This is a genomic window from Neptunomonas marina, assembly GCF_004005935.1.
Classification (GTDB): Bacteria; Pseudomonadota; Gammaproteobacteria; order Pseudomonadales; family Balneatricaceae; genus Neptunomonas; species Neptunomonas marina.
The window spans coordinates 920,134-973,680 of sequence record NZ_SACQ01000001.1 but is presented as its reverse complement, the minus strand read 5'-3'; the positions used below and the strand labels follow the sequence as shown (position 1 = coordinate 973,680).

58 protein-coding genes and 2 pseudogenes (1 of these 60 only partly in view) are annotated in these 53,547 nt (G+C 51.3%); 10 read left to right on the top strand and 50 right to left on the bottom strand.

Going from position 1 to position 53,547, the window contains the following annotated elements:
* A partial coding sequence (locus EOE65_RS04680; protein WP_127693119.1) for an IS3 family transposase occupies positions 1-429 on the top strand: 429 nt, incomplete at its 5' end.
* Between the two features lie 82 nt (positions 430-511).
* Here EOE65_RS04680 and EOE65_RS04675 read toward each other — a convergent pair.
* From EOE65_RS04675 to EOE65_RS04535, 29 genes are all read right to left on the bottom strand, one after another.
* Positions 512-1,009 (bottom strand): GNAT family N-acetyltransferase, encoded by a 498-nt coding sequence (locus tag EOE65_RS04675; RefSeq protein ID WP_127693118.1) that lies wholly within the window; start codon positions 1,007-1,009, stop codon positions 512-514.
* Complete coding sequence (locus EOE65_RS04670; RefSeq protein ID WP_127693117.1) at positions 1,006-1,278, bottom strand: type II toxin-antitoxin system TacA family antitoxin; 273 nt, start codon at positions 1,276-1,278, stop codon at positions 1,006-1,008. The genes EOE65_RS04675 and EOE65_RS04670 overlap by 4 nt, the downstream gene beginning before the upstream one ends.
* A 295-nt stretch (positions 1,279-1,573) precedes the next feature.
* Positions 1,574-3,025 (bottom strand): nickel-dependent hydrogenase large subunit, encoded by a 1,452-nt coding sequence (locus tag EOE65_RS04665; protein WP_127693116.1) that lies wholly within the window; start codon positions 3,023-3,025, stop codon positions 1,574-1,576.
* Between the two features lie 11 nt (positions 3,026-3,036).
* Positions 3,037-4,032 (bottom strand): NADH-quinone oxidoreductase subunit B family protein, encoded by a 996-nt coding sequence (locus tag EOE65_RS04660; protein WP_127693115.1) that lies wholly within the window; start codon positions 4,030-4,032, stop codon positions 3,037-3,039.
* Entirely contained in the window at positions 4,025-5,371 is a 1,347-nt protein-coding gene (locus tag EOE65_RS04655; protein ID WP_127693114.1) for a PAS domain-containing sensor histidine kinase, read from the bottom strand. The genes EOE65_RS04660 and EOE65_RS04655 overlap by 8 nt, the downstream gene beginning before the upstream one ends.
* 353 nt (positions 5,372-5,724) lie before the next feature.
* Positions 5,725-6,771, bottom strand: a complete 1,047-nt coding sequence (gene hypE, locus EOE65_RS04650; RefSeq protein ID WP_127693113.1) for a hydrogenase expression/formation protein HypE — start codon at positions 6,769-6,771, stop codon at positions 5,725-5,727.
* A 12-nt stretch (positions 6,772-6,783) separates the two neighbouring features.
* On the bottom strand, positions 6,784-7,914 hold the full coding sequence (gene hypD / locus EOE65_RS04645) for a hydrogenase formation protein HypD (protein ID WP_127693112.1): 1,131 nt from the start codon (positions 7,912-7,914) through the stop codon (positions 6,784-6,786).
* Between the two features lie 12 nt (positions 7,915-7,926).
* The gene (locus EOE65_RS04640; protein ID WP_127693111.1) at positions 7,927-8,631 is read right to left on the bottom strand and encodes a D-sedoheptulose-7-phosphate isomerase; all 705 of its coding nucleotides are present in this window, start codon (positions 8,629-8,631) and stop codon (positions 7,927-7,929) included.
* Entirely contained in the window at positions 8,628-8,921 is a 294-nt protein-coding gene (locus EOE65_RS04635) for a HypC/HybG/HupF family hydrogenase formation chaperone (RefSeq protein ID WP_127693110.1), read from the bottom strand. Before EOE65_RS04635 ends, EOE65_RS04640 begins: the two co-directional genes overlap by 4 nt.
* An 11-nt stretch (positions 8,922-8,932) precedes the next feature.
* Entirely contained in the window at positions 8,933-10,417 is a 1,485-nt protein-coding gene (locus EOE65_RS04630; RefSeq protein ID WP_127693109.1) for a sigma-54-dependent transcriptional regulator, read from the bottom strand.
* Positions 10,417-11,301, bottom strand: a complete 885-nt coding sequence (gene hypB, locus EOE65_RS04625) for a hydrogenase nickel incorporation protein HypB (protein ID WP_127693108.1) — start codon at positions 11,299-11,301, stop codon at positions 10,417-10,419. The genes EOE65_RS04630 and hypB overlap by 1 nt, the downstream gene beginning before the upstream one ends.
* A 2-nt stretch (positions 11,302-11,303) precedes the next feature.
* The gene (hypA, locus tag EOE65_RS04620; RefSeq protein WP_206052606.1) at positions 11,304-11,645 is read right to left on the bottom strand and encodes a hydrogenase maturation nickel metallochaperone HypA; all 342 of its coding nucleotides are present in this window, start codon (positions 11,643-11,645) and stop codon (positions 11,304-11,306) included.
* Complete coding sequence (locus EOE65_RS04615) at positions 11,638-12,708, bottom strand: nickel-dependent hydrogenase large subunit (protein ID WP_127693107.1); 1,071 nt, start codon at positions 12,706-12,708, stop codon at positions 11,638-11,640. The genes hypA and EOE65_RS04615 overlap by 8 nt, the downstream gene beginning before the upstream one ends.
* Positions 12,705-13,205 carry a [NiFe]-hydrogenase assembly chaperone HybE gene (hybE, locus tag EOE65_RS04610; RefSeq protein ID WP_127693106.1) on the bottom strand — a complete coding sequence of 167 codons (501 nt, stop codon included), beginning with the start codon at positions 13,203-13,205 and terminating at the stop codon, positions 12,705-12,707. Before hybE ends, EOE65_RS04615 begins: the two co-directional genes overlap by 4 nt.
* A 1-nt stretch (position 13,206) precedes the next feature.
* A complete protein-coding gene (locus tag EOE65_RS04605; protein ID WP_127693105.1) occupies positions 13,207-13,431 on the bottom strand; it encodes a rubredoxin in 225 nt (74 codons plus the stop codon).
* 11 nt (positions 13,432-13,442) lie between these two features.
* Positions 13,443-14,312 carry a hydrogenase expression/formation protein gene (locus EOE65_RS04600; protein ID WP_127693104.1) on the bottom strand — a complete coding sequence of 290 codons (870 nt, stop codon included), beginning with the start codon at positions 14,310-14,312 and terminating at the stop codon, positions 13,443-13,445.
* Between the two features lie 14 nt (positions 14,313-14,326).
* Entirely contained in the window at positions 14,327-14,776 is a 450-nt protein-coding gene (locus tag EOE65_RS04595) for a thioredoxin domain-containing protein (protein ID WP_127693103.1), read from the bottom strand.
* A gap of 33 nt (positions 14,777-14,809) precedes the next feature.
* Positions 14,810-15,112, bottom strand: coding sequence for a HypC/HybG/HupF family hydrogenase formation chaperone (locus tag EOE65_RS04590; RefSeq protein ID WP_127693102.1), 303 nt, complete (start codon positions 15,110-15,112; stop codon positions 14,810-14,812).
* 1 nt (position 15,113) lies between these two features.
* Positions 15,114-15,734, bottom strand: a complete 621-nt coding sequence (locus EOE65_RS04585; protein ID WP_127693101.1) for a HyaD/HybD family hydrogenase maturation endopeptidase — start codon at positions 15,732-15,734, stop codon at positions 15,114-15,116.
* 219 nt (positions 15,735-15,953) lie between these two features.
* Positions 15,954-16,271, bottom strand: a complete 318-nt coding sequence (locus EOE65_RS04580) for a DUF2489 domain-containing protein (RefSeq protein ID WP_127693100.1) — start codon at positions 16,269-16,271, stop codon at positions 15,954-15,956.
* A 68-nt stretch (positions 16,272-16,339) separates the two neighbouring features.
* On the bottom strand, positions 16,340-16,639 hold the full coding sequence (locus EOE65_RS04575; RefSeq protein WP_206052605.1) for a HigA family addiction module antitoxin: 300 nt from the start codon (positions 16,637-16,639) through the stop codon (positions 16,340-16,342).
* 61 nt (positions 16,640-16,700) lie between these two features.
* Positions 16,701-17,426: a Ni/Fe-hydrogenase, b-type cytochrome subunit gene (gene cybH, locus EOE65_RS04570; RefSeq protein ID WP_127693099.1), complete on the bottom strand. Its 726-nt coding sequence runs from the start codon at positions 17,424-17,426 to the stop codon at positions 16,701-16,703.
* A gap of 52 nt (positions 17,427-17,478) precedes the next feature.
* Positions 17,479-19,284 carry a nickel-dependent hydrogenase large subunit gene (locus EOE65_RS04565; RefSeq protein ID WP_127693098.1) on the bottom strand — a complete coding sequence of 602 codons (1,806 nt, stop codon included), beginning with the start codon at positions 19,282-19,284 and terminating at the stop codon, positions 17,479-17,481.
* Complete coding sequence (locus EOE65_RS04560; RefSeq protein WP_127693097.1) at positions 19,284-20,360, bottom strand: hydrogenase small subunit; 1,077 nt, start codon at positions 20,358-20,360, stop codon at positions 19,284-19,286. The genes EOE65_RS04565 and EOE65_RS04560 overlap by 1 nt, the downstream gene beginning before the upstream one ends.
* A gap of 240 nt (positions 20,361-20,600) precedes the next feature.
* Entirely contained in the window at positions 20,601-22,907 is a 2,307-nt protein-coding gene (gene hypF, locus EOE65_RS04555) for a carbamoyltransferase HypF (RefSeq protein WP_127693096.1), read from the bottom strand.
* A gap of 153 nt (positions 22,908-23,060) precedes the next feature.
* Positions 23,061-23,351, bottom strand: coding sequence for a cupin domain-containing protein (locus EOE65_RS04550; RefSeq protein WP_127693095.1), 291 nt, complete (start codon positions 23,349-23,351; stop codon positions 23,061-23,063).
* Between the two features lie 150 nt (positions 23,352-23,501).
* A complete protein-coding gene (phaR, locus tag EOE65_RS04545) occupies positions 23,502-23,996 on the bottom strand; it encodes a polyhydroxyalkanoate synthesis repressor PhaR (RefSeq protein ID WP_240656906.1) in 495 nt (164 codons plus the stop codon).
* Between the two features lie 30 nt (positions 23,997-24,026).
* Complete coding sequence (locus EOE65_RS04540) at positions 24,027-24,293, bottom strand: DUF6489 family protein (protein ID WP_127693094.1); 267 nt, start codon at positions 24,291-24,293, stop codon at positions 24,027-24,029.
* A gap of 101 nt (positions 24,294-24,394) precedes the next feature.
* A complete protein-coding gene (locus EOE65_RS04535) occupies positions 24,395-25,546 on the bottom strand; it encodes an MFS transporter (protein ID WP_240656916.1) in 1,152 nt (383 codons plus the stop codon).
* A gap of 307 nt (positions 25,547-25,853) precedes the next feature.
* On the opposite strand from EOE65_RS04535, the gene EOE65_RS04530 reads away from it, so the two are divergent.
* Positions 25,854-26,063, top strand: a complete 210-nt coding sequence (locus EOE65_RS04530) for a cold-shock protein (protein ID WP_127693092.1) — start codon at positions 25,854-25,856, stop codon at positions 26,061-26,063.
* 810 nt (positions 26,064-26,873) lie between these two features.
* Here the strand turns inward: EOE65_RS04530 and serS are convergent.
* The 6 genes and pseudogenes from serS to EOE65_RS18295 form a co-directional block, all read right to left on the bottom strand.
* Positions 26,874-28,148, bottom strand: a complete 1,275-nt coding sequence (serS, locus tag EOE65_RS04525; protein ID WP_127693091.1) for a serine--tRNA ligase — start codon at positions 28,146-28,148, stop codon at positions 26,874-26,876.
* Between the two features lie 20 nt (positions 28,149-28,168).
* Entirely contained in the window at positions 28,169-28,540 is a 372-nt protein-coding gene (crcB, locus tag EOE65_RS04520; protein ID WP_127693090.1) for a fluoride efflux transporter CrcB, read from the bottom strand.
* A 13-nt stretch (positions 28,541-28,553) separates the two neighbouring features.
* Entirely contained in the window at positions 28,554-29,894 is a 1,341-nt protein-coding gene (locus tag EOE65_RS04515) for a replication-associated recombination protein A (protein WP_127693089.1), read from the bottom strand.
* Positions 29,894-30,532, bottom strand: a complete 639-nt coding sequence (gene lolA / locus EOE65_RS04510) for an outer membrane lipoprotein periplasmic chaperone LolA (protein WP_127693088.1) — start codon at positions 30,530-30,532, stop codon at positions 29,894-29,896. Before lolA ends, EOE65_RS04515 begins: the two co-directional genes overlap by 1 nt.
* A gap of 1 nt (position 30,533) precedes the next feature.
* Positions 30,534-32,024 (bottom strand): annotated as a pseudogene (locus EOE65_RS18300) (DNA translocase FtsK); the annotation flags it as partial.
* 567 nt (positions 32,025-32,591) lie between these two features.
* Positions 32,592-33,092: pseudogene (locus EOE65_RS18295) on the bottom strand (DNA translocase FtsK 4TM domain-containing protein); the annotation flags it as partial.
* A 198-nt stretch (positions 33,093-33,290) separates the two neighbouring features.
* On the opposite strand from EOE65_RS18295, the gene EOE65_RS04500 reads away from it, so the two are divergent.
* From EOE65_RS04500 to infA, 5 genes are all read left to right on the top strand, one after another.
* Entirely contained in the window at positions 33,291-34,133 is an 843-nt protein-coding gene (locus tag EOE65_RS04500) for a CZB domain-containing protein (protein ID WP_127693087.1), read from the top strand.
* Positions 34,134-34,187: 54 nt separating this feature from the next.
* Positions 34,188-35,144 carry a thioredoxin-disulfide reductase gene (gene trxB / locus EOE65_RS04495; RefSeq protein ID WP_127693086.1) on the top strand — a complete coding sequence of 319 codons (957 nt, stop codon included), beginning with the start codon at positions 34,188-34,190 and terminating at the stop codon, positions 35,142-35,144.
* 12 nt (positions 35,145-35,156) lie between these two features.
* Complete coding sequence (gene aat, locus EOE65_RS04490) at positions 35,157-35,912, top strand: leucyl/phenylalanyl-tRNA--protein transferase (RefSeq protein WP_338067668.1); 756 nt, start codon at positions 35,157-35,159, stop codon at positions 35,910-35,912.
* Positions 35,905-36,618, top strand: coding sequence for an arginyltransferase (locus tag EOE65_RS04485; protein WP_127693085.1), 714 nt, complete (start codon positions 35,905-35,907; stop codon positions 36,616-36,618). The genes aat and EOE65_RS04485 overlap by 8 nt, the downstream gene beginning before the upstream one ends.
* 106 nt (positions 36,619-36,724) lie before the next feature.
* Positions 36,725-36,943 (top strand): translation initiation factor IF-1, encoded by a 219-nt coding sequence (gene infA, locus EOE65_RS04480; protein WP_027853708.1) that lies wholly within the window; start codon positions 36,725-36,727, stop codon positions 36,941-36,943.
* A gap of 50 nt (positions 36,944-36,993) precedes the next feature.
* Here infA and clpA read toward each other — a convergent pair whose 3' ends face one another.
* Together clpA and clpS are read right to left on the bottom strand one after the other, a co-directional pair.
* Complete coding sequence (gene clpA / locus EOE65_RS04475) at positions 36,994-39,255, bottom strand: ATP-dependent Clp protease ATP-binding subunit ClpA (RefSeq protein ID WP_127693084.1); 2,262 nt, start codon at positions 39,253-39,255, stop codon at positions 36,994-36,996.
* 13 nt (positions 39,256-39,268) lie between these two features.
* The gene (clpS, locus tag EOE65_RS04470) at positions 39,269-39,628 is read right to left on the bottom strand and encodes an ATP-dependent Clp protease adapter ClpS (RefSeq protein WP_164847012.1); all 360 of its coding nucleotides are present in this window, start codon (positions 39,626-39,628) and stop codon (positions 39,269-39,271) included.
* A 207-nt stretch (positions 39,629-39,835) separates the two neighbouring features.
* Between clpS and EOE65_RS04465 the strand changes: the two genes are divergently transcribed.
* Positions 39,836-40,060: a cold-shock protein gene (locus tag EOE65_RS04465; RefSeq protein ID WP_127693083.1), complete on the top strand. Its 225-nt coding sequence runs from the start codon at positions 39,836-39,838 to the stop codon at positions 40,058-40,060.
* Positions 40,061-40,148: 88 nt separating this feature from the next.
* Here EOE65_RS04465 and EOE65_RS04460 read toward each other — a convergent pair whose 3' ends face one another.
* From EOE65_RS04460 to EOE65_RS04420, 9 genes are all read right to left on the bottom strand, one after another.
* On the bottom strand, positions 40,149-41,066 hold the full coding sequence (locus EOE65_RS04460; protein ID WP_164847011.1) for an AEC family transporter: 918 nt from the start codon (positions 41,064-41,066) through the stop codon (positions 40,149-40,151).
* An 87-nt stretch (positions 41,067-41,153) separates the two neighbouring features.
* Positions 41,154-42,032, bottom strand: coding sequence for a LysR family transcriptional regulator (locus tag EOE65_RS04455; RefSeq protein WP_127693081.1), 879 nt, complete (start codon positions 42,030-42,032; stop codon positions 41,154-41,156).
* Between the two features lie 4 nt (positions 42,033-42,036).
* Complete coding sequence (locus EOE65_RS04450; RefSeq protein ID WP_127693080.1) at positions 42,037-42,255, bottom strand: formate dehydrogenase subunit delta; 219 nt, start codon at positions 42,253-42,255, stop codon at positions 42,037-42,039.
* Entirely contained in the window at positions 42,256-43,065 is an 810-nt protein-coding gene (fdhD, locus tag EOE65_RS04445) for a formate dehydrogenase accessory sulfurtransferase FdhD (RefSeq protein ID WP_127693079.1), read from the bottom strand.
* Positions 43,058-45,916, bottom strand: a complete 2,859-nt coding sequence (gene fdhF, locus EOE65_RS04440) for a formate dehydrogenase subunit alpha (RefSeq protein WP_127693078.1) — start codon at positions 45,914-45,916, stop codon at positions 43,058-43,060. Before fdhF ends, fdhD begins: the two co-directional genes overlap by 8 nt.
* A gap of 1 nt (position 45,917) precedes the next feature.
* Positions 45,918-47,468, bottom strand: coding sequence for a formate dehydrogenase beta subunit (locus EOE65_RS04435; protein WP_127693077.1), 1,551 nt, complete (start codon positions 47,466-47,468; stop codon positions 45,918-45,920).
* Positions 47,465-47,959 (bottom strand): formate dehydrogenase subunit gamma, encoded by a 495-nt coding sequence (locus tag EOE65_RS04430; protein ID WP_127693076.1) that lies wholly within the window; start codon positions 47,957-47,959, stop codon positions 47,465-47,467. Before EOE65_RS04430 ends, EOE65_RS04435 begins: the two co-directional genes overlap by 4 nt.
* 227 nt (positions 47,960-48,186) lie before the next feature.
* On the bottom strand, positions 48,187-49,494 hold the full coding sequence (fahA, locus tag EOE65_RS04425; RefSeq protein WP_127693075.1) for a fumarylacetoacetase: 1,308 nt from the start codon (positions 49,492-49,494) through the stop codon (positions 48,187-48,189).
* 83 nt (positions 49,495-49,577) lie between these two features.
* Positions 49,578-50,120 carry a VOC family protein gene (locus EOE65_RS04420; RefSeq protein WP_127693074.1) on the bottom strand — a complete coding sequence of 181 codons (543 nt, stop codon included), beginning with the start codon at positions 50,118-50,120 and terminating at the stop codon, positions 49,578-49,580.
* Between the two features lie 195 nt (positions 50,121-50,315).
* On the opposite strand from EOE65_RS04420, the gene EOE65_RS04415 reads away from it, so the two are divergent.
* Together EOE65_RS04415 and EOE65_RS04410 are read left to right on the top strand one after the other, a co-directional pair.
* On the top strand, positions 50,316-50,789 hold the full coding sequence (locus tag EOE65_RS04415; protein ID WP_127693073.1) for a MarR family winged helix-turn-helix transcriptional regulator: 474 nt from the start codon (positions 50,316-50,318) through the stop codon (positions 50,787-50,789).
* A gap of 94 nt (positions 50,790-50,883) precedes the next feature.
* Positions 50,884-51,237, top strand: coding sequence for a hypothetical protein (locus EOE65_RS04410; protein WP_127693072.1), 354 nt, complete (start codon positions 50,884-50,886; stop codon positions 51,235-51,237).
* Between the two features lie 49 nt (positions 51,238-51,286).
* Here EOE65_RS04410 and EOE65_RS04405 read toward each other — a convergent pair whose 3' ends face one another.
* The 4 genes from EOE65_RS04405 to hisI form a co-directional block, all read right to left on the bottom strand.
* Positions 51,287-51,754: a GNAT family N-acetyltransferase gene (locus tag EOE65_RS04405; protein WP_127693071.1), complete on the bottom strand. Its 468-nt coding sequence runs from the start codon at positions 51,752-51,754 to the stop codon at positions 51,287-51,289.
* Positions 51,754-52,047, bottom strand: a complete 294-nt coding sequence (locus EOE65_RS04400) for a hypothetical protein (protein ID WP_206052604.1) — start codon at positions 52,045-52,047, stop codon at positions 51,754-51,756. Before EOE65_RS04400 ends, EOE65_RS04405 begins: the two co-directional genes overlap by 1 nt.
* 67 nt (positions 52,048-52,114) lie before the next feature.
* Complete coding sequence (locus tag EOE65_RS04395; protein WP_164847010.1) at positions 52,115-53,035, bottom strand: sensor domain-containing diguanylate cyclase; 921 nt, start codon at positions 53,033-53,035, stop codon at positions 52,115-52,117.
* A gap of 190 nt (positions 53,036-53,225) precedes the next feature.
* A protein-coding gene (gene hisI / locus EOE65_RS04390) for a phosphoribosyl-AMP cyclohydrolase (protein ID WP_127693069.1) crosses the window boundary here: on the bottom strand, positions 53,226-53,547 show its 3' portion. 101 nt of this gene lie beyond the right edge of the window; only the last 322 of its 423 coding nucleotides appear in the window; the start codon falls outside the window, past its right edge; its stop codon occupies positions 53,226-53,228.

Below are 53,547 nucleotides of genomic sequence, written 5' to 3'. Positions count from 1 at the left end.
CTGTATTTGGCTGCTGTGATAGACCTGTATTCGCGACGGGTTGTTGGTTGGTCTTTAGGTAAACGGAAAACAGTGGCGTTAACAAAGTCCTCACTGATGATGGCCATTCGGAATAGGAAGCCGCCACTGGGTTTGATCTTCCATACGGATCGGGGCGTTGAGTATCGTGCTCACGAGTTCCAGGCGGTGCTGAATCGGCACGGCATGCATGCGAGTACAAACCGGCCGGGCTGCTGCACAGATAATGCGGAAATGGAGTCATTCTTCCATACGCTAAAGGGTGAGCTCATCAAAGGGAGAAGCTTCTTTGGTGAGATGCATTTGAGGGATAAGTTGGTTGGTTACATCCAGCATTTTTATAATCGAATTCGATTGCACTCCAGTTTAAATTACCAGAGTCCGGTCGAATATGAAGCTATGACGGCGTAAGCGAAAGTGGTGTCCACTTTTTCGGGGGAAGATCATGCTTCGCGCCTCTTCTTGAAGCGTTATGCTAAAGACTAACGGAAAACTAGCCTAAGCTCGCTCTTATATCGGCGATGGTGATGAAGAGTTTGTTTTCGACATCTTGAAACGCTTGAAACCCATAGCGCTCATAGAAGCGTTTTGCGCCGTCTTTGGCATCAACGATAACAACAGGAAACGCGACGCTATCACTGGCTGCTAGTAGCTTTCGCAGCGCATCAATAAGCAGCCACTCGCCAAAGCCCTTCCCTTTGTATCTCTCATCGACAGCCAAGCGAGCAATGAGACCACCTGACGTTGACGATTGGTGTTTCTTTTGTAATTTGTCCGGCAATGCTGTCAAGTCAATTGGTGTCATCGTCAGTGTGTAGAATCCGATAATATAAGCACTGTTATTATCATCTTCTAAAACAAAAGTTCTGGTGTTGTCTTTCTTGGCTTGCTGACTCGCCATTACTTTTAAGTAATTGTTGAGGGCTTCGATACCACAATTGAAACGGTTCCTATCGTGCTTATCTTTATCGATAAGTACCGTATTTATCATTGGGTTTTACTCTCATAACGCTCTGACGCCAATTTGAGTTTCGCATTGGCTACCGCTGGATTATCAAGAGCTTCCATCAGCAATACGGCATCAGCTTGATTGAGCTTTAGAGCTTGCTCACGTTCAATGATTTGTTGTGCTTTTTCGATAGCTGCATTCAAAACAAATGAGTTGATACTAGACATTCCGGCGAGAGCCGCAGCCTTAGTGAGTAAGTCTTGAGTATCGACATCAACTCTAGCGGTGATGCGGGGCAAAGGCGTTGCCATAGTCATATCTCCTGTTGTGTCAAACTGTCACATGGGCATTATGGTGTTAAAGTAATCAAGAAGCAAACCTGTGCCACTTTGGCACATAAAGAGAGACTTGTCGACACACGGCGTTTCCAACCCCACTGAGCCGCAGTGGTTACGGTTGTTGTGTTTGCGTTTAGTGGTAGTGCGTTGCCAGCCCGTTACATGGCCGACTGCGCCACCATCTTTAGACTTTTCTGTAGGGATATTGGCACTTCTCGACGCTCAGAGAACGTTTTAGGTGAATACTCTTTAAATTCGTCACTTATAACTAATGCACCGTACAGACCATGCAGGGATCAAAAGACCTCACAACGTGTTGTACAGCAACAGACTGGGCGGCCTCTTCGCTATCAAGAGGAGTACTTTCCAGCGCTTGCTCTAATGCACCGGGTTGTTGGTTGGCATCGCGGGGGGAGAAGTTCCACGTGGTGGGTGCGATGATCTGGTAGTTTTTGATCACGCCGTTTTCTAATGTTACCCAGTGACCAAGGGATCCGCGGGCGGCTTCTAGCAGGCCTGCGCCCTCGCCCTCTTTGGGGAGTTTGGCGGTGTTGCAAAAAGGTTCGCTCGGGTCGATCGCTTTAGCCCAACGCTGCATCTGCGGGATTACAAGCGCCAGTTCAAGCAGCCTTGCCACAATACGGCTATGCACATTGGCGCCCTGCTTGGCGATAAGGTCCATGACTAATGGATTGCCGTTAATTGCTTGGCGGGCGATGGCTCCCACCTCCACCACTTGGTTGCCCAGCCGAGGAGCTTTGCACCAGCTGTAGGCCTCTTCGTTTTGTAGTGTGGGCACGGTGCGCCCGCGGATGGGATGGCGTGGTGTATCGCTCTCCATCCAACCGTGGCTAACATCTTCGGTGATGCTGCTAACGGCTAAATCTCCGGCTTGATCACCAAAGTAGGTGCCGCGTTTAAAAAACGCCGTGCCATCCAAGGGGTAGTTGCCGTAAGACATAAACTGATCAGTGGCGCGGCCTAATGTGTCTAGTTCAAGGCTTTGGCTGATATGCAGAAAACGGCGCAGATCCGAGCTTTGCCAATCAGCCTCTTCTGACCACTGCTGTAGCTGCTCTGTGCTGCTGATCTCGGCGATGCGCTCTAGATCATCGCCAAAGAGGGTTTGCTCTAGAAAACTGCGGAATTCGCCCAATAGCGTTAGTAGGCGAATACGCTCTTGTGGCTCGATCGGTTTTGCGGTGCCGCCGGGCTGAATACTTAACGAGTGCGGCCACTTCCCTGCCAGTATGCCCATCAGATTGAGAAACTTTGCGCGTGCCGGCAGCACCTCTTGGTGTGCAGTGCCTTTGACCGCTTTAAAACGTGCCTCTGCGTTTGTAAACCAAGGCTGGCCTCGGTAGCTCGCGCGCGCGAAGTCGGGCATAAAAAAGAGGTAAAAGTGGGTGAGCAGATCCGCCATGTTTTCGTTCGCAAGTACCAAGTTGGTACATAGCTGGCCGTTTTCTGGAATCTCTAGCTGGCTGATATCGGCTAATGCGCGTGCAGCTCCCACCGATTGGCTAACCGAGCAGATACCGCAAATACGCGGGGTATACACCATGGCATCGTAAGGCGCTTTGCTAACCAGCATGGTCTCAAAGCCGCGATAAAGCGGCGAGTTCACACGCGCTTCGCTCACGCGGTTGTCGGCGGTTTCTAGCGTAATCTCTAGGTCGCCCTCCACGCGGTTAAAGGGCCCCACTAGTACTTTGCTCATCTCTGGGCCTCTTAGGGTTTGCGTTTATGGGTGGTGGGTGGGTAGATCAACTGCTCAGATGTTGCGTTCTGCTTGAGCCGCTCAGGCGTTGCGGCTTTGGATAGCGATGCCAGCGCCACAAACCACGCTTTCGGCATATCTGTTGGCAGTCCAACAGGGATACCTGCCACCTTGGGCGTTTCGGTGAATGGGTGGCCCGGCTCTTCAAACTCTGGCGCGGTGCAGTTGATACACGCATAACCACCGCTGGTACAAGAACCCCCGCCATTCCAAGGGCGGGTGTTGCAATCGGCATGAGCTTGCGTGCCAAGGCAGCCCATATGCTCCATCATGCAGCCCCGCTCCCCTGCGCTTGTGGCGCTGGCTTTATACTCGTAAAACTCGTTACGGCTGCAGCCGTGGTGCACCAGGTGGTCGGCATACATACGTGGGCGGCCAAAGGTATCTAGCTGGGTATCGTCATGTTCATCAAGGGCGATGCTGACCAGCATATCGGTCACCCACCCCGGATGAACCGGACAACCTGCAATATTCACCACTTTATGGCCACTAACAGAGCGATAGTTATCGCCCAACAAACCACCGGCGATTTCACCATCGTACTGTAGGCCGGTTGCATCGGGGGTGTTAGCGCCTGCTGCGGTCATGCCACCGTATGCTGCACAGCTACCAACCGCGATGGTATGGGCCGCTTTTGCGGCGAGCTTTTCCACCCAATGGATCATCGGGATGCCGGTACCGCCTAAAATGTGGAACTTGCCGGTGCCGTGGGGGCCTTGCAGCATCGCGCCTTCAATGCAAAGTAGATCGAGTGTGGTTTCATCGGCCAAAATACTCTCAAGGATGCTGACAACTTCGGTGCCGGTCTCTTCACTGAGCGATGGATGCCAGAGCAAGTTGATACCCGCGCTTTTTAAGAGCGCTAATAGATTAGGTGATTCGGCATTCAGCAACGACATCGAACAGCCCCCGCAACCGCCGGATTGCAGCCAAAGTAGGTTAAGCATGTTCGCCCTCCTCGTTGACTGCCGGAAGCGTCATATGGGCAACAGCACCGCCTTGGGGGTGGTTAGCAAGGCCAAGCTCGCCGCCATGCTGCGAAACGATGCCATAGCTGATCGATAACCCAAGCCCTGTGCCCTTACCAACGGGCTTGGTGGTAAAGAAGGGCTCAAACAAACGCGGCAACGAGCTATCGGAGATACCGGGGCCATTATCACGCAAGGTTAGATGCACGGTGGCGTCTTTCACCACCATCTCGACAGTCAAGACGGGCTGTGTGCTGTTCTGCATCGCATCAACGGCGTTATCTACCAAGTTGACCAATACTTGGTGAATCTGGCCCGCATGGCCAAGCACCCACTGCCGCTCAGGCAGCGTTTGCAGTACCTGTGTATCAGTTTTGGATTCTTTGATAATCCAGTGCAGAGCGCTTTTTACCACGTGTACCAGATCAAACGGCGCTTTCTCGGTCTCTTGGGTGGAGGAGAACTGGCGTAAGTCATCAACGATCTCTTTAACCCGATCAGCCCCCTCTTTGGTGCCATCCACCAAAGAGCCAAGATCACGAATGATCTTATCAAGGCGCATCTGTTCGCGCATTTGGCGCAGCTCTTCGCGGCTATGGCCACCATTAACGGCATCAAAATAGGTAGTTAAGCGCTCGGTGTAGCGCTCTAGCGCGTGCATGTTGCCATACACAAAGCTGATGGGATTGTTTAGCTCGTGGGCAACACCGGCCACCAAACGGCCAAGCGAGGCCATCTTCTCGGACTGCACCAGCCGCTCTTGCGCAAGCTTGAGCTCGGCGTGAGCTTCGTTTAACTCTTTGTAAGCGCGTTGAAGCTCGCCTAGCGGGCGGCCCACAAGCACCATACCTAGCAAGCGGCCACGGTGGTCAAAACGCGGGGAGCAGTTGATCGATAGCGGCATGTGGCCATTGGGGCTGATAAGTTCCACCTCGCAATCGCGCACTGGCTCTTGCGCTAGCGTCGCGCTAAGTTGTTGGAACTTCTCGATACAGGGTTCGCCTAGAAACTCAGAGAAAGGCCGCCCAACAAGCGCCGCTTCGCTGAGGCCGGTGAGCCTTTCCAGCGCGCGGTTAGTGCTTTCGATAACGCCGCGTTGATCACAAGCGATCAGCACATCGTTCATCGCATCTTTAATGCTGTTCGAGAAGCTCTGTGCCTGCTCTAGCTGGGTGTTTTTCTCCTCAACTTCCACCTGTGTACGCACCAGATCCGCATAGGCTTCATCCATCTTGCGGATAACCGTTACCCACGCATCATCCGTGTTCAGCGTTTCTGGGTCGTTAAAAGATACGATGTCAGGTGTGATATCAGACATAACAGTTCTCGGTTAGATCTTGCTGCTTATCAGGTTTCCACTTTGGAACACAGCTAACCATTTTGGTGCATTTATTAGCACGATTCAATGTGTAACCGCGCAGAGCTTTCGTACGTATTTGCCTTGCAGGCGCCATATAGCGTGGTTTTCAAAATTTTCTGAAGAGTTGGCACTGCGTTTGCTAAATCTCGTTTAGATCTGCAGCGCTTTCCGTTGTGAGCATTTCCTCTACTTTGGGATTACGGTCCAGATCTTGTCTCAGGTGGTGTGCTACTCCACAGTGCACTGCCCTCACCCACAGATACGCGACGGCGTATTCGAGCTTTTATCCGGGCCTTTTAGGCCCGGCTTTTTTAACAGATGCGCGGCAGTTGCTCACCAACCAGCATATCCAGTATCCGCTCGCCACCAAAACCTGTTTGCACCACAACACGCCCGGCAACGCCCTCGTAAGCTTCACCAATGATAGCCGCTTCCTTACCTGCAGGATGAGCTTGCATGGCTGCTAGCACAGCATCAGCATCTGCGGCTGGCACAACTGCCACTAGCTTGCCCTCGTTCGCGAAATAGAGTGCATCTAGGCCAAGAATTTCACACACACCACGCACTTCAGTGCGCACCGGTACAGCATTCTCGTAAAGACGAATCGCGACGCCAGAGGTCTCGGCAAACTCATTAACCACCGTCGCAACACCGCCACGGGATGCATCGCGCACGGCATGTAGATCCGGGCAGGCTTTCAGCATCACTTGCATTAGCTCATGCAGGGGTTGGCAATCGGTGTGTAGCTCAACATCAAGGGCAAGGTCGCCACGGGCGTTTAAGATCGCTGCGCCGTGATCGCCAACCCAACCGTTTACGATCACCTTATCGCCGGGCTTCACGCGGCTGGCTGAGATCTCAATACCCTCGGGGATCACGCCAATACCGGTGGTGCTGATAAAGATTTTGTCGCCTTTTCCCTTTGGCACCACCTTGGTATCGCCTGTCACGATAGCAACACCTGCGGCATCGGCTGCCGCTCGCATCGAGTCCACAATACGGCGCAGCTGAGCAACCTCTAACCCCTCTTCAAGGATCATGCTGCACGACAGGTATTTTGGAATAGCGCCAGAAACAGCAAGATCATTCACCGTTCCATTAACCGCCAAAGCGCCGATATTACCACCTAAAAATTCAATGGGATCAACGACATAACCATCTGTTGTAAAGGCAATTCTATTTCCGTCTCTTTGTAGTTCGGCCAAATCGATACGGGCCTGATCTTCCAAAGCGTTGAGGTGGCTGTTATCAAAGCTGCCAACAAACACATCTTCGATAAGATCGCGCATCGCCTTGCCGCCTGCGCCGTGGGCCATGGTGATATGCGTGGCTTTCAGGGTTCGTTTTGGAGTGGTCATAGGTTTACCTTATTATCGGTCGAGCTGTTGGTGGTTGATTTTGCCGTAGCTGTAATAGGCTGAGCAGGCGCCCTCGGTGGAGACCATTAGCGCCCCCAGCGGTGTTTCGGGCGTGCATTGCTTGCCAAATACTTTGCATTGCCAAGGCTTGATCACACCCTTAAGTACTTCGCCGCACTGGCAGGATTTCGGATCAGCGATATTGACGTTGGGCAGCGCAAACTCGCGCTCGGCATCGAAGCGCGCATATGCTGCTTTAATCTGCACACCCGAATGGTCAATTGAGCCTAAACCGCGCCACTCAAAAAATTCTCGCAGCTCAAATATCTCCCCCACCGCCTTCAATGCCGCGTGGTTTCCGCCATCTGGCACAATGCGCTTGTATTGATTTTCGATCTCGGCTTTGCCATCACGTAGCTGCTCAAGCAACATCACCAACGACTGCAACACATCCAACGGTTCAAACCCCGCAATAATGAGCGGGCGCTGGTAGCTAGCAGCGATAAAGCGATACGGCGCTTCGCCAATCACCATGCTCACATGGCCAGGCCCCAAGAAACCATCGATATACATATCAGGGGAGTCGAGAATCGCTTTGATCGTGGGGATGATCGTGACGTGATTACAAAAGAGATAGAAGTTCTCAATCCCCTCTTTCTCTGCCTGCTTTATCGTTAACGCGGTGCTCGGCATCGTGGTTTCAAACCCCAAGCCGAAAAACACCACGCGCTTATCAGGATGTTGGCGGGCGATATTTAACGCATCCATCGGCGAATAGACCATGCGTACATCACAACCCGCCGCTTTTGCGTCTTGTAGGCTCTTTTTGGAGCCGGGCACCCGCATCGCATCACCGAATGTGGTGAAGATTACATCGGGTTGCTCAGCAATGGCGACACAGTCGTCCACGCGCCCCATCGGCAACACACACACCGGACAACCGGGGCCATGCACCAGCTCGATCTCTTTGGGCAGCAGCTCCTCAAGGCCGTAACGGAAAATAGAGTGGGTATGGCCACCGCACACCTCCATAATCTGCAACGGCTGTTGCTGCGCTTTAGGGATCTCTTTGACGAGAGCATGGATACGATCGAGGGCGTTTTTCGCCATCTCTGGATCACGAAATTCATCAACAAACTTCATCGGATTGCCCCGTTATTGTGAGGTGTTAGCAGAGGCCATACTGCCGCGGCTTTCGGCGAGTAAGGTGTGTACCAGATCCCACAGCACGTGATACGCCACGAGATGGCACTCTTGAATACGGTGCACGCTGTCGGTCTCGACAATAAGGCACTGATCAGTGAGCGTCTGTGCTTTTAGCTCTCCACCGTCCATACCACTGAAGGCAGCAACGCTCATACCGAGTGCTTTCGCTTTACGGCAGGCGGCGCTGATATTGGCGGAGTTACCGCTGGTAGAGAACACCACCAGAGTATCTTTGCTACTGCCAAGTGCCAGCAATTGGCGCACCAGCACATGCTCAAAGCCCACATCATTAGCCACCGCGCTCATCAGGCCGTTATCTTGGCTCAAATTGATGGCCGGTAAGGCAGGTCGGCCAGCGGTCACAGGGTGCATAAACTCCAACGCTAAATGGCCAGCATCACAGGCCGACCCGCCGTTGCCAGCGGTTAGCAGGCGGCCACCTTGCTGATAGCTAGTGGCGATGAGCTTTGCAATAGCGATTAGTTTGTCGCTATTGTCTGCGAAAAAGCGGGTTTTGACGGCTTGGCTTTGGCTCACCTTTTGCGCCACGGCTTCTTGCAATGCAGCGGTTTTGTCCACTGGTTTAGCCGGTGCATCGGACGCCATAAAGGGATAGAGCGCATTTAAGAGCGCATTGTTATCTGTTTGGCTCATGGCGAAACCTGCCCAGTGTCGGTGTTGGTCATCGCCGCTAACTCCTCTTGTAGCTCGCCAAGTTCTGCCAGTATCTCAAGGGTGCGCTGGGCCTCCTCTTCATCGATCAAGCTCATAGCAAAACCCACATGAACCAGTGTCCAGCGGCCAACCAGCACGTTCCAATCGCCATCTTCTGGTGCTACGCAAGCTAAGTTAACCTCGCGCTTGACGCCCGATACATTGACGAGACCTGCTTGCTCCTGCGCATCAACAATTGCGATGATCTGACCGGGAATTCCAAGACACATAACTCTGCCTCTTACTCTGTGTGTTCGTTTGTTTGGGTGCTCTCAGATGCGGGATCAGCCCGCTCCATACCGTAGCGCTCGAGTTTTGAACGCAGCCCTACACGGGATAGGCCCAGCTCTTTGGCGGCGCGGCTTTTATTCCAGTGGTGGCGCGCCAATGTTGCCTTGAGAATGCGCTGCTCCAACGCTTCGACACGCTCTTTTAGGGAGCCATCCAAACCATCGAGCAGATCGATCTCTTGCGTTTCGGTACGGGTCTCGGTTTGCTGAATAGCGGGGCTTAGGAGATCAGCGGTTAAGTATTCACCTTTAGCGAGCACCAGTACGCGGCGCACCTCGTTTTGAAGCTCCCGTACATTACCGGGCCAGTGGTATTGCTGCATGGCCGCCATCGCTTCGGCACTAAAACCTGTCACGGGTTTATCGAAATCCCGCATGGCGTGTGCCAAGAAGTTCTCAGCCAATAGCGGGACATCCATTGGGCGCTGCGCTAATGTGGGAAGCTCTAGCGTGACCTCAGCTAAGCGGTAATACAGATCTTGGCGGAAACGCCCCGCTTTCACCTCTTCGCGCAGGTCTCGGTTGGTGGATGCCACAATCCGCACATCGACTCTACGGCGCTGATGCTCACCTAAACGGCGCACTTCCCGCTCCTGCAGTACACGCAGCAGCTTTACCTGAAATGCGGGTGTGATCTCGCCAATCTCATCAAGAAAGATAGTGCCGCCATCGGCTTGCTCAAAAAGCCCGATATGGTCGCTAATCGCGCCGGTAAATGAGCCCTTCTTGTGGCCAAATAACTCAGAAGCGAGCAACTCATCGGGCATGGCTCCGCAGTTTTCCACCACAAACGGCTTATCTTTACGCAAGCTGTTGTAGTGCAATGCTCTGGCAAATAGCTCTTTACCGGCACCCGATGGGCCAGTGACGAGCACCGAAATATCATACGGCGCGATCTGAGCGGCTTGCTCACAGATGTCATTTAACGGGCTGCTCTCTGCCCGTTTGATCTGATCCAGCTGAAAGCTTTGCTGCAAGCGGGCTCGTTTTTGCTTAACGCGTGTGCTGGCTTGCACTTCGCTAAGCTTCATCTCTAAGTTGAGCTGGTCGTTCTCACTTTGAAGCTGATACATCTGGCAGGCGTTGCGCAGAATCATCAGCAGGTTATCGGGGTGCCATGGCTTGGTGATGTACTGCAAGATACCGGCATCGTTGAGGCCACGGATAATATCGTCCGAATCGGTGTAGCCCGATAGGATCAAGCGTGCCGGTTCTGGCCAACGCTCCCTCACCTCGGTGAGCAGCTCTACCCCCGTTTTGCCCGGCATACGCTGATCACACAAAATCGCTTGCACAACATTGGATTCCAGCAGCGTAAGCGCCTCTTCGGCACTGCTCGCGCAGAGGACGTCGAACTCCTCATCGAGCGTGCGTTCCAGTGTTTGTAACGAGCGGACTTCGTCGTCAACGCAGAGAATTACCGGGCGAGCTGTCATTAAAGTAGGTCCCTAAAATGTGAGGTTTGTGCCTCTAGCTGCGCGATATGGGATTCGAGCATCTGGCGGCGCTTGTCAGCTAACCACTGAGTCCATTCATCCATGCCTTCACCAGAGCGGGCCGATAGCTGGATCACTTGAATCTCAGGGTTCACCTGCCGAGCGTACGCGATACACTGCTCCACATCAAAATCCAGATGCGGCAGCAAATCAGTCTTATTGAGGATCATCAGATCCGCGGCATGGAACATATCGGGGTACTTCAGCGGTTTGTCTTCGCCCTCTGTAACCGAAAGAATCGCCACTTTGTGGGCTTCACCCAAGTCAAAGGCCGCAGGACACACGAGGTTGCCCACGTTCTCGATAAACAGATAGCCACCGGCCAGCGTTTCGCTTGCTAGGTTATCCAGCGCATGGCCCACCATGTGTGCGTCTAAGTGGCAACCTTTGCCAGTATTCACCTGCACAGCGCTCACACCCGTTGCGCGAATGCGGTCTGCATCGTTGGCGGTTTGTTGGTCGCCTTCGATCACAGCGATGGGGCGTGAGCCTTTAAGCCGCTGAATGGTTTCTGTTAGGAGTGTTGTTTTACCGGAGCCGGGGCTTGAAACTAGATTCAACGCAAACAAGCTTTCCGCTTTAAAGCGGCTGCGGTTGATCATCGCGTATTGATCGTTTTTGCCGAGAATATCCTGCTCGATCTGCACCATTCGGCTCTGGCTCAAACCCGTCACATGGGCGTGTGCAGGCCCTTGGCCAAAATGGATATCTTGGCCATCATGGTGCACATGATCGTGGTGTTCGTGGTCATGATGATGGTCGTGATCGTGGTGGTGCCCCTCGATCTTGACGTTGCCGTCACTACAGCCGCATACCGTACACATGGTTAATCAACCTCCAGCTCTTTAATTCTCATCTCATCCCCCTGCGTGACTTGCAGCTGATAGCTGCCGCAGTTAACACACGCATCATAGCGCTGCTTTATCGGGACGGTTTGGGTACATTGCATACAAAACGCGAGCCCCTGCGTTGGCAAGATCACCAGTTCGGCGCCCTCTGCTAACGTGTTTTTGGTGACTGCATCAAAGCAAAATACCAGTGATTCTGTCTCAATGGCCGCTAACGGCCCGATCTCTAGCCACACGCGTTTTACGCGCTGATAGTTCTGCTGTGCCGCCTCATTTTCAAGAACCTGCACGATTCCCTCGGCGATCGACATCTCATGCATAATTGATCTCTATCTCGCTATGTACACATGGATCAACGCAAGCAACCACAAGCTCCACTAACGCTTGTACTTTGTCTGCTGCCACCACTACACCGCTTAGTAATTGGCTCACAACGCCATGGGGATGGAAGTTCCACTCGGTGGGCGATACCACACGATACTGCACCACTTGGCCCTCATCCTGCACCAAATGGTGCAGTAACAAACCGCGGGACGCATGCGCGAGCCCTATCGCAGCCCCTTCAACAAATTGATGCCCTATTTGGTTGTTGTGAGTTGGCCAGTCAATGGCTGCGTGTAACAGCGCCATAACCCGCAATACTAACGGGTGAACACCCTGCGCTTGAAGCGCAGCAACGCTACTGCTATTGCACATTTGCGGCCAGACGCCTGCTTCGCGGCATTGATGGGCGATTTCAGGGGCTAGCGTAAAATTATCGTTAATTAACAGCGAGTTGAGTAGCTCATCATCCAGTTGCAATAACGGATGCGGCGCATCACCTAACGTGACCTCAGCAAACTGTTTAACTGTTGTTGCGATAAATTTGCCGACAACACCGGAGCTTTCCCATGGGCACTGACAAGATTTTATCTCTAAAGATAACGGTATAACTAAGTCAGTATAGTCGTTAAAGATCTGCTCTTTTTGCTCACTTGTCAGTGCTTTGCCGTGCTCAATCGCGTGCCATACATGCTGCCTTGCTGTTTGCTGCCAACGCATCACCTCAGCGGGAGAGATTCCAACACCAGTAAGGGAGATAACTCTCAGTAGGCGCTCTCGGGCTGCCTCAATATCCACCAGCAACGTACGCAGCGCTTCTGTTTGGTGATCTGCAGAGGCCACCTGCGCAAGTTCAAAGGCACGAATGCTCGCCACACGATGAGCATCACTGCATAAGGAAAACAGCGCGGGCAGCACCGCGGCCACTTCGCCAGCGCTGCGTCCAATCAGCATCTTACCGATCTGCTGCGGGCGGCTAGAACGAATACCGATCGCGCTGATCTTACCTGCCTGATGGGTAACATCGATATGTATCGCGCCCGCAAGGTTTACAAGGCTCATCGCGTAACCTGCTGCTTTGCTAGGCCAGCGGTGATAAACCCGCGCCGATCCAGCTTGCTCGGCTCGGCAGGTTTTACTTGCGCATCACGAGCTTGTCGCCACTCGGTGGTTTCGGTGTGTTGAGTATCAAACACCGCATCCAGCGCCGCATTGGCCACCGCCATCACATCCTGTTGGGACTCAAACTCTAATACCGGCGAGAACAGCGCACAGGTTGCAAACCCGCCCACCGACGCATCCCAACATTGGGTGAACTCGTAGCGGCCCGAAGGTAGCTGATAGGTTCGCTTAGCACCCTGCTGGCGACAACGCGTATCATCGCCGCTAAAGATAACCAGGTTCATAAACCATGGCGTTACCACCACGGCCAGCTCGTCATCGCCGTAGCTGCGCGCCTGCGTGGCTTCAACCTGTAAAGCAGCATTGTAGATGGGCAGATCCCGCATCCCCAGATCCGCCTGCTGATAAAATGCCGTTAACGCCACCAAGCTCTGCATATTAGCTATCTACAACCATGAATTGGTCTTTCTCGCCATCGCACTCAGGGCAACGCCAGAACTCGGGCAGCTGGCTGAAGGGCGTCCCTGCTGGAATCTGCCAAACCCCATCGCCCTGTTCAGGATGGTATTGGTACCAGCAGATCTTGCACTCTAAAACAGCATCATCGCCAATCCGGCTAGCATCGCCTAAAAAACTACCCTCAAACTGCGTGTGTTCTTGCATGGTGGCGCTCCTTAGGTCAGCACTGTGCGGATTTCATGTAGGCGCTCGGTGGAGTCTTCGACATCCTCTTGGGCGGCACATGCAACCTGCGGAATATCGGTAATCTCCAGCGTGTCCAGAATGAGCTGGTCGGTACTATTAAAGTACTGTACACGCCATAAGCCATTGATTTTAGTGGAGCTGATACGGCAATTACCATAACCACGGGATAAGATCGTCACCGCGCCAACACCAATGGCATCGTTAAGATACTGATGATCCTCTGGCGAGAAGGGTAACAACGAGAGGTTGATCACATGGGCGCTCTCTAGCTCACCGACCTCAAATAAGCGGGACTTTTCGGCGATCTCTACCATCACCGACGGCGCATTCAAGACACTCGCGGGGCGCTCATCAATGTTCACCGTTAAGATACGTTTGTTAAAAAATGCCAGCTTGCGCACGATATCGGGCACATCGGCCACTTCTAGTGTCTCGCGTAAGGTGTCTTCTTGGGCATTCTGGTAGCGCAAACGCCACACACCCGCCATCACCGTTTCTTGGATCATCACCTGCGTCGTGCCGCTAACGACGGCGGCCACTTCACCTTCGCCCAGTATTTGGTTGAGCATATCCAAGTCTTTGTCGGGCAGCTCGCTAAGTACCATTTCGTAAGGTTTGTTACCCACTTTGTACTGGCTAAGCATCTCTTGTAAGCGCGCTAATATTGCAACGGTTTGCGGGCACTCGGCCACCGCTTCAGCTTCGGGCAGCACCGGCATATCGTAGGTGTGCATCTCAGAAGGCATCTGCATGTAGTCCAGCACCATGTCGCCCTCTTCTTGACTACCAGGGCCGAAGGGTACGTTGACGTTAAGCAGAGGGATATCTGGGTTTTGCATCGTAAACTCCTTGGTTAACTGCAGCCGCTGGTAGGCGCTTGACTCATCACGGGGATACCTAAACCGGGGTCACGGCTCGGTTCAAGTGCGAGAATTCGGTTGATCTCGGCATGGTAGACCGCCCAGTCCTGTACTTTGGTGATGGCACCTAGGTAGCGCCCGTCTTTGAGCAGCACTAATGCAGGCCAAACATGGAAGTTGTAACGCCCCTGCAGGGCTTTTTCGGCGCTCGCATCAATCACCGCAGGTGTTAACTGGGGAAAGGCCTTGATAAGTTCCGGTAGAATGACTGCAACATCGTTGCTCTCTGGAAAGCGTTGCGGCGACTCTGTGAAAAAGAGCACACTGTATTCGTTGCTCGTAACAAATGCCTTAAAGTTGTCGGCTGTGAGTTTGGCATAGCCTAGCTCATCGGTTAGCCGCTCGATGAGCGGAAAACGTTTCGGTTCGGTGTGTTGGGTCATGGCGTCTACCTGTTGTGTCCGCTCGAAATTATTCTATTTTTTGCGCAGATGCTCGGGGAGCATTGGCTCTCTATTGGTTAGGTCCGCAAAGAGTGCATCTAATCCATCGGTGTTACCTTGGGCAACTTGTTGCATTGCATCGAGCGCTTGCGTCACTTGCTGCGCACGATCAGCGCTAATCACTTCGCGCGCTGCGCCAAGAAACACCAGCACCCAAGTACCCACAGGCTGTGTGCCCACCAGTGATAGATCAACTTGCTGCTCGGTAGCATCTGCTGTGCAATGTGCAGAGAGCTCATCAACCGCTTGAATCTGCATAGGAATGCCAATGCACATACTAGCTGTTACCCTCTTGTGTGGTCATGAAGCGCACATCACCTAAGCGACAAGCGTCTTCCTCAGATGGGCGGCCCTCTTCATAGATCTTTAAAGCCAGTTCCGAGGGCGATAGCGCCTCTGGCGCTTCGTTGGCAGAGAGCGGCGCAACATCAAAGTCAGCAAGGTAATCGAGTGCAATTTGTAGCGCGGGGTCCACTTGCGCCTTGACGATATCGCGCAGGCTGCCACCAAAATCCTCTAGCTCTACCGGCTGACAACCGATCAAGATCAGCTTGCTGGGGTAGCTACCCGTGAATTCGGACATCGCCAACACCTCTTGGAAGCCGGTCTGGTGCAGGCTCATCTGTTTTGCTCCCATAAACTTGGGGACATCATCATCGTGAACCACTTTCAGTGTTCCGGGTTTAAGGCCATAGTCGATCGCATCAAACACCACGAGTACATCCGCTTGCTGCACATGCTGAACTAAGTAGATACCTTGTGTGCCACCATCCATGAGTTTGACGTTCTCGCCAAAACGGTAGCGTTGATTCAGGGTCTCCACACAACGCACACCAAAGCCTTCGTCGGCCCATAGCACGTTACCGATACCCAAAATAAGAACGCGTTTTTCACTCATCGCTTTACCCTTCCGTTACAACCAACCGTTGCTGTAACACCTAGCGTTACAAATAACGTGCCAATCGAAAGGGACGATGCAAAAACGCTGTAACCACAAGGGTTACAGCAAAAAGACAGGTAGAATCGAGAAAAGATATCAGCGCAAAAACGGAAAGACTTCTTTCATTTAATCCGTTTTTACTGAAAACAAAGTTACCACCCCTAAAAGTGCAGCACGCTACGATGCAAAGCGCACCGCTAAAGATTGGCACTGGTGCAGTGAAATCGCCTTCGCCCATTCAACGGACTCATCAAGCTGCTCTCTATGCGCTGCAATAAAGGTGTGCGACCACTGTGTGGGGGCGAGTGATAAATTAAGGCTATCGATTTCTGAGAGAATCGCGACAAACGGCATAAACTCCGGGTCATTCGCGTAAGCACCCACCTCCTCTCGTAGCATCGCTATCCGATAGGCACCCACAAGGTAGTGCAAGGAACCCTCTAACATCTGCTGGGCGGTTTCTGCGATCTGCTCAGTGGCGGGCTGTTTAGACATCAATATCACTTCGCTTAAAAGAAAACGCCGACGGTAACGTTAATTTTTGTGTAAGGCTAGGGGGAATTTTAGCGTACACCATGTGACGCCATATACAACTCCCATAGTTGCTGCTTTTCAAGCCAGAACATTGGCGTGGTGTGAAAACGCTGTGCCAGCAGTAGTGCGGTTTGCGCGCTGATTGCGCGTTGGCCGTTGACAATCTCGTTAACGCGGCGGCGGGAGATGCGCAGGTCACGGGCGAGTTCTGATTGGGAGATCCCCAGCGGCGCTAAGTAGCAGCGCTGCAAGAAAAGCCCCGGATGTTCGGGTTTACGGCCATGATGTTGCCAGCGTAGTTGGTTCAACTCAGCCGTGAGTGTGTTCACAAAGCCTCTCCTTGATACTCATAAAAAGAGCCTGAATATCAGGCTCTTCTCGCTATACCGATCAGTCGGGGCGATCGTCTTTAAACATTCGCCAGCCACCAACCATCGTCGAGATTAACGATTGGCGCGACATAATATCTTCGCGAATCGCCACATAAACGTGGGTCATCACAAAGACAACCAAGAACCACATGCCTAACCGGTGCCATGTATGCACGTCTTGGCTTTGGCCGAAGAGCGGAATCACCCAACCAAACGCGATATCTGCCCAACTCCCCTGTCCTAACCCTTCGCCATAGAGCGCAAAGCCAGTAATGATCATAAAGGTCATACCTAACACAAAGAAGAAGAACATCGCCAACTGCGCCAAAGGGTTATGGCCGATATATTTCTTTGGTGTTTTCTCAAGGAAGAAGTACCAACGTAGCTCGTGGCCAACTTCTTGCCAAAAGCGCTTGCGAAACAGGGGCGGACAAAATAGCTCACGGGCATGGCTATTGCCCACCAGCGCCCAATAGATGCGGCCAATAAACGCGATTGCAACGATATACCCAGCGGTAAAGTGCGCAAAGCGAATGTAGCCCATCAGGTAGTTATCTATAGCTTCGCCCGGCATGGTGGGCAGCGGCACCCCGATAAAGTAGCCGGTAATGCCTAGCGTGATCACCGAAAGTACGGTCACCCAATGCCACAAGCGAACCGGTGCTTCATACACATACACTGCCGTTTGCCGGCGCGTAATCGGCTTATCGTGCTCTGCCGTTGTTTGCTCTGCAGAATCATGCATAACGATATCCTCTGAATAGCGAGGCGCACGCCTTTAACGCGCGCCCAACGGGTTAGCGAATTTTCACTTTGGTTAGCTCTTGGCCATCCTCAGACATGACGTGTGTTGAGCACGCAAGGCATGGATCGAAGCTGTGCAAAGTGCGTAGAATCTCGACCGGCTCATCAGGGCGCTCCATCGGCGTATTGAGCAGCGAAGCTTCGAAGGCACCGATGTTGCCTTGGCTATCACGAGGCGAACCATTCCACGTGGTTGGCACCACCGCCTGATAGTTCTCGATCTTGCCATCTTTGATCTTGATCCAGTGGCCCAGTGCGCCACGTGGAGCTTCGTTGATGCCCACACCTTTCGCTTCTTTCGGCCAGTTCGCAGGATCCCACTTTTCGACGTTCGCTGTTGAGGTATCACCGGCTTTGATGTTACCCACCAACTGGTGCCAATCATCCAACATGGAGTCAGCGCAAAGCTCACACTCGAGTGCGCGGGCAAGTGTACGGCCCAATGTCGAGGGCAGGAACTGCTTCAGGGTCAGCTCATGACCCGTAGCTTGGTTGAAGCTCGCCAATGAGCGATCAACCTGCTCTTTTACATATTCGCGCCCAGATGCATACGCGATGATGTAGCGTGGCAACGGCCCCACTTCCATCGCATGTCCACGCCAGCGTGGCGCTTTAATCCAGCTGTATTTAGCGGATTCATCCAGCTCTTTGATATCGGTTTTGGTACCGACCGTGTTTGGTCCCAGCTCAAAGCTTGGCGATGTTTCACCATCCCATGGGTGCAGGCCGGTTTTGCCCTCCTCATAGCGATACCAAGAGTGATCGACAAACTCTTGCACCTGCTCTGGGTCGCGCACATCCACTGGGTGGATCTCGTCCCAGTTACCCCCAATGATTGCACCAGCGGGCAATAGATCGGTGGACTTATCGTAAGGCACTTGAGTGTAGGTACCATAAGAGAGGAGGTTTTCAGCAGCCAAACCACCCCCGTATAGCCAGTCTTTGTAGATACTTGCAATGGCCATCACATCTGGCAGATAAACATTCTTAGTGAAAGCCTGAGCTTCACGGATACGCTCTAGCACAAAGTTCAGCGTTACCATGTTTACCGGCGCACCTGATGCTCCCGTATCGTCAAGATTGATCGCACACGGCATACCGCCCACCATATAGTTCGGGTGCGGGTTCTTACCTCCGAAGATCGCATGGATTTTGACAATCTCTTTTTGGAAATCCAGTGCTTCCAAGTAGTGCGCTACCGCCATCAAATCCGCCGCTGGGGGCATTTTATAGGCGGGGTTATCCCAGTAGCCGTTAGCGAACAGACCCAACTGGCCAGACTCAACAAACTTCTTCAAGCGCGTTTGAACATCTTTGAAGTAGCCAGGGCTCGATTTTGGGTGGTGTGGCGAGACCATTTTTTGTAGTTCAGATGTCTCCACCGGATCCGCTTTGAGCGCATTAACCGGGTTGACCCAATCCAGCGCATGGAGGTGATAGAAGTGAACGATATGGTCATGGATCTGCAGCGTTTTATCCATCATATGGCGAATAAGATGCGCATTCAGCGGAATCTGAATATCAAGTGCATCCTCAACCGCTCGGACCGACGTTAGTGCGTGAGTGCCTGTGCACACGCCACAGATACGCTCAACAAACGCCCAAGCATCGCGTGGGTCACGCCCCTTAAGAATCACTTCGAGGCCGCGCCACATCGTGCCAGTCGAGACAGCATTGCGGATGATATTGTTCTCATCCACATTGACCTCGCAACGCATATGCCCCTCAATACGAGTAACAGGGTCAACAACGATACGACGGCCGCTGTTATCTAGTTGGTTTGCATTTAGCTCGGTCATTACTCTTGATCTCCTTTGTGCTGAGCCCGCTTAATTGCACTAACAGCCGCGTGAGCCGCAATCGCTGCACCGACACCACCGGCAACAGCGGTGCCGATCTCATCTGCATTTTTCTCAATACCAAACTGATGGATATCGGTGAGGCGGTCATAGAAAGATCCTTTGTCCCAGAAGCCATCTTCTGAGCAGCCGATACAGCCGTGACCTGCTTGAATAGGGAATGATGTCCCCTCATTCCAGCGCACCGTGGAGCAAGCGTTGTAGGTTGTTGGGCCTTTACAGCCAACTTTGTACAAGCAATAACCTTTGCGGGCACCTTCATCGTCCCACTGCTCTACAAATTGGCCCGCATCAAAGTGCGGACGGCGGTAGCATTTATCGTGAATACGCTGGCTGTAGAACATCTTCGGGCGGCCTTGGCGGTCAAGCTCTGGAAGCGTGCCAAAGGTCAGCATGTAGGTAATAACACCGGTCATCACCTCAGCGATTGGCGGGCAACCAGGCACCTTGATGATAGGCTTATCCGTGATCACTTTATGGATAGGTACCGCTTGCGTTGGGTTAGGACGCGCCGCTTGCACACAGCCCCACGATGCACATGAGCCCCAAGCGATGATCGCTGCCGCATCTTTAGCGGCGTGTTTTAGCTGATCGAGAAAAGGCTTACCGCCGACAATACAAAACATGCCATCTTCGTTAAGCGGTGGGTTGCCCTCAACGGCAAGAATATACTTACCTTTGTATTTCTGAATGGTCTCTTCGAGGATCGCTTCAGCTTGATGCCCAGCAGATGCCATCAAGGTATCGTCGTAATCAAGAGAGATCATCGACAGTACGACATCTTTAACGAGCGGGTGAGCAGAACGAATAAAAGACTCGGAGCAACAGGTACACTCCAGCCCATGTAACCACAGTACAGGCGTGCGCTCTTTATTCTCCATCGCGTGGGCGATTTTAGGCGCAAACGCCGGGCCAAGCCCCAAAGCCGCCGCGGTCAAACTGCAATATTTGAGGAAACTACGTCTGGTAATCCCTTGACGCCGCATCACGTCATAAAAGGTTTCAATCTGAGACATTCTGCTCTCCGTTATCTCTTGCCACTGAGCAACTGTGTTCAGATCAAAACTCGGTACTACCGGCCGCTCTCAACACAGTGTCTATTTTTGTTGTAGGTATCAGACACTGTATTAGCAAGAAGCAAGCCAAAAAATAATTTGTTATTTTTCAATAAGTTAAATTTAATTCTAAAATCAACTTTGATACAAAAGCGTAAACTAGTATTCCAGTTTCACCAAAAGCGCAAAGCCAGTTTCCACTCAGTTTTCCAAGTATTGGGCAGCTGCAACGAACGCTTGGCCAACCGATACACCCGCATCATTTGCAGGTAGCGTTTGATGCTCTAAAACACTAAAACCTTTGCGCTGTAACTGGGCAGAGAGCCTGTCAGCAAGCACACGGTTTTGCATCACGCCCCCACTCAAAGCAACCGCGCCAATGGGGTTTCGCGCGGCGACCTGCTCAACAAGCTCTACCCACGCATCAGCAAAGCTGTCATGGAAGCCCAACGCAATCTGCTCTGCGGTGTAGCGCTGGCTGCAGAGGTCTTGCAATAGCGCTTCCCACATAGGTTTTGTCGATAATTGATAAAGCCCATCCTGCTCACTGAGCGCAAATGAGTATCGTGGTGCAGAATCCGCGGTCGCTCTTTGCGCAAACGCTTCTAACTCGATGGCGGCCTGCCCCTCATAACTAATGCGATCAGCGCTACATCCAAGCGCCGCCGCCACTGCATCAAACAGGCGCCCTGCTGAGCTGGTTAGCGGTGTATTGAGCTGTTTACTGATCATATGCTCCAGCACGCGGAGCGGCTTATCTTCAAAGCAAGGAAGCGTTTTAAACTGCGCCAGCAGGCCCGCACTGTGAAGCTGACCTACCAGCGCCCGCCACGGCTCGCGAATCGCCTGCACACCGCCTACCAACGGAAAAGACACCAAGGTGCCTACCCGTGACACACTCGCATATCCACCGTACAAGGCTTCCGCCCCCCATAAGGTTTCATCCACCCCAAAGCCGGTACCGTCAAAACAGAGCCCGAGGATATCGCGTCGGGTACGAGCAATACCCGCTTCCGCCATACAGGCTGCCATATGGGCATGATGGTGCTGAACATGAGTAAGCTCCGCCCTATCCGCTTTGGACTCTCCAAACTGAGTCGAGAGGTATTGCGGGTGAAGATCGATGACATAGCGCTGACTTGGGTGCTGGTAAAGGTTGCGGTAGAGATCATGGGTGTGCTCGTACGCATCGAACGTCGCCGCATCTTCAAGATCACCTAAGTGTTGCGACAATATCGCTTGGTCTTGCTGAATGAAGCACAGTGTGGATTTAAGTTCTGCACCAAGGGCAATTAGGTCTGGCGCCTCAGCAAAACCCTCTGGCATAGAAACCCGAAATGGCGCGTAGCCCCGCGCTAACCGTATCGCGAATGCACGGCCATTGTGGTAACGCAGCACTGAATCATCCATCCGGTTAACGATCTCTCGATCATGCATAACAAAAAAGTCTGCAATCTCAGATAGCGTAGCGCGCGCAACATCATTTTTAATCGCTTGTGGTGCTCCCGAGTGATTGCCACTTGTCATCACCAGCGGGGTCTCAAAAGCGCTTAATAGCAAGTGGTGCTGAGGCGTGTATGGCAACATAAGGCCCAGTTGGTTTTGACCAGGGGCAATCGCTTCAGGGAGTGGCTCACCTTTTGATTGCAACAGCACGACCGGCGCCGCAGGCGATTTAAGCAAGGCTTCGGCTTCAGGCTCAAGCGATACATAGCGTGCAGCAATATCGGTATCCCGCACCATCAGCGCAAAGGGTTTGGCAGGCCGGTTTTTACGTTGGCGCAAGCTCGTAAGTGCATCTTGATGGGTGGCGTCGCACACCAGATGAAATCCCCCCAGTCCTTTTAGAGCGACGACCTTCCCATCACGCAGTTGGGATGAGATAAACGCAAATAGATCGTCGGTTACGATCTCTTCACCGCCGCTTTTTTCAACCCACATACGCGGCCCACACTCGACACAAGCGTTAGGTTGTGCATGGAAGCGCCGGTTGGTCGGCTCTTGGTACTCTGTTAAGCAGTTAGAACACTGCTCAAACACCGACATCGATGTACTGGCCCGATCGTAGGGAATCTCGCGAAGAATACTGATGCGTGGTCCGCAATGCGTGCAGTTGATAAAGGGGTAGCGAAACCGCCGGTTAGCGCTGTCAAACAGCTCTTCTAAGCACGCGTCACAGGTGGCAGCATCAGGCACACAACCCGGTTTTACCACGCCTTTTTTTGACTCAGTGATGTGAAAGTTTATGGGCGGCTCCATCGCCTCGTGAAGCGCCTCGATGGCAACGCTTTCAATGTGTGCGAGCGGTGGCTGCTCCCGCTTTAGCTCATCGATAAACTGATCCAACGTAGCTCGAGTACAGTAGGCATTGATAAACACACCCTGCGCATCATTACCAACCTCTCCAGCGATTTTTAGCTGTTGAGCGACTCGCCAGACAAAGGGCCGAAAGCCCACACCTTGGACCAAACCACTGATGCGAAGACGAAAATACTGAAGGTGCGACATGGGGCTCTCTAGCTAAACGATTTGCCGCAAGCTTAATATAATTAATGCAAAGAGGAGAAATTCAGCAGGGAGGTCATTGCTTGAGATAAGGGCACAGCTCGATGTTGAGCTATGCCAAATAATATTTTAAATACATGATACGTATTAACAGTATTACTTTGTTTCCACTTCAATGAAGACAAATTCGTAGTCGTTGGCATTGATAACGTTATGCTCAACACCAATAGAACGCGCATAGGACTGGCCGGTTTTTAACGGTGCAACAAAGCCGCCTTCAGCGGTTTCAATCTCTAAGTTACCGTCGGTCTGAGGCACAACAACATAATCGTGTTCATGGCGGTGCCAGCCAGTCTCACCACCGGGCGGAAAGCGCCACTCTGTTACGATAAAGCGCTCGTTTTCTAGCTGCTTAGTGCCCACCGCTTGGGGCCGCTTATCTGCCATACATCACCTCAACTCTTATTAAAATCAATAGAGCTTCATATTAGCAATCTTGCAAACAGCGTTAAGTATGCTTTTCTTTACGCAAACGTTAATTGACGAGCACCTAAAACCGAGCCGCCATAAAAAAGCCCCAAACGAGGGGCTCTTATATTACTTCTTCTCTTCTTCGGTAGGCTGCTCAGTTGGCGGCACCTCTTCATGAGGCATACCGCCTTCTGGATGCGCACCCGGCTGGAACATGCTCCAAACCGCCATATTCTGATCAGCAAACTTATTCATCATGGTGAGCGGGTTCGCTACGCCCATCATCGTTTGCATCTGGTCACGAATGCGGTCTTGATGCTCTAGGAAGGCTGCGATGCTCTGCTCTAGGTATTGGCTCATCATCCCCTGCATACTGTCACCATAAAAGCGGATCAACTGCTGCAGAACTTGATTCGTGAGCAACGTGCCATGACCATCAGCTTCTTGTTCACTGATGATCTGCAATAGAATGTTACGCGTCAGGTCGTTACCTGTTTTGGAGTCTAGTACCTGAAATGCTTCACCACTGAGTACCAACTGCTTAACGTCTTCTAACGTGACGTAGCAACTGCGGGAGGTGTCGTAAAGACGACGGTTGGTATATTTTCTTAAAATGCGCAAGGTAACTCTCTCTCTACTTTCAACCGCTAGTTAATCTTTTTTATCGGTTTTACTGCCTGTTGAGCCGCCATAGCCACTCATCATTGTCATTAGCATTTTTTGGAATGTTTCCATCGAACCCACACTGCTGGAGATGTATGGCTTCATTAATGTCAACGGATCGTAGCCCTCTACCCCCGCTTCCATCTGGTCACGGATCTGCTTGATCATCTCATCCTGTAGCGCTGCCACATCGGGCAAACCCAAGACTTTGCGCAGCTCTTCGGGTGTCATATCGACATCGATTCGGAAGTTCATAACGGGACCTCTCTGACCAATTAAAAGCTTGCGTTTTCCTTACACTATATCGCCTCGTGTACGGCAGTGCAAAAAATAAAATAGCCTCACGATTACGTATCTTACTGCGCTTTTTCCGGCCATATCCAGACAAATGCAAGCACTAAGCCACATAAAGCAGCCGCAGATGCAGCATAGAAAGTCAGCTCAACCCCACCGGCTTCCCACAAAAAACCTGCACACAAAGCCCCCGCTGTACCACCCAAACCAAAGCCAATACTTGAGAACAGCGCCTGCCCTCGCCCTTTCGTGTTACCGGTGAAATAAATATTTACGAGCGCAATCCCAACTGCGTGTAAGCAGCCGAATGTGGCCGCATGCATACATTGTGCGATAACGAGCAGCATCAGCGATTCTGGACTCGCGCCAATGATCCCCCACCGCAATACACAAAGCACAAGACTCATCAGCATAATTTGGCGCAGCCCAAAGCGATCTATAAGTCGATGCATCACGGCAAAGACCGCAACTTCTGCAACAACTCCAATCGACCACATCAAACCAATCGCAGTTTTACTGTAGCCAACATCTTCTAAGAGCACACTGTAGAAGGTGTAGTAAGGCCCGTGTGAAAACTGCACAAAGAACGTGATAGCAAAAAAAGCAACAATATGAGGTTTGCGCAGCAGTAATAGCAAAGACACCGGCGCTTGCGTGAGCTGCTCGGGCCGCTCCGGCTCGGGAACAGCAAGTGAGGTTAGCCAAATCAGTCCGATCAAAGACAATAAGATCGCGGGCAGCCAGATGATATCGATATACTCTAGCACCACGCCAATACCACCCACTGCCAGAATAAATCCAATCGAGCCCCACAGCCGGACTTGGCTGTAACGGTGTTTCTGCTCTTTAAGGTGCCCTAATGTGACCACCTCGAATTGAGGAAGCACAGCATTCCAAAAAAACGAATATCCCAGCATAACTAATGCGATCCCCACCGCACTCTGCTGCCAAAAAATCAGCAAATAGATAACGAAGGTTGCTGCGGCGCCTAGGCGAATAATACGCATCCGCTCGCCACTTCGATCGGCCACCCACCCCCATAGCGCCGGCGCAAAAATACGCGAAATATGCAGCGTTGCCATCACAAGGCCAATTGTTGCTGCATCGAATGAGAGCGACTGTAGATACAGCGACCAATAGGGAACCAACGCCCCTAACAGCGCGAAATAGAAAAAGTAGAAACCAGAGAGCCTAATATACGGCACGCGCTCCATCATGTACCTGCGATTCGTAACAGATTAAAGCCGCCCAGTTTAAGCCATATCATGCGGGCAGGCATGCAAAACCGACGCCTCGGCGACGATAAATCCCCGCAAAAGCGCAAGAAACTGCTTGACCTAACCTCCTAATCACTATAGGGTGCTGTCTCGCTAGATGCTTTTCTCAGTTATTTATGCTTTTCATTTCGGCGCTTCTTCTGAATCACTCGTCCTGTTTTCGTAAGTAAAAGTTAAAACTCCTGCATTCATCTGCCCACTCTTACAGGGCGGCCCAACTGTTTCCGAAAATAGGAAAATTATTATGTCTAATACAACAACTGGCACCGTAAAATGGTTTAACGACGAGAAAGGCTTTGGCTTTATCGAGCAACAATCAGGCCCTGACGTATTTGCGCATTTCAGCGCAATTGCAGGCGAAGGCTTCAAGAGCCTTCAAGAAGGTCAGCCAGTTGAGTTCACGGTGACTCAAGGCCAAAAAGGACCACAAGCGGAAAACATCCGCCCACTATAAGCTTTATTTAGAAGCGATATAGACTAGCGAGCGCGGAAAATCTGCGCTCTCTGTAAAACCTCTCCAAACCTTCCCTTACTCTGCCCTTCGGTAGAGGCATGCAACTAGTGTTACCTTTCGTACTGGGTTAAAACCACCCGATTTGCTCTTCACTATTTATTTCAAGGAAGCAGTTATTATCAGCAACGGAGTCATAATCAATGCTACAAAACATCAATGAACATATCTGCGTATCCCGCCATAGCGCAAACAACCATGAGCGCTGGATATGCTACGAACCTTACGACGCAAGCTCCAACAATAAGCGCCAAACATGGAAGCGCTTAACAGGTTTACTATCGACCTCGGAGATGCAGTGCTATCTTGATAGAAGCTATTCAAGTGATGTATCTAAGTGTTTCACATCCCTTTCAGCTTAAAGGCCAACTTTCACGCTAACCCGCAACCAGAATACCGCGCGAAACTCTTAGGCCTCCAGACAGCATTAAGAAACTAGAATAGCGCTTGCTGGTTTTTCGTTGATCCCGCCCAAAACCACCTAGCTTGAAGCAAGCTAAGTATCTTGGGGATACATCGGTACGTATAACGATTCACAACGGCTTTGGCCCACGCCGAATACGCACGAAGGAGCGCCTGTTGCATTCACGTAAACACGGGGAGATATTGCTTGAGCCTCCCGACAGAAATGCCAGCTTTCGTTGCAATCTAAATAGACAGCGCCGCCCTGATTGACCAGCGCACTACAAGACTACACATTACAGAAACAAAAAAGCGCAGTAAAAACTGCGCTTTTTAACGTAAAAGTATTGCTTAGATCTCAGTCACGCCGCCCATATAAGGCTGAAGCGCTTCTGGCACCTCGATGCGGCCATCTGCTTGCTGATAGTTCTCCAATACCGCTACCAGTGTACGACCAATCGCCAAACCGGAACCGTTCAGTGTGTGCAGCAGCTCAGGCTTACCTGTTTCAGGATTACGTGCACGCGCTTTCAAACGGCGCGCCTGGAAGTCCGTCATGTTAGAGATTGATGATATCTCACGGTACTTATCTTGGCCTGGTAGCCACACTTCGATGTCATAAGTTTTTGCCGAGCTGAAACCTAAGTCACCGCCACACAGCACCACAACACGATATGGCAGGTTTAGCTTCTGCAAAATAGCTTCTGCATGACCTGTCATCTCCTCAAGTGCAGCCCACGACTGAGAGGCTTCAACCACCTGCACCATTTCAACTTTCTCAAACTGATGCTGACGAATCATACCGCGTGTATCTTTACCCGATGCACCCGCTTCTGAGCGGAAACATGGCGTGTGCGCGGTAAACTTCAGAGGTAGTTTTGCGGCATCGACGATCTCGTCGCGAACAATGTTCGTCACCGGCACTTCAGCCGTTGGGATCAAGTAGTATTGACGATCACCAAAAGGAACTTTAAACAGATCTTCGCCAAACTTTGGCAGCTGCCCTGTGCCTTTCAGGCTGTCTTCATTCACCATGTAAGGTACGTAAGCTTCGGTGTAGCCATGCTCAGTAGTCTGTACGTCGAGCATAAATTGAATAAGTGCACGGTGCAGGCGCGCAATTTTACCGGTCATAACCGCAAAACGTGAGCCTGTAAGCTTTGCTGCAGTTTCAAAATCCAGCTCGCCGTGCTGTTCGCCAAGCGCAACATGATCCTGCGGCTCAAAATCGAAGCTACGTGGCGTGCCCCATTGGCGCACTTCCACGTTGTCATCTTCGTCTTCCCCAAAAGGTACCGACTCGTCCGGGATATTCGGCACACCCAGCAGCATGTCGTCAAGTTCTGCTGAAATTTCATTCAACTGCTGCTTAGCCGCATCGAGTTTATCGCCCAGTGATGCAACTTCGGCCAGTAGTGGCTGGATATCTTCACCCGAAGCCTTTGCCTTACCGATCATTTTCGAACGAGTATTCCGTTCATTTTGCAGGTTTTCTGTCTCTACCTGCACTTCACGGCGTTTAGCTTCTAACTCGTTGAAACGCTCAACAGGGAACGCAAAGTGCTTTTTCTCCAGCTGCTGTGCAACTGCTTCCGGGTTAGCCCGTACAATTTTCGTATCTAACATGAGATTTCAAATAACCTTAATTAAATCAGGCGGGTGATCCAGATACCTGCCATCAAAGCAGAGATCGATAATAAGACGCTAAATAATACATAGATTAACGCTGACATGATATGTCCCTTCTCAAATAGCGCCGCAGTTTCAAGCGCAAATGAGGAAAAGGTTGTGAAGGCGCCTAAAAAACCCACCATCAGCAGAGGACGAAGCTCTGGAGCCAGCTTGACTTTCTCCATGATGAGCACAAAAAGCACCCCCATGATAAAGGAGCCAAGGACATTACATATCAGCGTCCCGACAGGCAGGCGGTCATGGGTGCTATTAAAAAGGCCTGCTATCCAATATCTTCCTAATGCACCCAGCGCACCTCCGGTGGCGACGGCGATAACAGTTTGCATACGTCTCTCGCTTCTATTGGTATCGTTTGATCGGGCTTTGGCTGTCAAATAGTTCCAGTTGCTCAAGTTTCGCGCTGATTTTGCTCTCAAGGCCGCGCGCTGTCGGCTGATAATAGCGGCGCTCTTTGAGCGCCTCAGGCAGATAGACCTCGCCTGCGGCGTAAGCGTTAGGTTCATTATGAGCATAGCGATACTCGGCGCCATACCCAAGATCTTTCATGAGCGAAGTCGGCGCATTACGAAGATGCACCGGCACTTCATAATCGGGGTCATCGGCCACATCCTGTTTACACTGGTTAAACGCTTGATAAACCGCATTACTCTTGGGTGCGCAAGCACAATAGATCGCCGCTTGTGCGATTGCACGCTCGCCTTCAGCCGCACCAACTCGTTCAAACGCGTCCCATGCTGCTAGAACCACTTGCATAGCCCGCGGATCCGCATTCCCGATATCTTCTGAGGCGATAGCGACAAGACGCCTTGCAACGTAGAGCGGGTCTGCACCACCTTGCAGCATACGACAATACCAGTAGAGCGCACCATCAGGAGATGAGCCACGCACCGACTTATGAAACGCAGAGATCATATCAAAGTAAAGATCTCCGCCTTTATCAAAGCGCCGAGCTGATTGGGCCAGTACCTCTGCGACACTCTCTGCGCCTATATACTCACCACCCTCTTGTGGCTGTGCCATATCAACCGCGATTTCGAGCAAATTCAGCGCTCTGCGCGCGTCACCATCAGCTGCCTGAGCGAGCTTACTTAAAACGCCCTCAGCAAACGTGAGATGGCGCTGCCCCAACCCTCTCTCGCTATCTTCAATTGCTCTCACCAAAACCGCTAACAGCTCATCCACTGAAAGACTCTTTAGCAGATAGACGCGCGCCCTAGATAGCAGCGCATTATTCAGCTCAAACGAGGGATTTTCGGTTGTAGCGCCAACAAAGATAAAGGTGCCGTCTTCGATATAGGGTAAAAAGGCATCTTGCTGTGATTTATTAAAGCGGTGTACTTCATCAACAAATAGAACGGTGCTAACGCCCCGCATCTGAGCAACATGCTTGGCCTCATCAACTGCTGCGCGAATCTCTTTAACACCCGACATCACCGCCGAAATCGTCACAAAGTGCGCATCGCAACTCGTTGCCAGCATCTTCGCCAAGGTTGTTTTGCCAACGCCCGGCGGCCCCCAGAAAATCATCGAGTGCAAAATACCTTGCTCAACAGCACGTCGCAGCGGTTTATCGTGGCCAAGCAGGTGTGACTGGCCAGCGTAATCGGCCAACGAGGCTGGCCGCATTCGGTCCGCTAGCGGTCGATAATGCTGTGGTGTGCTATCGAAAAGGTCTTGCATTAAGGCGTATCACTAATGATGACATCAACACCCTCTGGCGCTGCAAACTGAAATAGCGCCTCACTCAGGGTTGCGTTGACCTCGACGTTGTTGAACATCACAGTCGTTTTCTGGCCTAACAGGTCGATCAGCAGCAGCTCAGACATCACACCATCAACAAAGAACAAACGAATACTCTGAAAATTCCCCTCATCCGAACGTGGCAGCAGTTGAAAAAGCTGCTCGCTATCGTTATTGAGAATCAGCGAAATATCGTACTCTTTCGCGAGGGCGGCAACATCACCGTTAAGTATGTGTGCGGCGCCGTTATTACCCGCTACCGAAAATGGTTTGCGCGTTGCCTGCTCTAAATCGGGGTCATAGATCCAAACATAGGTACCGTCACTGACGATCGTTTGCGGATACGGCGTGCTTGTTATCCATCGAAACTTACCAGGGCGCGAAACACTAACCTCGCCTTGCGAAACAGCAACTGCAAGATTGTCGTTCGAGCGCGTGACTTGCTCAAACTCGGCCGAGAAATGGCTGTAATCACCGAGAAGCTTATCCAACTGATCAGCCGCCTTTCCCGCTGCCAGCGCAAATACCGGCATACAAACGAGAACACTACTGATCACTACTTGCTTAAATCTCTTCATATCAATCTCTCACTGGTGGCGGCGCGAGCACATCACGCTGGCCGTTTGTTCCTGCCGAGCTAACCACGCCTGCCGCTTCCATCGCTTCAATCATACGTGCGGCACGGTTGTAGCCAATTTTGAGTTTACGCTGCACACTTGAAATCGAGGCTTTGCGTGTTTCCGTTACAAATGCAACGGCCTCGTCGTACAACGGATCTTGTTCATCATCAAACAAACCACCTGAACTACCACCTGAATCACCACCGCCCTCTTCGACCATGGTGTCGATATAAACGGGCGAGCCAACCGCTTTCCAAGCTTCAACAACACGGTGTACCTCATCATCGCTGACAAATGCGCCGTGTACGCGATTGGGCACACTGGTGCCTACAGGTAGGTAAAGCATGTCACCCCAACCGAGCAAATGCTCTGCGCCCGCTTGGTCCAGAATGGTGCGCGAGTCGATTTTGGATGACACTTGGAACGCTATTCGCGTCGGAACGTTCGCTTTGATCAAACCAGTGATGACATCAACAGACGGGCGCTGAGTCGCCAAGATCAGGTGAATACCGGCCGCACGGGCTTTCTGGGCTATACGTGCGATTAGCTCCTCCACTTTCTTACCAACAATCATCATCATGTCGGCAAACTCATCGATGACAACGACGATATATGGCAATGTTTCGAGCTCAGGCGCTGGTGTCCCTTCAGGCTCACCGTGCTCTTCCGCTTTCCATAGGGGATCTTTAAGCGGTTGGCCTTGCTGCTCAGCGGCTTTCACCTTGTCATTGAAACCAGCAATATTACGCACGCCCATCTTTGCCATCAGACGGTAGCGGCGTTCCATCTCGCCAACACACCAACGCAGACCACCGGCGGCCTCTTTCATATCGGTGATTACTGGGGTTAGAAGATGCGGAATACCTTCGTAGATGGAAAGTTCGAGCATCTTCGGGTCAACCATCATTAAGCGCACCTCTTCAGGCGTCGCTTTGTAGAGCAAGCTCAGCAGCATGGCATTCACACCCACGGACTTACCAGAACCAGTGGTACCTGCCACCAACAAGTGCGGCATTTTTGCCAAATTAGCCACGACTGGGTTGCCGGCGATATCGTTACCTAGCCCCAGCGTTAGCCGTGATGCTGCCTCTTTATACGGCTTCGAGTTCAAAACCTCGCTTAAGCGAACGGTTTCCCGGTGCTCATTGGGTATCTCGACCCCCATCACTGATTTACCCGGAATAACTTCCACCACACGCACACTCGAAACTGCCAACGACCGAGCAAGGTCCTTAGCCAGATTCGTAATTTTGCTGGCCTTCACACCTGGCGCAGGCTGAATCTCGAAGCGCGTGATCACAGGGCCAGGGTTAACCTCTACCACATCAACCGTGACGCCAAAGTCCTTAAGCTTACTTTCGAGCAAGCGCGACATATCTTCCAACTGCTCGTCACTGTAACCCTGATCTGTTTTCAGCTCAGGCGGGTCGAGCAGGTCAAACGATGGAATCGGATTCAGTGAGCGCACAGGACGCTTCTCTGGCTTACTCACGTCCGAATCATCGTTTTTGATAGGGCGATGCGTCTCGGCCAGCGGCACGATCTTCAGCTCTTTTTTGGCCGCAGCTCCCTGCCCTGCTGGTGCTGGTGCTGGTGCTGGTGCTGGTGCTGGTGCTGGTGCTGGTGCTGGTGCTGGTGCTGGTGCTGGTGCTGGTGCTGGTGCTGGTGCGACATCATCATCGCGGCGTGCCGAGAGGTTATCAATAGTAGTGCTCACTGGCGCTTTCTCACGAACACGCTCATTAACAACCGGGGGCTCTACAACGGGCATCGTCGCAGCCCGGCCTTGTGGTGCGTTCGGCTTAGCCACTGGGCTCACGGAGGTAATCTCACCTGTTGTAAAGTCGATATTTTCTTGGGCTGATACAGCTCCAAACTCTGGCTCGCGCGCGGGCTCAGCGCGTTTATGCGAAGCCGCCTGCGTAGAGGGCTTAACATTTTCAGCTTTAGATACAATACCCTCACCGATCGCCGCGATACGTGCTTGTTGCTTAAGTACAAAATCGCCTATGGATTCAAGTAATGCCCCCCACGAGATCTCCATATAAAAAGTTGCACCAATCAGCAATGCTGCCAGCAACAAAACGGTGCTACCCAGCAGACTGAACCACTCGACCATCCAGTCAGATAACGCTTGCCCAATCATTCCTCCCGACGTAAACGGATAGGCGAGCGCTTGGTTCGATAGGTGCAGAGACGCCAACCCTGCCACGCCTATCGCGAGTACCAACACACCGATAGTGCGCAGTGCCACAAAGGGTAAACCATCCAGCAAGCTTTCGCGGCGGCGCAATGCAAAACGACTAACAGGATGCAGGATAACAGGCGGCAATAGCCACGCAGAGATACCCAGCATGGAGAAGGAGAAATCGGCAAGATAGGCACCCGATAGGCCCATCCAGTTCGCGACACTTGGCTGATACCCCAAATGCGACCATCCAGGGTCTTTCGGGTCATAGCCAAGCATTCCTAAAAACAGATATAGGCAGAAGGTTATTACTACAACAAAGAAAAACACCTTTACTGCACGTGTAGCCAGTTCAGAAAAACTATATGGACTGGTCGAGAGCTTGTTTTTCACCCAAGATCCTTATTTAGTTCAAGCACTTATAACAACTGTATAAAATAACATATTTTACCCGATTACGCGTACTTTACTTGAAGGGTCTCATACCTTGAGCCATAGTTAAGCAAACGAATTCATGGACCTGTAGACATGAGCTTATCCAATCTGTTCCAAGACAGCTCCCGCGTACTGACGTTTACTATCGCTAACAGCCATTTCGGCGTCGATGTGAACAACATTCTGGCCTTCTCTGATGAATGCGATCAGATCCAAACCGTTGAAGACAACAACACGGGATTTCTTGGCTATCTCGATTACCGTGATGTGCTGGTCAACGTTTACGACTCAGCGGCTATTCTAAACAGGCGCCGTAATCGCGATGAGCAGAACGAGCTGGTCTCATCCATCGACACTTACAAGCAAGCCCATATCGACTGGGTTGCTGCGCTTGAACACGCCATCACGTCAGGCGAGGAGTTCACGCTACCTCGCGACCCACGGATGTGTGCATTTGGTAAGTGGTATTACGCGTTCGAAACGCAGAATCAAGACTTAAAAGCGCTGCTAGACAAGATAGAAAAGCCACACCAAGAGATTCATGCACTGGCAGATACACTGCTTGAGCTTTGCAGCAACGGCGAAACGGCCCGCGCACAGCGGATACTATCGATCGAAAAAGGTACGACCCTACGCAAGCTGCTGCGTATTCTCGAAAGCGCACAAGACTTATTGCTACGGAACATCCACCCAGTATTACTGCACCTAACACAAGACGGCTCAACACCTTGGTACTCGATCGTGCTTGATGAGGTGGACGATATTATCGACTATCGCCTCTCTGATCTCGATACGAGCGCAACGACGGCATTAAAGCAGGAACCTATTAACGGCTATCTACGTCAGAAGAATGGGGACCGTTATATGATGCTCTGTGTAAATAAGCTCTACAATCAGGTCAATAAAATAACACCTGAAGAGACTTGCAATTCATGATATAACCCCCACTTATTAAAAAACACTTTCTAAGATAGGTAAGGCATAAAGTTCATGAGTGACATTCAGCATCACAAGCTTATTATTCTTGGTTCTGGCCCAGCGGGTTACACGGCTGCCGTATACGCTGCACGCGCCAACCTTAAACCTGTTGTGATTACCGGGATGCAAGCCGGTGGTCAGCTGACAACCACAACAGATGTCGATAACTGGCCCGGTGACGTTGATGGTGTACAAGGCCCTGAACTGATGCAGCGCATGCAAGCTCATGCAGAGCGTTTTGATACTGAAGTTATTTTCGATCACATCAATGACGTAAGCGTCGCTGAACGCCCTTTCGTACTCAAAGGGGATATGGGCACTTACAGCTGTGATGCGTTAATTATCTGTACCGGTGCATCAGCGCAATATCTTGGTCTACCATCAGAAGAGGCTTTCCAAGGAAAAGGCGTAAGCGCATGCGCAACGTGCGATGGTTTCTTCTATCGTGGCCAAAAGGTCGCTGTTGTCGGCGGTGGTAATACCGCTGTAGAGGAAGCTCTGTACCTTTCCAACATTGCCGAAGAAGTCACCCTGATCCACCGCCGCGATTCGCTGCGTGCCGAAAAGATCCTGCAAGACAAGCTGCTTGATCGCGCCGAGAACGGCAACATCAATATTCTTTGGAATCACCAGCTACAAGAAGTGCTCGGTGATGACAGTGGAGTGACAGGCCTGCAGCTAGAGAGCACAACAGATGGCAGCACCCAACAACTGGATGTTGCAGGCGTATTTATTGCGATAGGTCACAAGCCGAACACAGACATCTTCGCCGGAAAACTGGATATGAAGGATGGCTATCTGACGATTCAATCAGGCCTTGAAGGCAATGCAACACAAACTAGCGTGCCGGGCATTTTCGCAGCCGGCGACGTATGCGACCACATCTATCGTCAAGCGATTACATCAGCAGGTTTTGGCTGTATGGCGGCCTTAGACGCAGAGCGCTACCTCGACGATTTAGCGAAGTAAACAGAGTTGGCTGTGAGCGCCCTGCTCACAGCCAATCCAACCGTTTTTGTTATGATTCCTTGGCTCTCCCCGCACAACAACCGCTTCCCCAGCCCGCATGAAGCCTTAGATGAACCTGACGGCCTACTTGCCGCAGGTGGCGATCTTTCTATTGAGCGGCTGATATCAGCTTATCGTCATGGCATCTTTCCGTGGTTTAGCGACGAAGACCCTATTCTGTGGTGGTCACCTAACCCCCGTTGCGTGTTAAAACCAAGAGATATTCATATATCCCGCAGCATGCGCAAAGCGATACGTAAGCAGCACTACCGCATCACTTTTGATCAGGCGTTTAGTGAGGTCATAGAGCTTTGCAGTAGCTCGCGAGACCGTGTGGGCAACACGTGGATTACCGACGAAATGAAGCACGCCTATACCGCGCTACATCAGCAAGGTATTGCCCACTCACTGGAGGTGTGGCGGGACGGTACGCTAGTTGGCGGCTTATACGGTTTAGCGATAGGCAAACTCTTTTTTGGTGAGTCGATGTTTAGCCTTGAGGTAAATACATCAAAAGTTGCTTACATCGCGCTCGCAAAGCAACTAGAGCACTGGCGGTACGCGCTAATTGACTGCCAAGTGCAGAATGATCACTTAAACTCTCTAGGGGCAAGCGAAATATCACGTGCAGAATTCCTCGAATATATTAAGCTGAATATAGATGAGGATCCCGGCCACGAATGGCAGTTTGAACTCAGCAACGAGCAATTGATTCAGACCGATGACTGACCTAAAAGAGCTCCATTTTTTTGCAACCCCTGAGCATGACTGCAGTTATATCGAGGGCTACAAAGCAAAAACCCTATTTGTTGACCCTCAGTCCGATGTTTCTGACAGCGCATATAGCCAACTCTCAGACCTTGGCTTTCGGCGCAGCGGCAAGCATATCTACCGTCCTCATTGCGATCACTGCCAAGCATGTATCTCTGTCCGGATACCTTTAACCCACTTCAAACCGAGCAAGTCACACAGAAGAATAATAAATAAAAACAAAGATTTGCGAATTGAAATTAAAGCCCCTTATTATTCGGACGAGCTCTTCAAACTCTACCAGCGCTATATCAACGAACGCCATCATGATGGCGATATGTTCCCTCCCTCTGAAGAGCAGTTCGTTGGTTTTCTTGTTGAAAGCAACCAGACAAGTGAGTTCGTAGAGTTCTACCTTGAGGATCAATTAATCGCTGTCGCGGTGGTGGATGTTTTACAGCAAGGTCTGTCTGCCACCTATACCTTTTATGACCCATCAGAGGCACTGAACAAACGCAGCCTTGGCAGCTATGCCATACTTTGGCAGCTACAAGCTTGCGAGTCTCGCCAACTTCCCTATCTCTATTTAGGTTACTGGGTGCAGGCTTGTCGAAAGATGAGTTACAAAGTGAATTACCGCCCACTAGAATTTCTTATCGACGGCCGCTGGATCCTCATTCGATAGAAAAAGCTACGAATATCTTTGATATAACGGGATATTTAGTGCAGAATACTGCGCTTGATTATACGGACCCCGTTCCAAAAAGAGCCCTTTCGCAGGTAGGTAATGAATGGCTAAAGAAGATAGCATTGAAATGGAAGGTACCGTGGTAGACACGTTGCCAAACACTATGTTCCGCGTTGAGCTAGAGAATGGCCACGTTGTGACAGCACACATCTCTGGTAAGATGCGCAAAAACTACATCCGTATCTTAACGGGTGACAAAGTTAAGGTGGAACTAACGCCTTACGATCTTAGCAAAGGTCGCATCGTATACCGCGCGCGATAAGTCCTTTTATCGCACGCATCTCCGCTTTACGCGGCAGCACAGATGGCAGCTTAGGCTGCCACTGTTGTTTCTAGGGTAAGTTCACCCGTTTGTGCATCAATCGTGATAAGTACTTCACCACCCTCTTCCGCTAGATCACCAAACAAGATCATCTCAGCCAACGGCTTTTTGAGCTTCTCTTGAATGAGGCGCTTCATCGGACGGGCACCCATCTTCTCGTCATAACCGTGCTCTGCAAACCATGCCCTCGCCTCATCATCGATGTTTAGCACGACACGCTTCTCATCTAGTTGCGCTTGCAACTCGGTAAGGAACTTGTCGACAACACCAATAATAATGTCAGTTGAGAGCGGCTTAAACTGGATAACAGCATCCAATCGGTTGCGGAATTCTGGTGTAAACAAACGCTTGATCGCTTCCATTCCATCTGTTGAGTGATCTTGCGATGTAAAACCAATCGATGGGCGGCTCATCGCCTCAGCACCTGCATTAGTTGTCATCACAAGGATAACGTTGCGGAAGTCTGCTTTACGGCCGTTGTTGTCGGTTAACGTGCCGTTATCCATCACTTGAAGCAGGATATTGAAGACCTCTGGGTGAGCTTTCTCAATCTCATCAAGCAGCAGGACACAGTGCGGCGACTTCGTAACCGCTTCCGTGAGCAAGCCACCTTGGTCATAGCCAACATACCCCGGTGGCGCACCAATGAGGCGCGATACCGTATGGCGCTCCATATATTCCGACATATCGAAGCGAATGAGCTCAATCCCCATAATGCGCGCAAGCTGAGTTGTTACCTCGGTTTTACCGACACCCGTTGGGCCGGCAAAGAGGAAGTTACCAACAGGCTTGTTTGGCTCGTTGAGCCCAGCACGCGAGAGACGGATCGCGGAAGAGAGCGTATGAATCGCTTCATCCTGCCCCAACACAACCATTTTCAGGTTGCTATCGAGCTTTTTGAGCTGCTCTTTGTCGGAGACAGATACCGTTTTAGGCGGGATTCGAGCAATCTTGGCGACCACCGCTTCAATCTCGGCGACATCGATTGTTTCTTTGCGCTGCTCTTCAGCCACTAAACGCTGATAAGCGCCCGCTTCATCGACCACATCGATCGCCTTGTCCGGCATGTGCTTATCATTGATATAACGATCAGCCAGCTCTGAAGCGGCTTTCAATGCCTCGCTGGTGTATGTAACTTCGTGATGCTGCTCAAACTTACTGCGCAGCCCCATCAAGATCTGGAAGGTATCATCCACACCAGGTTCCAGCACATCAACTTTCTGGAAGCGTCTCGCCAGTGCGCGATCCTTCTCAAAAATGCCCCGAAACTCTTGGAATGTTGTTGAGCCAATACAGCGCAGCTCACCAGAGCTCAGCAGCGGCTTGAGTAGGTTTGATGCATCCATAGAGCCGCCGGAAGCGGCACCCGCACCAATAATGGTGTGGATCTCGTCGATAAACAGGATCGCCTTTTCTTGGCGCTTAACTTCGCCAAGCAGCGCTTTGAGGCGTTTCTCAAAGTCACCACGATACTTGGTGCCTGCCAGCAACGCACCTAAGTCAAGCGAATAGATGGTACTGCCATTGATGATATCGGGGACTTTGTCTTCAGTAACGAGCTTAGCTAGGCCCTCAGCGATGGCTGTTTTGCCGACGCCGGCCTCACCAACGAGCAAAGGGTTATTTTTGCGGCGGCGCGAAAGTATTTGCACAACACGCTCTACTTCATGGTCACGGCCGATTAACGGATCAATTCGACCTTCAATGGCAGCTTGATTCAAGTTCACCGCATATTTAGACAGCGCGCTCGCATCGCCGCTTTGCTGGCTCTCCTCATCGGTTTCTACAGCGTCTTCACGTTGCTCTTCACCTTGGCCAATTCGCGATATGCCATGGGAGATGTAGTTCACCACATCAATACGCTCAATCCCTTGCTGCTGTAGAATGTAAACGGCTTGGCTTTCCTGCTCACTAAAGATGGCAACAATGACATTGGCGCCGGTCACTTCAGATTTACCCGATGATTGCACGTGAAAAACCGCGCGCTGCAAGACGCGTTGGAAGCCAAGTGTTGGCTGCGTTTCTAAATCAGGAACGTTCTCAGGCAGTAACGGGGTTGTTTGATCGATAAAATTGATAAGTGTGCCACGCAAACCATCAAGATTTGCACCGCACGCGGATAGCACTCGATTGGCTTCCTTGTTATCTAAGAGCGCAAGTAACAGGTGCTCTACCGTCATAAACTCATGGCGCTTATCCCGCGCAACTTTGAAGGCAGCACTGAGGGTTTCTTCCAACTCTCTGTTAAGCATTCTGGTGTCTCCCCTATTCAGCTTCTACTTCACATAACAATGGATGCTTGTTGCCTCTGGAGTATTGATTCACCTGTGCCGCTTTGGTTTCTGCTACATCACGCGAAAAAATACCACACACACCCTTTCCTTGCGTATGTACAGCCAACATGACCTGTGTTGCTTGTTCTTCTGTCATATTGAAAAACATCATCAATACATCAACAACGAATTCCATCGGGGTGTAGTCGTCATTGAGCAGCACAACACGATACATTGGCGGCTTCTTAAGCTTGGGATCTGCTTCTTGGGTTGCTAGATTCCCGTCATCAGAAAAATGATCTTCACCTTCGGAAGACATTTTAATCACGTCTTTGTTCACTACGGATAGCATTCAATATCCCTAATAAAGATTCACATATTAAGCAAAATTAGTTTGTTCTAGTCTCAATGCTATACTAAAACGTACAGGATGGGATATCCCGGAGTACCTGTGAGGTTTCATGATTACTATAACTAATTATAGCAGTTGTGAAGTTTGCTATACGGGCTTACTTTTTTGAGTGGGTCTTCAGTCAGCATACAACGGGAGTATGATGCAATGCAGACAGGGAAAGTAAAGTGGTTTAACAATGCAAAAGGCTTCGGCTTCATCATTCCTGATGAAAACCATACCGAAGACCTCTTTGTACACTATTCTGCAATTCAGGTCGAAGGCTATAAAAGTCTTAAAGCGGGCCAGTTGGTTAGCTTTGATACAACGCCCGGCCCTAAAGGACTCCACGCCGTGAACATCGTTCCGATCGTTGAGACCTCTGAACAATAAGACAGCTTAAGCTGCGTTCGAGTTGCTTTTCAAACCACCTCTTTTGAGGTGGTTTCTCGTTATGGCCCTACGTTTTCCGCAATATTTTTTACACACCCAACAGCGCGAGTGTCACAGGCAGAGTCACAAATGCCAACACAGTCTGCACAGTAATGACGGCAGCCATCGCTTGCGCATCTCCACCGAGTTGACGTGCAAGAACATAGGCAGAGGGAGCGGTTGGACTTGCTAAGCAGATCACCACGATCACTAAGCTGATTCCCTCCACGCCCAAGTATCTCGCCAGCAGATAACCAAGCAGAGGTTTAAATAAAAATTGCATCGCTGACGTCAGGATTATCATTAATTGATTCCCGCGGGCACTCGTTACTTGGAGAGCCGCACCAACACAAAGCAGTGCCATCGGTAATGCCACTTTCCCCAACATAAACGCAAGATCGTTGATCGGCCCTACCAGACCTACGCCAGATAAGTTGAGAACAAGCCCCACCACACAACCAATAATCAGCGGATTCGTCAGCAATTGTTTAGGTAACTTTCTAAGACCGCCACTTTGGGAGCCCGCCAATGAAAACACCGTCACGCATAGAATGTTTACCGTGATCACAACAATCACTGAAGCAAGCGCGCCAACGCCGAGCCCATCAGCCCCAAACAACAGCTCAGCTAATGCCAGCACAACAAAACTGTTGAAACGCACCCCGCCTTGAAAGACCGAGGTGAATTGTGGTCCACTGAAACGATGGGTACTGAGCTGGATAGCGATCAAAACCACGGCACTGAGCAGCAACACGCTGACAAGCGTGATAAACATCCCCTCCCATGGAACTTGATCTAGCGATTTATTTGCCAATGAGGAGATAAGCAAGCTCGGCGCAAACAGGTAATATGTCAGCTTTTCGATGCCAGCCCATACCTCATTCCCAACACCAAACTGGCGCTTTGCAACAAAACCAATTCCGACACACAAAACAATGGGTATCAGTACACTGATAGCTAACGGCATCAACATCTCCTCTCCAGTTGCGAGCAGGATAGAGCATTAGTTGATACAAAAAAATTTATATTATTTTGATAAATACATAACTTTTTATTAACCATCTAAACAGCGTAGATAGGACTTGAGCAACACATCCACGAGCTGGCTGCGGCTATGTTCCCGTTTCTGATAACACCCAACTCGACGAGTTAGCTGTGGCTCGCCAAACGGCACCAGCCTAAACTGCGTCTTGTACTTGTCATATAACGCCGCCCCGAGCGGCATAATAGTGATGCCTAGTCGCTGCTCAACCATAGTGGTTGCAGATTGCAATGAATCCAGTTGCATCACTTCATTCGTTGTCGCACCGGCACGCTCTAACTCTTGGTCAATCAGAGCACCGGCAAAAGCACGTGGGTTAAAACGGATATAAGGATGCTTTTGCAGCAAAGAGAGGCTGTCGGGCTCGTGCCAGCAGGTTGGTGCCACCACGTAAAATGGCTCAACATCAAGCGTTGTCCACCAGCAACCAACACCGCACCCGCTCAAAGGCTCGGTGATCAACACGGCATCCAGCTCATTACTTTCGACCCGCGCCATCAACTCATCAGACATGCCATGATAGACTTGGATAGATAGCTCGGGAAATGCCTCTCGCAGCTCTGCCAGCACCGCCCCAAGCGGCCCAATTTGGACGCTAAATACCGCCCCAACCCTGAGTTCGCCAACAAACTGCCCGTGACTGCCAATACCGTCCGCTAATCCGTCATATGCCGCGACAATACCCGCTGCGCGTGACAGCACAATGCGTCCATCATGGTTGAGCAGCATCGTGCGGCCAACCTTCTCAAATAGCGGCGTCTTTAGCTGGGTCTCTAACTGCTTAATCTGCTGACTGATAGCCGCCTGTGTTAAACCGAGCTTGTCCGCTGCCGCTGCAAAGCTCCCCTGCTGCTCTATTGCGATAAGCGCACGCAGCGCCTTGATTGACATATCGTTAGGGCAGCCGGCTTACGGCTAGCCGCGTAATGGGCAATAGCTCGGTGCTGTCTTGCTCTGCATAGTGTTTAATGGCTTCACGCATAGCCGGCGCCCAGAACCGCTTTAGGTGGTTGGCTACCACATCGGCAGCCGCCTCATCAGAGCTGTAATGGCTATTATTGATGGCGATCTGATTGGCCATGTTGACCAGTTTTTTAGCGCTATCCGCTCCCATTTAATCTACCTCATTCGTTCCGCTGTAACGGATATGCTTACCCGGCCGGGCAAAACCAATTAATGCGATATTTGCTGAACAGGCAAACTCAACCGCTAGGGATGTTGGTGCCGACACGCACACCACCGTGTGGATTGCGCAGCTATTGGCTTTGGCGACAATCTCATAGCTTGCGCGGCTCGACATCAGCACAAAGCCACTATGTGTATCTCGCTGCTCAACATGCAACCAGCCAATCAGCTTATCGAGCGCATTATGCCGCCCAACATCTTCTAAAGCGCGCAAAACTTCACCATCAGCCGAGCACCACGCAGCGCAATGCACCGCTCCGGTTTCAAGCTGCAAAGGCTGATATGCACTCAGAGCTTCTTGTGCATGCTGGATGGCTGCATCCGTCACGTCAAACGTCCGCTCAGTGTGCACCGGAGTAGGAACCGCCGCCGCTAACGACTCAACGCCACACAAGCCACACCCTGTGCGCCCGGTCATATTACGGCGTTTTTCGCGCAATAAAGCGGCTTTTTCACTGGCCAGTTCGATCAACACCTCAATACCGTGAGCCGTTTTGTGTACGTCGATACCATAGATCTCTTCCATGTGATCGACGATTCGCTCACTGATACTGAACCCAATTGCCAGTGCCTCTATGTTGCTGGGGGTACACATCAGCACCACATGCGAGATACCGTTATAAACCAGCGCGATAGGCACCTCTACAATAACTAAGTCATGTTCATCATGCGCAGCACCCGTGCTCCAGCGTTTGATAGCAACGCTCTGGGTTGTTTTAAACTCAACGCCCTCAGACATTCGGTAGGCCATCCTTTTCAGGCAGCAAAGATTGTTGAGCTATATCGAAGCGCGAGTAAGAGGCCTGCCAATCAGACGGCGCTGATACCGGAACAACCTGTACCGCCGTCACCTTGTATTCAGGGCAGTTCGTCGCCCAGTCTGATGCATCCGTCGTAATGACGTTGGCGCCACTCTCTGGATGGTGGAACGTTGTATATACAACTCCGGGCTGCATACGCTCGCTAATGAGCGCGCGTAAAACCGTCTCACCTGCACGGCTGCTAATACCGACCCAATCGCCATCCTTAATACCCCGCACCTGTGCATCACTGGGGTGCAATTCCAAGCGATCTTCATGGTGCCAGATTTGGTTATCAGTGCGCCGTGTCTGAGCACCCACATTGTACTGCGATAAGATGCGCCCAGTCGTCAGTAGCAGTGGGTAACGCCGCGTCGAGCGCTCTTCGGTTGGCACAAACGTGGTGATCGCAAAGCGAGCCTTACCGATCGGGAACTCCATTTCGTGCATAATTGGCGTGCCTTCGGGGTACTGCTCATTACAGGGCCACTGAATACTGCCAAGCTGCTCTAACTTGTTGTAACTTACGCCAGTAAAAGTTGGGGTTAACTGCGCAATCTCATCCATGATTTCCGATGGGTGACCGTAGTTCATTGGGTAACCCAAGGCATTGGCCAGTGCCATGGTGACTTGCCAGTCCTCTTTACCTGCCAAGGGTGGCATCACTTTACGAACGCGGTTGATACGTCGCTCTGCATTTGTGAAGGTGCCATCTTTCTCTAGGAACGTTGAACCGGGTAGCAGTACATGAGCGAATTTCGCGGTTTCATTGAGAAAAATATCCTGAACAACCAAACAGTCCAAGGAACGTAACGCCGCTTCCACATGCTGCGTGTCAGGGTCGGATTGAGCAATATCTTCACCCTGCACATACATGCCCTTGAATTCCCCATTGATCGCCGCATCAAACATATTTGGGATACGTAACCCCGGTTCTGCATCAAGCGGAACACCCCAGAGTGCTTCAAAGCGGGTTCTCACCGCATCATCACCCACATGCTGATAACCGGGAAACTCGTGCGGGAAAGAGCCCATATCGCAAGAGCCCTGTACATTGTTTTGACCCCGTAAAGGATTCACCCCAACGCCCTCACGGCCAATATTGCCGGTCGCCAACGCAAGGTTAGCAATCCCCATCACCATGGTGGAGCCTTGGCTATGTTCAGTCACCCCCAAGCCGTAATAGATCGCACCATTTGCGGCCTGAGCAAAACGACGTGCAGCCTCGCGGACCTGTTCAGGCGCAACACCTGTTACATCAGCCAACGCCTCGGGCGAGTTCGATGATTGCTTGATAAACGCCTCCCACTGCTCAAATGCAGCGGTATCGCAGCGTTCTGTAATAAAGGCTCGATCTTCAAGCCCCTCAGTTATAACCACATGGGCCAGCGCATTGATCAGCGCCACGTTGGTTCCTGGGCGCAGCGGCAAGTGCACTGCCGAGCTCAGATGAGGGGTTTTTAGCAAATCGATCTTGCGCGGATCAGCAACGATTAGATCCGCACCTTCGCGCAAACGCCGCCGTAATTGCGAGCCGAACACCGGATGCGCATCGGTTGGGTTGGCACCAATGACCAAAATCGCATCGGCAAAGCGTACCGAATCAAATGTTTGCGTACCGGCTGACTCGCCCAAGGTGGCTTTAAGCCCAAAACCTGTGGGGCTATGGCACACCCGTGCACAGGTATCAGTATTGTTGTTGCCAAACGCCGCTCGAATGAGCTTCTGAACCAGATAGGTTTCTTCGTTAGTACAGCGCGAGGAGGTAATACCACCAATACTGTTACGCCCGTGTTGTGCTTGAATCGCTTTAAAACGCTCGGCAGCAAACGTGATGGCCTCATCCCAGCTCACTGTTCGCCACGGTTGATCAATCGCATCGCGAATCATTGGCGCTTTGATACGGTCTTTGTGAGTCGCGTAACCAAAAGCGAAGCGGCCTTTGACACAGGCATGTCCTTGGTTAGCAGCACCGCCTTTAAAGGGCACCATCCGAATCACTTCGTTGCCTTTCATCTGTGCTTCAAACGAACAACCCACGCCGCAATACGCGCAGGTGGTCACGATGGAGCGGTCTGGTGTGCCGTGCTCTTCAACACGCTTCTCAATCAGCGTGGCTGTCGGGCACGCCTGCACACAGGCACCGCAGGAGACACAATCGGAAGAGATAAAATCCTCCGCAGAGCCCACTGAGATTTTGGCATCAAAGCCACGCTTCTCAACCGTCAGCGCAAAGGTGCCTTGCGTCTCCTCGCACGCCCTGACACAGCGTGAGCAGACAATACACTTACTCGCATCAAACGAAAAATAGGGATTAGAGGTGTCTTTGGGTTGCTCTAGGTGGTTCGCTCCCGCAAAGCCATAGCGCACTTCACGCAACCCGACGGCACCTGCCATATCTTGCAGTTCGCAATCGCCGTTAGCCGAACAGGTCAAGCAGTCTAACGGGTGATCAGAGATATACAGCTCCATAATATTGCGCCGCAATTTCGCAAGCTGAGGCGTCTGCGTGGTGACAGACATGCCCTCTTCCACCGGTGTTGTACAGGAGGCGGGAAAGCCACGGCGTCCCTCAATCGCGACCGCACACAGCCGACACGAGCCAAAGGCCTCCAACGAGTCAGTGGCACATAATTTAGGGATATCGATGCCCACAAGGCTGGCGGCGCGGAGCACAGAGGTACCCTCAGGTACGAGGATATCGCGCCCATCGATCTGCACCGAGACTTGTGTCGCACTCTCTTTTGCGGGTGTGCCCAGATCTTTTTTAGGGTCAAAGTAGCTCAACATATCAACACTCCTCAGACTCTGTTTGGCTGGCAAGATGCTGTTTCAGTGCGCTTTGCACAGGGAAGGCGGTCATCCCGCCCATGGCGCACAACGAGCCGAACGTCATGGTTTCGCATAGATCATCTAACAGCACGAGATTGTCTTCGACCGCGTCACCCGCTGCGATGCGATCAATCACTTCAACGCCGCGGGTTGAGCCGATACGACAGGGGGTGCACTTACCGCAGGACTCAACCGCACAAAACTCCATGGAGAAGCGTGCCTGCTCGAGCAGATTGACGGTATCGTCAAACGCCACGATCCCCCCATGTCCGAGTACAGCTCCTGCCTGTGTGTACGCCTCGTAATCTAATGGGATATCCCATTGGCTCTCATCTAGATATGCGCCGAGCGGCCCTCCAACTTGGACAGATTGAATCGGCCGCCCAGAAAAGCTACCACCGCCAAAGTCTTCAATAAGCTCGCGCAAGGTGGTGCCAAAAGCCAGTTCGACCAAACCGCCGTGTGCAATGTTACCCGCCAGTTGAAACGGCATGGTACCGCGTGAGCGGCCCATACCATGATTTGCGTAAGCCTGTGCCCCTTGCGATAAAATTGCGGGCAGTGCTGCCAGCGTCAGTACATTGTTCACAACAGTTGGCTGCCCAAAGAGGCCCTCAATCGCGGGCAGTGGCGGTTTAGCGCGCACCTGCCCCCGTTTACCCTCTAGGCTCTCGAGTAGCGCCGTCTCTTCGCCGCAGATATAAGCTTCAGCGCCTAAACGCACCTCAAGATCAAACGCTTGGCCAGTCCCGAGTATGTTGTTGCCCAAGTAGCCCGCCTGATAGGACGCAGCAATCGCAGCATTGAGAATTCGGTCAGCATTGGGGTATTCCGAGCGCAGGTAGATATAGCCTTGCGTCGCACCCACGGCTAAACCTGCAATCACCATCCCCTCGATCAGCATGTAGGGATCAGCCTCCATCACCAAGCGATCAGCAAAGGTGCCGGAATCACCCTCATCAGCGTTGCAAACGATATATTTCTGCTCAGCTTGGCAATCGAGCACCGTTTGCCACTTAATACCGGTGGGGAATGCAGCTCCTCCCCGGCCTCGCAATCCCGATTTTTTTTCTTCATTAACAATCACTTGCGGCGATAACTTAAGAGCAGCTTTTAGACCAAGAAAGCCATCTTGCTGAAGGTAAGCTGCCAACGATGTTGGATCATCAACGCCAGCACGCGCAAATGTGACGCGTTGCTGCTTCGCTAAATAGGGGATCTCATCCGTTTTGCCAAGCGCTAACGGATGGTGACACTGCCCATCAAAAACACCACTATCCACCAAGGAATCAACCTGATCCTCCTCAACAGGCCCATAAGCAAAGCGCCCTTGTGGCGTCTCTACCTCGATGAGCGGCTCTAGCCAGAAAAGCCCGCGCGAGCCGTTGCGTACTAACTCAAGGGTGATACCGTCGGCGCTAGCACGTGCTGCTAACTTCTCTGCGATTGCATCCGCGCCTAACGAGAGGCTCGTTGTATCTTGTGGCACATAAACGCGCAATGTACTCATGATGTTACCTCCGCCGGAGCCAACGTGAGCTGCTCCAACAGCTGTTTTGCTTTCGCAGCTGTCACCTTGCCATACACGTGGTCATCAATACGCACAGATGGACCACAGGCACAATTACCTAAGCAGTAAACGGGATCTAGCGTCACCGCACCATCAGAGGTGGTCTCGTGCAGCGCTATACCGAGCCTATCTTGTACATATTGCTCAAGCTCCCGTGCACCTCTGGCTTGGCACGCCTCGGCGCGGCATACCTGAACACGATGCTTCCCCTGAGGCTTGCGCTTAAACTGATGGTAAAAACTGATGACACCCACGACCTCTGCATCGGTTTGCTGCAGATGCTCTGCAATGATAGGTATGGCACTGTCGGGGATAAAGCCAAGCTGTGCTTGAACCGCGTGAAGAATGGGTAGCAAGGCACCCGGTTTACTCTTGAGATTGGTGACGATCTCAGCCGCCAGATCGGCTTGCTGTTGCTCAGATACATCCATGGAACCACCTGCTCTTGTCACAAATATGCATGCTCATACATATTCTGAATCTTAGTTATTATCTCTTTAGAGCAAGACTAGCACCGGAAAGTGCAATACTAAATATGATCTTGCGCACCAGCATCACTCAGCGGTGCGATTCTCAACAAAGCCACGCGCACAAAAAAGCCCCGCTAAAAGCGGGGCTTGGCAGGTTACATCACGTAACGCTTTAATTGATTGACCTATTAGTTTGCAGGCAAAACCGTGCTCGCAACATGGCCGAAACCGATACGGGCAGCGCCCTCTTTCACACACCAGCCTTTCATGATGATCGTGTCACCATCTTCAAGGAAGGTACGCTGCTCGCCATTCGCTAGCGTGATAGGCTGCTTGCCACCGTTGGATAGCTCCAGCAAAGAGCCCGCCTCTTTATGCTCAGGGCCCGACTGTGTGCCGGAACCAAAGAAATCACCCGGTTTCATGTTACAGCCGTTAACCGTGTGGTGCGCAACCATCTGCGCAACAGTCCAGTATGAATGGCGGAAGTTCGACAACGACACAGACTGTGCAGGCGTACCTTCTGCTTTCATTTTTGGTGTTTCGATCAGCACTTCTAGCTCGATATCAAATGCACCAGCAGCGCGGTTTGCGTCTGATTCAAGATACGGCATAGGCTGTGGGTCACTCTCATCACGCGTCCACGCAGCGCGATACGGCGCTAGCGCTTCCAACGTAACAATCCATGGAGATACCGTGGATGCGAAGTTTTTCGCCAAGAATGGACCTAATGGCTGGTATTCCCACGCTTGGATATCACGCGCCGACCAGTCGTTAAATAGGCAGAAACCGAACACATGCTCATCGGCTTGATCAAGCTCAATCGCATCGCCCATCGCATTACCTTTACCGATGTAGATGCCCATCTCTAGCTCGTAATCTAGGCGCTTACATGGTCCAAAACTTGGCTCTGCTGCGTCTGGCGCTTTCGTTTGACCTTTTGGACGACGAAACTCCTGACCAGAAACACCAATTGACGATGAACGGCCATGGTAACCAATCGGTACCCACTTATAGTTTGGCAGCAGTGGGTTATCTGGACGGAATAGCTTGCCAACACTGGTCGCATGGTGGATCGATGTGTAGAAGTCTGTGTAGTCGCCGATGACCGCAGGTAGATCATATTCAACTTGATCCATTGGGATCAGGCAGTTTTCAAGCGCACGGTCTGCCCCTTCGCGCAGCGCCATAGACAACGCCAAACGCAATGCGGATGCATACTCTTGCCCCATGGACATAAAGCGGTTTAGCGTTGGTTCTGCACACGCAGCGGCCGCTTCCGCACACTTACCGGTCAGCAGGTTTTGCTCAGCAACACGTGCCATATCGACCACTTGATCACCAATCGCAACACCACCGCGGAACGCTTCATCGCTGCCTTTACGACGGAAAACAGCGAAAGGTAGGTTCTGAATCGGGAAATCGCAGTCTGCTTCGTTTGCAGCGCTCACCCAGCTACGCAGGTTTACATCATGTGTTTCGTTTAATTGCATCATGGAAAATCTCTCTACCCTGAAAATAGCAAAGCGAAAGCTAGTGCTCTCGCTCAAATTATCTTGCTTATGTTCGCCAGCCGTTCTCAGTGCTCGGCGAACTCCTCTTCATGCAACCATGCTGCATGTTTAGGTGCGCGTTTCGTTTGCGACCACTCTTCCAGCATCGCTGGCGCTACCTCTTTAAGCTTGGCAAGCTGCGCTTCGCTGCCAGTGAGGCAGGTTAACTCTAGGCGGTGACCATTGGGATCAAAGAAGTAGATCGACTTGATAATACCGTGGTTAGTTGGGCCAAGCACATCCAAACCTTTCTCTTGCAGTTCAGCTTTGGCGGCCAGCAGTGCTTCTTCGCTCTCAACTTGGAACGCAATGTGTTGCACCCACTCAGGCGTATTGCGGTCACGATCCATCTTCTCTTTTGTTGGTAGCTCAAAGAAGGCCAAAATGTTGCCATTACCTGCGTCAAGGAACAGGTGCATGTAAGGGTCTGGCTCTTTTGTTGAGGGAACGCGGTCTTCGGCAATCGCGACAAGAAAGTCCATGTTCAACATCTTTTGATAGAACTCGACCGTTTCTTTCGCATCGTTGCAGCGATAAGCAACGTGGTGAATCTGCTGAAGTTTAATCATTGTTTTTCCCTCGGCTTGTTGTTGTCTGGCCATATTAGTAACACTTGTTACAATTGTCAAAGATCAAGAAATAAGCCTAACCCAATGATTTAATTAAAATAAAAATATAATCCTGCACTTATTCCAATCAGGAAATTGTATTTTTACCTGTGCTTTAGCTAGTATCACACTGATTCTGACCATTCGAGCAGCCTTATGACCACATCGATTAAGCAAACGCCGCAGGCACTTAATCTCGACCATTTCTTTCCATATCAGCTCTCGCAGTTAAACGCGATTGTTAGTGATGCCATAGCGCAACTTTACAAAGGCCGTTACCAACTGGCGCCATTTGAGTGGCGTGTTCTCGCGGTATTAGGCGAGCATAAGAAGCTCGCTGCAAAAGAGATCGGCCAGCGCACCCACCTTGAAAAGATGCAGGTTAGCCGTGCGGTAGCGGGATTAAAAACCGCGGGGCTGGTGACACAAGAGACGGACAGCGAAGATCGCCGTATCACGCGATTGCAGCTGTCACCGGCTGGGAGGGATCTATATCAACAGATCGTGCCTTTGGTGCTAGCGCGAGAGGCGTTTTTATTATCATCTTTGAGCGATGAAGAGCAGCAATTGATGCGCAAGCTCATGGCAAAAATCGCCGAACAGGCCCAGCAACTGAACGATTTAGGTTAAATATTTAGCAAGATTTCATAAAAACTTAACATCAAGCATTGGCATTTCTTTGTACCATGCGCTCGCGCAACCCAAACAGAGAAGGAAGTGTTCTATGAAGATTAAGAAGAGTGATGTAGCTAGAACGGTCCACTGGGTTGAATCCCATTTCGACAAAAACGACCATTTTCCTTTTGACTCTGGCAGCTCCAAAGCCGCTAAACGCCACTTAAAGGCGCTAAAAAGCTGGCGTCAGGTCGCAGCGAACAAAGAAGAGCTTCGAGAGTGGTGTAACACTTGGTTGAGTGAAGACTACAAGCTGGAACTGACTCACCATTTAGAGAAAGCTCGTATCCTCAAGGCCAACAAATCGCTGAATCTCAACAACGAAGCGCTTGAGCTACTGCTCACCCATGCTGATGAAAAAGATATGACGCCTTCGGAGCTGATTATCTCGCTGCTTAGCTAACCCCGTTAGCCGATAAGGGCACTATCACCGTGCCCTTTTTCTGCCCCAACTAGAGTGTGTAGCCAAAGAATTTTGTGTCTGGGGTGGGGTTATCAAAGTAAGGCTCGATCTCAACAAAGCCCATCTGCAGATAGAGCTTTTGTGCATGCTGTGTTGGCGGAACAGCATCCAATACAACACGCGAATAGCCCAACGCTTTTAAACGCTCCAACAAATGCTCCATCAATACACGCCCAACCCCTAGCCCCTGAAACGGCGAGCGTACGTAAAGGCGTTTTACCTCCGCCGTTTGGGTATCAATGGTCCTAAATCCAACACCACCCGCGATGTTTCCATCGACCAATGCAAACTGATACACACCGCTTGGCAAAGTAAACAGTGCATCCAAGCGCGCCATTTCGGCTGCAAAATTTTGATAAGAGAGATCAATATCCAGCCAATCTACGTACTCGTAGATTAGGCGTTCAAGCTCTTGTTGGTCGCGCGGAAATTCAACATCACGTAGTTGTACAGCCATTATGGATCGTGCGCCTCCAGCACTGAGTAGGTATCGTCTTCGATATAGCGGCAGGTGTCTGCATCGATCTTAAGCGTGTGAAACTCCTCCTCGCCTTCATTATTGACGAAGTTCACTTCAATCCAGTGACCATCAAACTCATCGATCATCCAAACACGCCAAAGTAAGCTAGACGCGCGAACACGTTCGTATATTTGATAAGTTACATATAGCTCAGCACAGGGATCGTCCTTAACCGCTAGCAGGTCATCAGGCACCCTTGTGACATGAATAAGGTAATTGATCGATTTCATATGAACTCCGCAAAATGGCCAACCACTTTAGAGGAGTTTCACCAACATCTAAACCCACTTGGCGATACTAAGCACTGAACCGCTCTGCTGCGCGCTTACGCTTATCCTGGTACATGTACTCATCGGCCTCAGTGAGTATCTCATCGGTGCTCTTTTGCATTCCGACGAACAACGCACAACCCGCACTGGCAGAAAGCGTATAGTTCGGCTCAATATCTGCAAACGGTTGATCTAAAGCCTCGATAACTTTTTGCGCGATAGTCTCTGCACTGTTACGAGCTTCTTCAAGATCCCGGCTCAAGCCTTCTAATAATACGACAAACTCATCGCCGCCTATCCGAGCCACACAATCTAATTCGCGAACTTGTGCACTGATACGCCGGCCAACCTCAACCAGATAAGCATCTCCTGCGCTATGGCCGAGATGATCATTTAACTGCTTGAAGCGGTCTAGGTCTAAAAAGATCACCGCACAATGAGTACCGGATAGCTGGCTGCGTCGTTGCGCGCTTTCGAGGTGTTTAAGGAGCTGGCGCCGATTCAAAAGGCCAGTGAGAAAGTCCTGAGAAGCCGCCTCAATGAGCTGGCTTTCTAGCTGCTTTTGGTGGGTAATATCTGTGGAGATACCCAATACACCGATCACTTCATCTGGATCGTCATCAGAGTAGATGGGGGATTTCAGTTCCCAGTAGATCTCTTGCTCGCCGCTTTCACGCTCAATCACCACCTCCTCTTGGGTCGACTCACCAGCCAGTACTTTTTGGTCGATCTCGCGCAGTTTTTTGACCGCTTGCGGCGGGAAAAATGCGTGATCGCTTCGGCCGATTAACTCCGACTCGGTACAACCAAACAGCGCAAGGGTGTGTTTGTTAGCATAGAGGTAGCGCGAATCTACATCCTTCATATACACATAAGCTTGCACATGATCTAGTGCAAACCTGAGTTGCTCAGAGTTCACATTAGAGCGAATAGACCGCTTTACCGCCATCGTTATTCCTTGAAATGCAAAAGACAAAATAATGCAAAGGGATACGCTGGGTGCCATAAGTACTGATAGCAACCCTTAATATCTAACCTTTAGGTCAGCTTAAGGTTAGACGAAATTCAGGCGTAAAACGAGTTAAAGCAACGAATAATCGAAGGCTGACTGGTTGGTTTGCTCCTATACCAATTGCACCTCATGCCGATGCATCGCCCTCTATTCGAACTTGCTTCAGAGCAGCGTCAACCTTGAGATAAAAACAGGCAGGCCGCCCCGTGTGGCAAGCTGCGCCAATCTGTTCCACTTGGCACAAGATGACATCGCCATCGCAATCAAAAGCCATATCGATGAGCGCCTGAGTATGACCGCTGGTCGCGCCCTTTTCCCAAAAACACTGGCGGCTGCGCGACCAATACACCATGCGCCCGCACGCTAGGGTTTTCTCTAATGCTTCACGGTTCATCCACGCCTGCATCAGCACGTTTTTTGTCGCATAGTCTTGCGCGATTACCGGAATT

Excerpts from the sequence above, each read along its gene's own strand:
- EOE65_RS04500 (WP_127693087.1), top strand. The coding sequence starts at position 33,291 with ATGAGCTTATCCAATCTGTTCCAAGACAGCTCCCGCGTACTGACGTTT.
- fdhD (WP_127693079.1), bottom strand. The coding sequence starts at position 43,065 with ATGTCTGAGGGCGTTGAGTTTAAAACAACCCAGAGCGTTGCTATCAAA.
- EOE65_RS04605 (WP_127693105.1), bottom strand. The coding sequence starts at position 13,431 with ATGCAAGAACACACGCAGTTTGAGGGTAGTTTTTTAGGCGATGCTAGC.
- trxB (WP_127693086.1), top strand. The coding sequence starts at position 34,188 with ATGAGTGACATTCAGCATCACAAGCTTATTATTCTTGGTTCTGGCCCA.
- EOE65_RS04565 (WP_127693098.1), bottom strand. The coding sequence starts at position 19,284 with ATGACCGAGCTAAATGCAAACCAACTAGATAACAGCGGCCGTCGTATC.
- infA (WP_027853708.1), top strand. The coding sequence starts at position 36,725 with ATGGCTAAAGAAGATAGCATTGAAATGGAAGGTACCGTGGTAGACACG.
- hybE (WP_127693106.1), bottom strand. The coding sequence starts at position 13,205 with ATGCAGAGCTTGGTGGCGTTAACGGCATTTTATCAGCAGGCGGATCTG.
- hypB (WP_127693108.1), bottom strand. The coding sequence starts at position 11,301 with ATGTGTACGGTATGCGGCTGTAGTGACGGCAACGTCAAGATCGAGGGG.
- EOE65_RS04455 (WP_127693081.1), bottom strand. The coding sequence starts at position 42,032 with ATGTCAATCAAGGCGCTGCGTGCGCTTATCGCAATAGAGCAGCAGGGG.
- hypD (WP_127693112.1), bottom strand. The coding sequence starts at position 7,914 with ATGAAGTTTGTTGATGAATTTCGTGATCCAGAGATGGCGAAAAACGCC.
- EOE65_RS04550 (WP_127693095.1), bottom strand. The coding sequence starts at position 23,351 with ATGGCAGATAAGCGGCCCCAAGCGGTGGGCACTAAGCAGCTAGAAAAC.
- EOE65_RS04415 (WP_127693073.1), top strand. The coding sequence starts at position 50,316 with ATGACCACATCGATTAAGCAAACGCCGCAGGCACTTAATCTCGACCAT.
- EOE65_RS04400 (WP_206052604.1), bottom strand. The coding sequence starts at position 52,047 with ATGAAATCGATCAATTACCTTATTCATGTCACAAGGGTGCCTGATGAC.
- hypA (WP_206052606.1), bottom strand. The coding sequence starts at position 11,645 with ATGCATGAGATGTCGATCGCCGAGGGAATCGTGCAGGTTCTTGAAAAT.
- EOE65_RS04430 (WP_127693076.1), bottom strand. The coding sequence starts at position 47,959 with ATGGATGTATCTGAGCAACAGCAAGCCGATCTGGCGGCTGAGATCGTC.
- EOE65_RS04410 (WP_127693072.1), top strand. The coding sequence starts at position 50,884 with ATGAAGATTAAGAAGAGTGATGTAGCTAGAACGGTCCACTGGGTTGAA.
- EOE65_RS04395 (WP_164847010.1), bottom strand. The coding sequence starts at position 53,035 with ATGGCGGTAAAGCGGTCTATTCGCTCTAATGTGAACTCTGAGCAACTC.
- lolA (WP_127693088.1), bottom strand. The coding sequence starts at position 30,532 with ATGAAGAGATTTAAGCAAGTAGTGATCAGTAGTGTTCTCGTTTGTATG.
- EOE65_RS04640 (WP_127693111.1), bottom strand. The coding sequence starts at position 8,631 with ATGAGCCAAACAGATAACAATGCGCTCTTAAATGCGCTCTATCCCTTT.
- EOE65_RS04435 (WP_127693077.1), bottom strand. The coding sequence starts at position 47,468 with ATGAGTACATTGCGCGTTTATGTGCCACAAGATACAACGAGCCTCTCG.
- EOE65_RS04660 (WP_127693115.1), bottom strand. The coding sequence starts at position 4,032 with ATGCTTAACCTACTTTGGCTGCAATCCGGCGGTTGCGGGGGCTGTTCG.
- EOE65_RS04460 (WP_164847011.1), bottom strand. The coding sequence starts at position 41,066 with ATGCCGTTAGCTATCAGTGTACTGATACCCATTGTTTTGTGTGTCGGA.
- EOE65_RS04615 (WP_127693107.1), bottom strand. The coding sequence starts at position 12,708 with ATGAGCCTTGTAAACCTTGCGGGCGCGATACATATCGATGTTACCCAT.
- serS (WP_127693091.1), bottom strand. The coding sequence starts at position 28,148 with ATGTTAGATACGAAAATTGTACGGGCTAACCCGGAAGCAGTTGCACAG.
- hypF (WP_127693096.1), bottom strand. The coding sequence starts at position 22,907 with ATGTCGCACCTTCAGTATTTTCGTCTTCGCATCAGTGGTTTGGTCCAA.
- EOE65_RS04595 (WP_127693103.1), bottom strand. The coding sequence starts at position 14,776 with ATGACCCAACACACCGAACCGAAACGTTTTCCGCTCATCGAGCGGCTA.
- EOE65_RS04600 (WP_127693104.1), bottom strand. The coding sequence starts at position 14,312 with ATGCAAAACCCAGATATCCCTCTGCTTAACGTCAACGTACCCTTCGGC.
- EOE65_RS04540 (WP_127693094.1), bottom strand. The coding sequence starts at position 24,293 with ATGAACTTCCGAATCGATGTCGATATGACACCCGAAGAGCTGCGCAAA.
- cybH (WP_127693099.1), bottom strand. The coding sequence starts at position 17,426 with ATGCATGATTCTGCAGAGCAAACAACGGCAGAGCACGATAAGCCGATT.
- EOE65_RS04405 (WP_127693071.1), bottom strand. The coding sequence starts at position 51,754 with ATGGCTGTACAACTACGTGATGTTGAATTTCCGCGCGACCAACAAGAG.
- clpS (WP_164847012.1), bottom strand. The coding sequence starts at position 39,628 with ATGCTATCCGTAGTGAACAAAGACGTGATTAAAATGTCTTCCGAAGGT.
- EOE65_RS04585 (WP_127693101.1), bottom strand. The coding sequence starts at position 15,734 with ATGAGTGAAAAACGCGTTCTTATTTTGGGTATCGGTAACGTGCTATGG.
- EOE65_RS04465 (WP_127693083.1), top strand. The coding sequence starts at position 39,836 with ATGCAGACAGGGAAAGTAAAGTGGTTTAACAATGCAAAAGGCTTCGGC.
- fahA (WP_127693075.1), bottom strand. The coding sequence starts at position 49,494 with ATGATGCAATTAAACGAAACACATGATGTAAACCTGCGTAGCTGGGTG.
- fdhF (WP_127693078.1), bottom strand. The coding sequence starts at position 45,916 with ATGTTGAGCTACTTTGACCCTAAAAAAGATCTGGGCACACCCGCAAAA.
- EOE65_RS04665 (WP_127693116.1), bottom strand. The coding sequence starts at position 3,025 with ATGAGCAAAGTACTAGTGGGGCCCTTTAACCGCGTGGAGGGCGACCTA.
- EOE65_RS04515 (WP_127693089.1), bottom strand. The coding sequence starts at position 29,894 with ATGCAAGACCTTTTCGATAGCACACCACAGCATTATCGACCGCTAGCG.
- EOE65_RS04420 (WP_127693074.1), bottom strand. The coding sequence starts at position 50,120 with ATGATTAAACTTCAGCAGATTCACCACGTTGCTTATCGCTGCAACGAT.
- EOE65_RS04535 (WP_240656916.1), bottom strand. The coding sequence starts at position 25,546 with ATGGAGCGCGTGCCGTATATTAGGCTCTCTGGTTTCTACTTTTTCTAT.
- EOE65_RS04675 (WP_127693118.1), bottom strand. The coding sequence starts at position 1,009 with ATGATAAATACGGTACTTATCGATAAAGATAAGCACGATAGGAACCGT.
- EOE65_RS04580 (WP_127693100.1), bottom strand. The coding sequence starts at position 16,271 with ATGTCTAAACAGCCCGCCACTGAGCAGATCGCAGAAACCGCCCAGCAG.
- clpA (WP_127693084.1), bottom strand. The coding sequence starts at position 39,255 with ATGCTTAACAGAGAGTTGGAAGAAACCCTCAGTGCTGCCTTCAAAGTT.
- crcB (WP_127693090.1), bottom strand. The coding sequence starts at position 28,540 with ATGCAAACTGTTATCGCCGTCGCCACCGGAGGTGCGCTGGGTGCATTA.
- EOE65_RS04670 (WP_127693117.1), bottom strand. The coding sequence starts at position 1,278 with ATGGCAACGCCTTTGCCCCGCATCACCGCTAGAGTTGATGTCGATACT.
- EOE65_RS04530 (WP_127693092.1), top strand. The coding sequence starts at position 25,854 with ATGTCTAATACAACAACTGGCACCGTAAAATGGTTTAACGACGAGAAA.
- EOE65_RS04630 (WP_127693109.1), bottom strand. The coding sequence starts at position 10,417 with ATGACAGCTCGCCCGGTAATTCTCTGCGTTGACGACGAAGTCCGCTCG.
- EOE65_RS04635 (WP_127693110.1), bottom strand. The coding sequence starts at position 8,921 with ATGTGTCTTGGAATTCCCGGTCAGATCATCGCAATTGTTGATGCGCAG.
- EOE65_RS04560 (WP_127693097.1), bottom strand. The coding sequence starts at position 20,360 with ATGTCTCAGATTGAAACCTTTTATGACGTGATGCGGCGTCAAGGGATT.
- EOE65_RS04655 (WP_127693114.1), bottom strand. The coding sequence starts at position 5,371 with ATGTCTGATATCACACCTGACATCGTATCTTTTAACGACCCAGAAACG.
- hypE (WP_127693113.1), bottom strand. The coding sequence starts at position 6,771 with ATGACCACTCCAAAACGAACCCTGAAAGCCACGCATATCACCATGGCC.
- EOE65_RS04590 (WP_127693102.1), bottom strand. The coding sequence starts at position 15,112 with ATGTGCATTGGCATTCCTATGCAGATTCAAGCGGTTGATGAGCTCTCT.
- EOE65_RS04485 (WP_127693085.1), top strand. The coding sequence starts at position 35,905 with ATGACTGACCTAAAAGAGCTCCATTTTTTTGCAACCCCTGAGCATGAC.
- EOE65_RS04450 (WP_127693080.1), bottom strand. The coding sequence starts at position 42,255 with ATGGGAGCGGATAGCGCTAAAAAACTGGTCAACATGGCCAATCAGATC.